This window comes from bacterium Scap17 (assembly GCA_013376735.1).
GTDB lineage: Bacteria > Pseudomonadota > Gammaproteobacteria > Pseudomonadales > Halomonadaceae > Cobetia.
Map to the genome: position 1 here is coordinate 516,437 of VINJ01000001.1, position 57,671 is coordinate 574,107.

The window sequence follows — 57,671 nt, forward strand, 5'->3', positions numbered from 1 at the left end:
ATCGCCGACGAGATCGGTGCCTGGCTGATGGTCGACATGGCCCATGTGGCCGGTCTGGTCGCGGCGGGTCACTACCCGAGCCCGCTGCCCTACGCCCATGTCGTCACCACTACCACCCACAAGACGCTGCGCGGCCCGCGCGGTGGCCTGATCCTCTCCGCCACCGGTGATGAAGCGCTGCACAAGAAGCTCAATGGCGCCGTCTTCCCCGGTCAGCAGGGCGGCCCGCTGATGCACGTCATCGCCGCCAAGGCCGCGGCCTTCAAGGAAGCGATGAGCCAGGACTTCGTCAGCTATCAGGCCCGCGTGATCGCCAATGCCCGCGTGATGGCCGAGGTCTTCATGGCGCGCGGCTATGACGTGGTCTCCGGCGGCACCGATGACCATCTGTTCCTCGTCTCGCTGATCCGCCAGGGCGTGACCGGCAAGGACGCGGATGCCTCACTGGGCCGCGCCCACATCACCGTCAACAAGAACAGCGTGCCGAATGACCCGCAGAGCCCCTTCGTGACCTCCGGGCTGCGCATCGGCACCCCGGCCGCCACCACGCGCGGTTTCGGCGAGGCGGAGTGCGAGGCACTGGCCGGCTGGATCTGTGATCTGCTCGACGCGCTGTCCACCGGCGAGAGCGCCAAGGTGGAAGCCGAGGTGCGCGGCAAGGTCGAGGAAGTCTGTGCACGCTTCCCGGTCTACGCATCCAACAGCGTGACCGACCCCACCGCACTTGCCTGAACAAGGCGCTGGCGAGAGACAACGATAACAACGACACATGCCGCAAGCGCAGAGACATCACTCGGGTGACAAGAACAGATATCACTCGGGCGAGAGCACCGGACAGCGCTTGCGGTGGCAAAGATGTGAGGAGGGTGGCAAATGCAGCGTTACTCGGGATTCGGGCTGGTCAAGCATGCGCTCAGCCACCATGAGAACTGGCAGAAGGTCTGGCGTAGCCCAGAACCCAAGAAGGAATACGACGTCGTCATCGTGGGTGGCGGCGGGCATGGTCTGGCCACGGCCTACTACCTGGCCAAGGAGCACGGCATCACCAATGTCGCGGTGATCGAGAAGGGCTGGCTGGGCGGCGGCAACACCGCGCGCAACACCACCCTGGTGCGCTCCAACTATCTGTGGGACGAGGCGGCGGCGCTCTACGAGCATTCCATGAAGCTGTGGGAAGGCCTGTCTCAGGACCTGAACTACAACGTGATGTTCTCCCAGCGTGGCGTGCTCAACCTGGGCCACACCCTGCAGGACATGCGTGACATCCAGCGCCGCGTGAATGCCAATCGTCTGCAGGGCATCGATGGCGAAGTGCTGGACGCCCAGCAGGTGCAGGAATTGGTACCTGCACTGGACTGCTCGAGCCGGGCACGCTATCCGGTCCTCGGTGCCTCCTGGCAGCCGCGCGGCGGCGTGGCGCGTCACGACGCCGTGGCATGGGGCTTCGCGCGCGGTGCTGACAGCCTGGGTGTCGATCTGATCCAGCAGACCGAGGTCACCGGCTTCCGCAAGCAGGATGGCGCCATCGTCGGGGTGGAAACCTCGCGCGGCTTCATCGGTGCCAAGCGTGTCGGCGTGGTCACCGCCGGCAACTCCGGCGTGATGGCCGAGAAGGCCGGCTTCCGCCTGCCGCTGGAATCCCACCCGCTGCAGGCGCTGGTCTCCGAGCCGCTCAAGCCGATTCTCGACACTGTGGTGATGTCCAATCACGTCCACGGCTACATCAGCCAATCCGACAAGGGCGACCTGGTCATCGGTGCCGGCATTGATGGTTATGTGGGCTATGGCCAGCGTGGCAGCTACCCGACCATCGAGCACACCCTGCAGGCCATCGTCGAGATGTTCCCGGTCTTCTCACGGGTGCGCATGAACCGTCAGTGGGGCGGCATCGTCGATACCTGTCCGGACGCCTGCCCGATCATTTCCAAGACGCCCGTGAAGGGGCTCTATTTCAACTGCGGTTGGGGCACCGGTGGCTTCAAGGCCACGCCGGGGTCCGGCAACGTCTTTGCCTGGACACTGGCCAAGGGGCGCACCCATCCGCTGGCGGAACCCTTCTCCTATGACCGTTTCAACACGGGCAAGCTGATCGACGAACACGGCGCCGCTGGCGTCGCGCACTGAACCTGCCGTCAGGAGACGACCGACCATGATGCATATCTTCTGTCCCTACTGCGGCGAGCTGCGCGAGGAAGAGGAATTCCACGTCAAGGGCCAGGCGCATATCGAGCGCCCGAAGGACCCCGAAGCCTGCTCCGATGCCGAGTGGGGGGATTATCTGTTCTTCCGCAACAACCCGCGTGGCGTTCACCACGAGCTGTGGATTCACGCCGTGGGCTGTCGCAAGTATTTCAACATCACCCGCCATACCGTGACCTACGAGATTCTCGAGACCTACCGCATGGGCGAGCAGCCCAGCATCACCGGTGAGACGAAAGCCGATCCGACCACGCAAGCCAAGGGGGTGAGCGCATGAACCAGCAAGACCACCAGACCGCCGCTGCCCCGCGCCGTCTCGCCTCGGGTGGACGCATCGACCGCGCCACGCCGCTGACCTTCACCTTCAATGGCAAGCGCTATCAGGGCCTGGCAGGCGATACCCTCGCCTCGGCACTGATGGCCAACGGCCTCGACGTGCTCAACGCCAGCTTCAAGTATGCGCGTCCGCGCGGCCTGGTCGCCGCCGGTGCTGAAGAGCCCAACGCCATCCTGCAGCTGGGCAGCACCGAAGCGGGTCAGGTGCCCAACGTGCGGGCCACCCAGCAGGCGCTCTATGAAGGCCTGGAAGCCCACGCCGTCAGCGGCTGGGTCAAGGCCCAGAAGGACCTGATGAGCCGCTTCTTGCCGCAGGTCGGCAAGCTGGGCGGCAAGTTCATGCCACCGGGCTTCTACTACAAGACCTTCATGGCGCCGGCCTCGCTGTGGATGACGTATGAAAAGTACATCCGCAAGGCCGCCGGTCTCGGGCGTTCTCCGCTCGAGGACGATCCGGACATCTACGATCACCTGCATCAGCACACCGATGTGCTGGTGATCGGCTCCGGCCCGGCGGGCCTGATGGCGGCGCTGGTTGCGGCCCGCAGTGGCGCGCGCGTCATCCTGTGTGATGAGCAGGAAGAGCTGGGTGGCTCGCTGCTCTCCATGTCGGCGGACTGTCTCGATCAGACCCTGGACGGCAAGCCGGCCATCGAATGGCGTGATGCCGTGCTGGCGGAACTCGAAGCCTGCGAGGATGTGCAGCTGCTGCCACGCACCACTGCCAACGGCTACCACGATCACAACTTCGTGACCCTGCACGAGCGCCGTACCGAACATCAGGCCGATCTCGCGCCCTTGAATGCCCGTGGCGCGCGTCAGGCACGTTCACGCCTGCACCGCGTGCGTGCCCATCGCGTCATCATGGCCACCGGCGCCCACGAGCGGCCGCTGGTCTACAGCCACAACGATGTGCCGGGCAACCTGCTGGCCGGTGCCGTCACCACCTATCTGACCCGTTACGGCGTCGCCGCCGGTGACAAACTGGTGCTGTCGGTCAACAACGACCACGCCTATCGCGCGGCGCTGGCCTGGAAGGCGGCCGGTCGTGAAGTGGTCGCGATCGCCGATGCGCGCCCGGCCCCTTCCGGCGTGATGGTCGAGGCGGCGCGTGCCGCGGGCATCCGCATCATCGCCGGTGCCGCCGTGATCGAGGCCAAGGGCGAGCGTCGCGTGACAGGCGCGCGCATCGCGGCCATCGATATCGATGCCTTCAGTGTGACGGGGGCGGTGGAAGAGCTCGCCTGCGACACCATCGCAAGCTCCGGCGGCTACAGCCCGGTGGTTCACCTGGCAGCGCACACCGGCGCACGTCCGGTATGGAGCGACGAGATCCACGGCTTCCTGCCGGCGCTGGGCGCCCCGATGCTCAAGGGCTTCGATGCCTGCGGCGCCGCCAATGGCAGCTTCGCGCTGGAAGACGTGCTGGTCGCGGCCTACGCCAGCGGTGTCGCCGCGGTGGAAGCCTGCGAGTTCGAGGTCGCGGCGTGCGAGGTGCCGGCAGTCTCCGAGCTGGCAGAAGCCCCGCTGCTGCCGCTCTACCAGGTGCCGCACGACAAGCCCACCGCTCGCGCCCCCAAGCAGTTCGTCGATCTGCAGAACGACGTGACCGCCGCCGGGATCGAGCTGGCCACCCGCGAGGGCTTCGAGTCCATCGAGCACGTCAAGCGCTACACCGCGATGGGCTTCGGCACCGATCAGGGCAAGCTGGGCAACATCAACGGCATGGCCATCGCCGCGCGCTGTCTGGGGCAGACCATCCCCGACACCGGCACCACCGTCTTCCGCCCCAACTACACCCCGGTGACCTTCGGTGCCATCGTCGGTCGTCACTGCAACGAGCTGTTCGATCCGATCCGCTACACCGCGATGCACGAATGGCACCTGGCGCAGGGAGCGAAATTCGAGGATGTCGGCCAGTGGAAGCGCCCGTGGTATTACCCGCAGGGCAGTGAAGACATGCACGCCGCGGTGGAGCGCGAGTGTCTGGCGGTGCGCGAGAAGGTCGGCGTGCTGGACGCCTCGACCCTGGGCAAGATCGACATCACCGGTCGCGATGCGCGCGAGTTCCTCAACCGTATCTACACCAACGCCTGGGCCAAGCTGGGCGTCGGCAAGGCGCGCTACGGCCTGATGTGTCATGACGACGGCATGGTGATGGACGATGGTGTCACCACCTGTCTGGCCGAAGACCACTTCCTGATGACCACCACCACCGGTGGCGCGGCCGCGATCCTGGAATGGCTGGAGCTGTGGCATCAGACCGAATGGCCGGAACTGGACGTGCAGATGACCAGCGTCACCGATCACTGGGCGACCCTGACCGTCACCGGCCCCGAGGCGCGTGCATTGGTCGGCGAGCTGACCGATATCGACCTCGACCGCGACAGCTTCAAGTTCATGGAAGTGCGCGAAGGGCTGATCGCCGACATTCCCGGGCGCATCTTCCGCATCTCCTTCACCGGTGAGCTGTCCTACGAGCTCAACGTGCCGGCCAACTACGGGCTGCATGTCTGGAAGCGTCTGTTCGAGTGCGGCCAGAAGTACGGCCTCACGCCCTACGGCACCGAGACCATGCACGTGCTGCGCGCCGAGAAGGGCTTCATCATCGTCGGTCAGGACACCGATGGCTCGATCACCCCGGAAGACCTCGGCATGCAGTGGTGCGTCGGCTACAACAAGCCGTATTCCTGGATCGGCAAGCGTGCGCTGTCGCGTCCGGATACCCGCCGCGACGACCGCAAGCAGATGGTCGGCCTGATTCCGACGCGCAAGAAGGCCGGCGATGAGCGCATCGTGCTGCCGGAAGGCTCGCAGATCGTCTTCGACCCCGAGCACGCCATCCCGATGCCGATGGTCGGCCATGTGACCTCCAGCTACTACAGCCCGACGTTGGGGCATGGCTTCGCGCTGGCGGTGGTCAAGGGCGGTGCCAAGCGCATCGGCGAGACGGTGTTCCTGCCCCAGGCCGATGGTACGACGCTGGAAGCCGAAATCACCTCACCGGTGTTCTACGACAAGAAAGGGGAGCGCCAGCATGTCTGATGCCACCACACTCGACCCGCAAGCGGGTGTCGCCGTCGAGGCGCAGCCGCAGGACATGACAAGTTCCCGGACATCGGTGATCGATCAGCGCCCGATGCCCGAGGTTCACGCTCAGTGCGCCCGTTCGCCGCTGGCGCATCTGTTCACGGCCCGCGATGACGGCGATGCCGGCGTTGTGCTTGAGGAGAAGGCGTTTCTCGGTCACCTGACGCTGCGCGGTGACCCCGCGCAGCCGGGCTTCGCCGAGGGTGTCGAGGCGGCGCTGGGTCTGGCGCTGCCGTTGACGCCGGCGACTCTCCATCAGAATGAGGGGGGGCGCTCGATTCAGTGGCTGTCACCGGATGAGTGGCTGATCCTGGTGCCCGGCGAGGAAGCCTTCACTGTCGAGAAGGCGCTGCATGAGGCGTTGGCCGGTCGCTATCAGGTGGTCAACGTCAGCGGTGGTCAGACCGTCATCTCGCTGAGCGGTGACCAGGCGCGGCAGGTGTTGATGAAGTCGACGCCTACCGATGTGCATCCGCGTGCCTTCCCGGTCGGGCGCGGCGTGCCGGCGGTGTTCGCCAAGGCGACACTGGTGCTGCGCCGCGTCAGCGAGAGCGAATTCGAGCTGGTGGTGCGCAGGAGCTTCGCCGACTATCTCGGCCGCTGGCTGCTGGATGCCAGCGAGGAATTCGGGGTCTGTATCAAGGCCTGAGGTCTGTATCTGGAAAGGTCTGTGTCTGGAGAGAGCTCTGTCGCAGGCGCACGCCACGACCTGAATCAACCGCCAGGGGCCTCGCCCGGGCCAGGAGGCGGGCTTCAGAAATACTGAAGCCCGCCTCAATAATATTGGTTTGTCGCGCAGGGCCTCGAATGCAACCCTGACGTTGCTGCTTCCAACAATAGATAATCCTTACATGACAGGCACCTACGTATGCGTGATACCTGGATTCTGACCGCCCAATGTCCCAGCCGCATCGGCACGGTGGACGTCGTGACACGCTACCTGCGCGAGCAGGGCTGCTATATCACCGAGCTCAATTCCTTCGATGACCGCCTGTCGGGGCGCTTCTTCATCCGGGCCGAATTTCGTCCGCAGACCGAGGCCGGTGCCCTCGATGACGGCTTCGATGCCGCGAGTTTCGAGCAGGGCCTGGGCACGCGTGCCGCCGACTTCGAGATGGACGTCAGCCTGAGTGCGCCGGATGAGCGCATGAAGGTGGTCATCATGGTCTCGCGCTCGGACCATTGCTTGAATGACCTGCTCTATCGGCATCGCATCGGCCAGCTGCCGATGGATATCACCGCCGTCATCTCCAACCATCCGGACATGGCACCGCTGGCCGAGTGGCATGGCCTGCCGTATCACCACCTGCCGATCACCGCCGAGACCAAGGCCGAGCAGGAAGCGCAGGTGTGGCAGATCGTGCAGGACACCGGCGCCGAGCTGGTGATTCTGGCGCGTTACATGCAGGTGCTGTCGAGCGACATGTGCGAGAAGCTCTCGGGGCGGGCGATCAACATCCATCACTCGCTGCTGCCGGGCTTCAAGGGCGCACGCCCCTACCACCAGGCCTACGAGAAGGGCGTCAAGCTGGTCGGAGCCACCGCGCACTACATCAATGATGATCTCGATGAAGGGCCGATCATCACCCAGGGCGTCGAGACGGTGGATCATGCCCACTATCCCGAAGACCTGATCGCCAAGGGCCGTGATATCGAGTGCCTGACCCTGTCGCGAGGCGTGCGTTATCACCTCGAGCGCCGCGTCTTCCTGCATGACAGGCGCACGGTGGTGTTCGGCAACTGAGTGCAGATTGCCAAACGAGAAACGCTGAAACACGAAGCCCGCGATCAGAGATCGCGGGCTTCGTGTCTTCTGGTCTCGTGTTTTCTGGCTGCGTGTCGTCTGGCTTGAGGCCTCTCATCGAGGGAACATCAGCTCGACTTGCGCAGACTCCACAGGAAGTAGCTGCCGCCGATCAGCGAGGCCATTAGGCCGGCGGGGATCTCGTAGGGCGACAGCAGCTGGCGGCCCAGCCAGTCGGCGAGCACCATCAGCAGAGCGCCGCACAACACCGCGCCGAGCATGTGCTCGCGAGCGCGGCTCAGCCCCAGCAGGCGTGCCAGATGCGGTGCCAGCAGGCCGACGAAGGACAGCGGACCAACGATCAGGGTTGCCAGCGCGGTCAGCACCGCCACCGCGCCCAGCAGCACCAGGCGGGCGCGGGTCACGCCGATGCCCAGCGCACTGGCGCTCGCCATGCCCAGCGGCAGGATATCCAGCCAGCGCGCCAGCGGACGCACCAGCAGCACCGCGATGATCGCCAGCGCGAGCACGCCGACCGCCGCGGAGAGGCCCACGTAATAGGTGGAGCCGGACAGCCAGGCCAGAATCTGCTGACCGCGCGGGTCGCCATCGGCAAGGATGATGCCGCGCACCGCATCGTAGAGCGCCGTGATCGCCACCCCGCACAGCAGCACGCGTTCGGGAATGAAGCCACTGCGAAGATTGAGCACCACCAGCAGCGCCAGACAGGCCAGCGCCCCGCAGATGCCTGCGCCCAGCAGGGTCAGTTGCCCCGGCGACGGGACCAGCAGCAGCGTCAGCATCAGGGCGATGGCGGTGCCGCCGCTGATGCCGAGAATCTCGGGGCTGGCCATCGGGTTGCTGGTCAGGCGCTGCAACAGGGTGCCGGCCAGGGCCAGCAGCACGCCGGCGCCTGCCGCCGCCAGTACCCTTGGCAGGCGGAAGTCCAGCACGCTGGTCTGGCCGGCCAGCAACTGCTGGAGCATGTCACCGCCCAAAGTCCAGCCATCGTCGCCATTGCCGACCAGCAGGGCCAGCATCAGGGCCACGCAGACCCCGGCCAGCAGCCAGCCGAGCAGGCGGTCGGGGCGGGGGTGACGATGCGTCAGGGACATGCCGTGATGACTGGCGGGGCCAGCCCCCTGGGCCATCTTGAGGCGCGGAATCAGCCACAGCAGCAGCGGCGCGCCGAGGGCCGCCGTCATCGCGCCGGTGGGAATCAGGTTGGGCAGCAGGCCATCGAGACTGGCGACCACCTGGTCCGTCACCGCCAGCAGCAGTGCCCCGAACAAGGGTGCCCACAGCAGGCGCTGCCCCAGGCGGCGCGCGCCCATCAGACGTACACATGCCGGTGCGGCCAGGCCGATGAAACCGATGATGCCCAGCACGCTGACCACGCAGGCACTCAGGAATACCGCCAGCCCCAGGCTCATCAGACGCAGCTTGCGCAGCGAGACGCCCAGGCTTCGGGCATTGGCCTCGTCGAGATCCAGCACTGCCAGCGGACGCATCAGCACCATCGCCAGCAACATGCCCGGCAGCAGGCGGGTGAGCAGCGTGATCACGCCATCCCAGCTGTTCTGGGCCAGCGAGCCTGCGCCCCATACCAGGGTGCCGTGCAGGGCTTCCTGATTGAACAGCAACAGCACCATGCCCAGCGCGCCGATGTAGAGATTGACCACCAGTCCGGCCAGCACCACTACGGTCGGCGACATGCCACGCGCCCAGGCCAGCGCAAATACAAGCCCCATGGCGGCAAGACCGCCGGCCAGCGCGACCCATTCACGGCCCAGCTGGAATCCATCACCTCCAAGGCCAGTACCGGCCATCAGCGCCGGGGCGAACAGCGTCGCCAGCATCATCGCCAGACTCGCGCCACTGGCGACGCCGAGGGTGGTGGGCGCAGCCAGTGGATTGCGCAGTACCTGCTGCATCAGCACGCCCGCCATGCCCAGCGCGCCCCCGGCCAGCAGCGCGCAGACCAGTCGCGGCCACCAGCTGACATGTGCCACCAGCTGGGCGGAGAGCAGTGCGCTGTCTGACTGGCCGAGACTGGCCGCATCACTGAAGTCGGGCGATACCCACAGTGCGGTCAGGCCCTGCATCAGACTCAGGCCTTCACGATTGAGCGCGAGGCTGCCCAGTACCACAAGGGCCAGGGCCAACAGGCTGCAGGCCCGGCCCGGCGTGAGGTGCAGCGGGTGTCGGTTTGATGCGGGGCGAGTGCTCATGGCCTGCTCAGTGGTTGCCATCGGTGGTCTCCCCCTCAGGTGCCGTCTCGCCGTCAATCAGATGGCTGGCGAGCAGTTCGGCGAAACGGTTGGCCGAGGGCAGGGCGCCGAAGCTCCAGACCGGGGGCAGGAACAGCGGTGCCGAGGCCTGACTGTTCTCGCGCACGCCGGGCATGGCCTGCCACAGGCCATTGCGTGCCAGGGCTTCGCGTCCGCCCGGCGGCAGCGGTTCCACCACCACCATGCGGCCCTCCAGCGTCACCAGCTTCTCGAGACTGACGGTGGCGAAGCCCCAGGCGTTGGTGTCGCCTTGCCAGGCATTGTCGATGCCCATGCGTTCGATCACGGCCTGGAACAGGCTGTTGTCACCGAAGATGCGCACATGGCGGTCATCCATGAATTGCACCATCAACAGCGGCAGCGGCGTCTTGCCATCGTGTGCCGACTGCTGGCGCAGTGCGGCGTTGTAACCGGCCAGGCGAGCGGTGCTCAGGCGAATCAGCTGTTCGGCCTGTGGCTCGCGCTGCGTCAGCTTGCCCAGCTGGCGCGTCGCGGTGACCAGTGTCTGCCAGGTGTCGGCATCCGGGGTATAGATGGCAATGCTGGTGACCGGCGCGATGGCCGACAGGCGCGGTGCGAGGCTTGCCAGCATCGGGCTGATCAGGATGTCGTCCGGGGCGAGGGCGGCCAGCTGCTCCAGGTTCGGCTGGGTGCGCAGGCCAAGATCCCGCGTGCCCTGCGGCAGCGCCGGTTGATCCACCCAGCTTGCGTAGGTTTCCACCTGCCCCACGCCCATGGCGCGGACTCCGATACCGGTCAGGGTCTCGGCCAGCGTCCAGTCCAGCGCCACGACGGGACGATCGACGAAGCCCACTGGTGCCTCGTGGTCGTCAACCGTCGTGGCAGCGCAGGCGGGACCCACCGCCAGCAGACTCAGACTGATCAGTGCCGACAGCCACTTCATAGCGGCACCGCGATCTGCTGCCGGCTCTGCGGCGGGGTGATCACCTGCATCTCGACGCCATAGATGTCCTTGAGCGTGGACGGGGTCATCATCTCGTCGGGCGCGCCCTCGGCCAGTACCTTGCCGCCGTGCAGCGCCACCAGGCGATCGCAGTAACGCGCTGCCAGATTGATGTCGTGCAGCACGATGATGATGCCCAGCCCCAGGGTATGACTCAGATGCGAGACCAGCTCCATCACCTCGATCTGATGGGCGATATCCAACGCCGCCAGCGGCTCGTCCAGCAGCAGATAGCGACTGCCCTGGGCCAGCAGCATGGCCAGCCATACACGCTGACGTTCGCCACCGGAGAGGGTATCGACCTGCTGGTTGGCGAAGGCTTCGGTGTGGGTCAGCGCAATGGCGCGCTCGATGGCTTCTTCATCCTTGGGTCCGGGACGCCCGAGCAGGCCGTGCCACGGATAACGGCCGAAGGCGACCAGTTCGCGGCCGGTCAGCGCTTCGGCCGCCGGCAGATGCTGCGGCAGGTAGGCCACAGCGCGCGCGAATTCCCGACTGCCGAACTGCGAGAGCGGGCGATCATCCAGCGCCAGCTTGCCACTGGTCGGCGTGTTCTGGCGCGCCAGCAACTTGAGCAGTGTCGACTTGCCGGAGCCATTGTGGCCAATCAGGCCATGCACCTGGCCGGGGGCGAAATCGAGAGACTGCGTCTTGAGCAGACAGCGCTCGCCGAGGTCAAAGCGCAGGTGATCGAGAGTGAACATGAAGGCATCGTCATCCGTGGTCAGGGCGTCAGGCTAAGGGCGATTCATTCTGGGCGACATGACGCGGAGACGTTCGCCCATCCGTGCTCCGCGGGGCCATCAGTGCTGATCGGCTCTTGCTATCGGGACGTCATCACGCCGGCGTCGTCGTCGCGCCTTGCTGGGCGGCGCGGCTGACATGCCCTGCGCGGCTGGCGGCGAGTCCGCGTCGCCCTGTTGGCAGGCGGCGCAGTCGTGGCTGACTTCATTGCGATAACAGCTCGCCGCGGCCAAACGCTTTTCGCAGTGTTGCTGCGCCTGGGTGACGTAGCGACCCGCCATGCGCTCGGACACGCCGAGACGCTCGCCGATCTCGCGCTTGGTCAGCCCTTCGAGGCGATACCAGGTCAGGGCGAGGCGAAAATGGCCTGCCAGCTCGGAGAGTGCCGCATCGACGACCTGCAGCTTCTGGCGGCGCGCCAGGCTCCTCTCCGGGTCCAGATGGGCGGCCGCCACGCGCTCATCACCCTCGGACACCGATTCGAAATCCGGTGCGCGGGACTGGTGGCGGTGATGATCGATGATCAGGTTGCGTGCGATGCGAAACAGCCAGGCGCGCGGGTTGGCGGGCCACTCTCCGGTCAGGCGCAGGCGCAGATAGACCTCATGACTGATGTCTTCCGCCAGCTCATGCGAGCCCAGCTGGCGCACCAGAAAGCCGGTCAGTTCGTGACGATTCTCGGCAAACAGCTGGTCCAGCGAGTGGCGGTATTGCTGTGCAGCACAAGCCTGCAGCTCAGCGGGCGTTTCAGCTTCTGGCCCGCGTGTGTCAGGCGTTCGATCATCCGTGTCGCGATGAGTCCGAACTGGGGGCTTGGCGTGAGAGGGCATCCACGGCTCGCAATGAGATATGTCGTGATGGAAAGCCAATGGTATTGTTGTTACGAATCATTATCAATACTTGCTTGTCAGGCACCCCAAGGACCGCCCCTGTGCATGACGAGGGCGGTCCCGGTGCTGCTTGATATCACCCGGCAGTGACAGGGCGTTTCAGGTGTACGGCCCGAGACGCTGGGTCACTGCCTGGCGTGCTGACACTGCCTGGCTCGCCGTCAGCGCTCAGCGGCGGGCGAAGGCCGCGATGGGGTTGTCCAGCTCGCCCTTGAGCTGCAGGGCGCCGGACGGATCGGTGAGATCGACCATCTGCTGGTTATTGCGCAGCTGCAGGCGGTTGAGGCATGACAGCGTGAAGCGCGGTGCGAACAGGTCATGGCGCGCGAACTTGTCGGCCATCTCCGGATGGGCATCCTGGTAGTCGTGGATGCAAGCCGCGACGCGAGACCAGAAGGCCTCCTCCGTCATCACCTGCTCGCGCACCAGCAGCGGCACCGCGAAGCGGAAGATGCAGTCGAAGACGTCGGTGAGCAGTGACAGGATGCGGATCGGTTCCGGCACCTCGACCACCAGCCGCTCGACCCCTGCCGGCAATTCGAGTGCACGGGTCTCATCGGTGGCGAACAGCGCCGCTTCCTCGGCGATGTCCTTCATCAGTGCACCACACGGCACGCCATCGCGCAGACGCATGATCAGGTTCTCGCCATGCGGCATGAACACCAGGTCGTGCTTGAAATAGCAGTGCAGCAGCGGCGTCATGTAGGCCGTCAGCCATTTGTCGATCCATGCTTCGGCGCCGATGCCGGAACGCTCGATCAGCGCCGGCAGCAAGGCCTTCTCGTCATTGTCGACGTGCAGCAGCGCCGCCATGGTCATCAGGCGCTCGCCTTCATCCTTGACGTCTTCCGGGCTCTCGCGCCACAGGCTGGCCAGCATCTTGCGATAGCCGACAGCCGCCGGGTCGGCGTCTTCCAGCACATCATCGCGATAGCCGATGGCTGCGACTTCACGCAGCAGGCGGAAGCCCCACTGTTCGAAGGACGGGTCCGAATCGATCAGGCCCTTAAGCCATTGATTGATGACCGGAGTGGCGCGCATGTAATAGGGCGACAAACCGCGCATGAAGCCCATGTTGAGGATCGATAGCGCCACCTTTACATAGCGGCGGTTCGGCTGATTGCGGTTGTAGAGCGTGCGGATCGACTGCTGGGCCTGATAGCGGTCCTCCCCTAGCCCCAGACAGACGATGCGCTGGCTTGAGATCTCGGCGGCGAAGGTGATCGCCAGCTTGTGATTCCACTGCCATGGGTGCACCGGCATCATCAGATAATCGGCGGCATCGAGGCCCTTGGCCGTCAGTTGATCCTCCAGGCGGGCCAGTTCGGCCTGACCCAGTTCCTCTTCCAGCAGACGGCGCGGATCGAGACCATCCACGGCGGAGTAGTGCGCGTTGTCGCGATGCACGGCGATCCACACCAGCGCGAAGGGCTGAGCGGCTTCCGGCGCGTAGGCGCGATAGTCCAGCGCATCGAAGCCCATGCGGCCATTGTTGGCGACGAAGCACGGATGGCCTTCGCTCATTGCCGATTCCAGGGTCTGGAAGGAGGCACCGGCCAGCACGCGGGCGGACTGGTTCTCGCGCACGGCGCGCTGCATCTTCCAGGCGCTGGAGGCAAGCGTGGCGCTGACCTCCTCGAGATAGACCGGCAGCAGACGCGGCGGAATCTCCAGCACATCGTTGAGTTCCAGAATCAGCTCACGCGCGTCCAGTGGCAGGGAGTTGCCGTCGGCATCCAGACGCTGGATGGAGGCGGCATCGATCAGCCAGTGATCGAGCTGGAAACGTCGCGCCACGAAGCGATATTCCACCGCTCGGCGGCTGACGGGCGCCTTGTCACTTGCGGACTCGGCCAGCGGCAGGCGGAAGTGATGCCAGTTGTCATGACTCTGGCAGGCGGTGCGGGTGCCACAGTCATCGGCGCATCGCGGGTGGATAAGACGCTCGTGACTGAATTCGGCTAGCGCCTTGCGCACCAGCAGGCGATTGGCCTGCTGCCAGTCCGGCCCGGTGAGATGCTGGCTGGCCGCGGCCGGGTTGGCGGTCACGCCGCTGCCCAAGCGCGGGCTGCGGGTGGCCAGAGCGGCGCGGAAGTCCTGCGGGGTGCAGAAGCACAGGCGGGCCGGCTTGCCGTCGAGATCCAGCGGGCCATGATCGACGAAGCCCACCGCGGCATTCAGTGGATGAATGGCGCGATTGCGGCTGTCCGGCTCCACCACCACGCGGGACACGGGACGTACTGCCTCTTGCCCTTCATCTTTTTTCCCTTCAGCGGCATGCTCGTCACGGAACTGGCCGGCGAAGACCATCGCCATGATCGTCTCGATCACCGCACGCGAGAAGCCGCTGATGGGGGCCTGGTCCTCGCTGCGCGGCGCGACGAGGAAGTGCATGCCGAAGTCGCCGGGCTGCACACTGTAATGCTTGCCGAGCGGGTCGTGTGCCGGGTCATAGAGTTCGACCAGAAACGCTGGCTGGTCGTTGTAGAGACCGACCCAGCCCTGGGCATGCTGGCTGTCTTCCAGGCCCTGATAGAAGTCGTACTTGGTGGTGATGAGGTCATCACTCATGCCCCAGAAGCTGGCGCGTTCGCCGCTGGTCCACTCATCCACCAGCGCCATGTCGGCGGCGAGATCCAGCGGGCGCAGCGCGAATTCGGCGCGCTCGCTGGCGCTGTCATCCTGGGGCTTGCGCAGGCGCGCCTGGGCTTGCTCCAGCTCCACCGCGCGGCGGGTGAAGCGCGTTCCCGGTGCCGGGCTGAGCAGATCGAGCGGTGCCGGCGCGGCGAGCGATGTCGTTCCGAACACCTGCTGTGACGGTGTCGCTGCACTGTGAGAACTTGCCGCGCTGCTGGACTGTTCGGCGCTTGCGGCGCTGGTGATGTCGACTGGCATGTTCATGCGGTGGTCTCCCGGTGTTGCGGTGCAGCGGTGTGAGTCGTGTCGGTGGTGGCGGTAGCGGACGTACCGGTGGCGGACGTGCCGGTGGCGGACGTGCCGGCATGGATATCCGTCTCGCCGTAGGGCAGGTGTGCGGCGGGCAGCGGTGTGAAGCCATTGCCACAGCCCTTTTCAGAGCCGGGCGCGCCGAAGCTCTGGAAGGCGATGCGGCGCTCGATGGTATAGACCTCACGCCCGGTGATGGCGCGCAGGATGCAGCTGTTGCGATAGCAGGCCATGCCCAGGTCCGGCGCGGCCAGCGAGTGGGTATGCAGCTCGGCGTTCTGGACGAAGATCTCGCCGGCGAACGGCGATTGATCGCCCTCGTTGCCGTCGGTATCGGCGGTGCTCTGCGTGTCGACAGCGTAGAAGCGACCGACGGCGTAGCGGCCTTCCTCGTCACGACGAATGCGCGACTCGATGCTGCGCAGGAAGGGTGGCGCCACGTACTGATAGCCCGTGGCCAGTACCACGGCGCTGGTGTCATGACGCCAGGCCTGCTGCTGTTCGCGCTGATAGAGCCCCAGCGTGAAGTCGCCGTCGGCTCCTTCCTTGTTCAGCGAGGTCAGTTCGGTATTGGTCATCAGGGTGGTGGGCACCACGCCTTGCAGCTGCTTGGCGTAGAGGGTGTCGTAGATCTCGTCGATCAGCTCGAGATTGATGCCCTTGTAGAGACCCTTCTGGGTCGCCAGCAGGGTGTTGCGCTGTTCACGCGGCAGGGCGTGGAAGTAATCGATGTAATCCGGCGAGGTCATCTCAAGCGTCAGCTTGCCGTACTCCAGCGGGAAGAAGCGCGGCGAGCGCGTGATCCAGTTGAGCTGGTAGCTGTGCTGATCGATCTCGCGCAGCAGGTCGAGATAGATCTCGGCGGCGCTCTGGCCGGAGCCGATGATGGTGATGGCCGGCTGGGAGGTGAGCTCGTCCTTGCGCGCCAGATAGTGGGCGTTGTGACACACGCGGCTGCCCGCGACCGGCACGACGTCACGCACGGCATCGGCGGCTTGCGGCAGGTAGGGCTGGGTGCCGGTGCCCAGTACCAGCTTGCGTGCGCGATAGGCGAAGGCTTCGCCGGTGCTGGGGCGAGTGCCGCGCACGACATAGATGTCGCCGACATGCTGGATGTCCTGGACGTCGTGATCGAAGCGCAGGCTGGTCAGCTCGCGCGCCGCCCACTGGCAGTACTGGTTGTATTCGCGGCGCAGCAGGAAGAAGTCTTCGCGGATGTAGAAGTTGTAGAGCTTGTCATGCAGCTTCAGATAGTTGAGGAAGCTGAAGTGGCTGGTCGGGTCGGCCAGCGAGACCATGTCCGCCATGAAGGGCGTCTGCATGCTGGCATCTTCCAGCAACATGCCCGGGTGCCAGTCGAACTCTGCCTTGCGCTCCAGGAAGACGCCGTTCACGTCTTCCAGCGGCTCGCTCAGACAGGCAAGGCTGAGGTTGAAGGGGCCGATGCCGATGGCGACGAAGTCGAGCACCTCATTGCGCGTTTCAGCGGTATCGGTGACGTGAGGAGTCGAGGTGTCATGCATGACGGCTTTCCTTGGCTTCTGTGGTGTGGCTGCGACGTTTGGCGGCCGGGGTATCGACCAGGGCATCGGCCAGTGCTGCGGCGTGGCTTGCCTGGGCCGTGGTGCTGGCAGCCAGATGATGCGCCTTGACCAGCGCCTGGCCGTGCTGGCGGATCAGTTCGACCACCGCGGCGATGTCATCGCGGGTGGTTTCCGGATTGAGCAGGGTGAACTTCAGATACTGACGGCCGGACACCTTGGTGGCGGCGACGATGGCCTCACCGCTTCGCGACAGGCGCTTGCGGATCTCACGGTTCAAGGCATCCCACTGCTCGGCGCTGAGGGTCTCTTCATTGGCATCATGGAAGCGGAACACCAGGGTGCTGAGTTCCGGCGCCTGGGCGACATCGATGTCCGGTGCCGCCTCGAGCAGCTGATAGCCCTCGCGGGTGAGATCGATTACGCAATCGAGCATGTCGCCCAGCGCATCGGCGCCCATCAGACGCAGGGTCATCCACAGTTTCAGGGCGTCAAAACGACGCGTGGTCTGCAGGCTCTTGTTGACCTGATCCGGCGTGCCTTCACGGGCCTGAAGTTCCGGGTTGAGGTAGTCGGCGTGATAGGTGACGTGGCGCAGCTGGGTGCGGTCACGCACCACGCAGGCGCTGCAGCTGACCGGCTGAAAGAAGGTCTTGTGGTAATCGATGGTGACGGAGTCCGCCATCTCGGTGCCCTTGAGCCAGTGTCCGTGACGACGCGAGGTGATCAGGCCGCCGCCGTAGGCGCCATCGACATGGAACCAGATGCCACGTGCATGGCATTCGCGGCCGATGGCCTCCAGCGGGTCGATGCTGCCGAAGTCGGTGGTGCCTGCGGTGGCGACGACGGCCATCGGGATCAGGCCTTCGGCGCGGGCCTTGTCCAGCGCTTCCCGCAGTGCATCGGGGTCCATGCGGCGACGCTCATCCACGGCGACCGGGACGACGGCGTTGTGGCCGAGACCGAGCAGGGCACAGGCCTTCTGCAGACTGAAATGGCTGATGCCGGAGGCGAAGACGCGCAGGCGCCCGGCTTCCGGCGGCAGGCCGTGGGTCTGGTTGCCGGGGTGGTTGGGCAGCTTCTCGCAGACCGCATCACGGGCCAGCAGCAGCGCCATCAGGTTGGATTGGGTGCCGCCGCTGGTGAAGATGCCATCGGCAGTCGGACCCAGCCCCAGGCGCTCGGTGGTCCAGTCGATCAGGCGCTGCTCGATCAGGGTGCCGCCAGCGCTCTGGTCCCAGGTGTCGAGGGAGGAGTTGATCGCACCCAGCAGACTCTCGGCCCACACGCCGGGCAGCACGACCGGGCAGTTGAGGTGTGCGATGTAGCGGGGATGATGGAAGTAGACGGCATCCTTCAGGTAGAGCGACTTGAGCTCCTCCAGGCCGGCTTCGAGGTTCTCGAGGGGCGTCTCGAGATCGAGGTCGGCGAAGGCCGGACGCAGAGCTTCCGGAGTGATGCCGCTGAATGGCTGCTGGACACTGTCGAGCTGTTCAGCCACCAGGGTGCTGATGCGCTGCATGCCGGTCTGCCAGGCATCCATGTTGGCAGGCGAGAACAGGGCGGCGCTGGGCGAGCGGGACAGAGCGCCCGCACAGACGTCGGTCTGGGTGTCAGACGCGGAGGATCCTGCGGCAGCGCCGTAGGTGGCGGCGGAATCTTGAAGGCTGTGCATTACATAACCTTATGCGAATGTTCGCAGATAAAGACTTGGAAGAGACTCGCAGCCAGCTGGGACAGATGGCTCAGGTGCGAGGACCAGTCAGGACATTCATCAAGTGCCGCGTTTGCGGTCGTTGTTGTTGGTGGTGGTGGAATTGTTGGCGATGTAGTCGTCACGTCAATCACGCGAGCCGTGGGCATCGGTATCACGTGATTCGACATCGTAAGCGCAGAGTGCGAGTGCGATGTCAGAGGTGCCTGCATGCCAGATGTGTCAGACGATGAGTGGTTCAGGGCGATGGTGCCGGCGACATCCTTGCCGCCGGCGGGTCTTGCGGATCGATTCAGAATCGACGGACTGCGGAGGTGTCGGGATCAGAAATCATAGGTCAGGGTCGCGGTCATGCTGCGCTCGGCACCGTAGTAGCAGAAGCTGGTGTTGTAGCAGGACGCGATGTATTCCTTGTCGAACAGGTTGCTGACGTTGAGCTGTACGCTGGTGCCGCTCCAGCCGATCTGGCTCAGGTCGTAGCCGACCAGGGCATCGACCAGTGCGTAGTTCGGCACCTTCTCGGTGTTCTCGGAATCCGCCCACATGTCGGCGTAGTAGCGCACGCCGAGGCCGGCATTCAGGCCCGTGAGCGGGCCTTCATTGAAGGCGTAGTCACCCCAGACGCTGATCTGGTGCTTGGGCACCTGGTTGGCATCGTTGCCTTCGGTGCCATCTTTCGCCTTGGCATAGGTCACGTCGGTGTAGCTGTAACCGGCCTGCAGCGCGAAGTCGCGGGTCACCTGGGTACGGGCTTCCAGCTCCAGGCCCTGGGACTCGATCTCGCCGTAGGAGGTGTAGTAGCTGTCTTCCGGGTCCTTGGAGGCGACGTTTTCCTGATTGATGCGGAACAGCGAGACGCTGTACTGATCACGCGTGCCGTTGGGCTGGTACTTCATGCCGACTTCGACCTGCTTGCCGGTGGTCGGGTCGAGCAGGTCGCCGTCTTCATCGGTGTAGGAGTTCGGCGAGAAGGACGTGGAGTAGCTGACATAGGGCGAGATGCCGTTGTCGAAGCCGTAGATCAGGCCGATGCGGCCGCTCATCTCGTTGTCGTTCAGCTCGCTGGTGGTGTTGTAGTCACGATCGGTGTTCTTGATGTTGACCCAGTCCTGACGCAGGCCGGCGGCCAGGTTCCAGCGACCCCAGCTGATCTGGTCCTGCAGGTAGACACCGGTCTGGTCCAGCTCACGCTTCTGGTTCTCGGTGGCATAAATGGAGACATCGGCATCGCTGCTGCCGGAGACATCCAGCGTGCTGGCGGTGCCGTATTCCCAGTCCACGTCATTGGTGCGGGTCTGATAGTCGGCGCCGAACAGCAGGGTGTGATCGAAGGCGCCGGTGGAGAAGCGGCTTTCCAGCTGGTTGTCGACGGTCCAGGCGCGCAGGCTTTCCTCGCCGCCGGAGTAGTAGCGGGTCAGCTCGGTGTCCGAGGCCCAGCCATAGGCGTAGACCTGCTCGAGGTCCACATCGGAACGCAGATAGCGGAATTTCTGGCGTGCGGTGACAGCGTCATTGAAGCGGTGCTCGAAGTCGTAACCGAGCATGCGTTCGGTGCGATCGAATTCCTCGTAGTCTTCGTCACCTTCGTAGAAGTCGTTGCCGAGCTTGGTGCCGTTGTAGCTGACCACTGTGCCTTCATAGGGCAGGCCTGAGTGGTAACCGCCTTCCGGGTCCTTCTGGAAGTAGCCCATCAGGGTGACGGTGGTGTCGTCGGTGACATCCATGGTGATCTGCGGCGAGAAGGCGTATCGCTCTTCCTCGACGGAGTCGACCTGGGTGTCCTCGGCGCTGGCGAGGCCGGTCAGGCGGTAGGCGATACGCTGCTCGTCATCCAGCGGGCCGGTGAGGTCGAAGGCTGCGCTGCGTTCGTTGTCATCGCCGACGGTGAAGCGGACCTGGCCGGAGTCCTGGAACTCGGGGCGCTTGGACTGCATCGCGACCAGGCCACCCGGCGAGGAGCGTCCGTAGAGGACGGAGGACGGCCCTTTCACCACCTCGATGCTGTCGAGGAAGTAGGGGTCGATGGTCATCGAGCTGTAGGAGCCCGAGTCACCCATCAGCTTCAGGCCATCCAGGAAGGTGTTGCTGACACTGCCATCGGAGAAGCCACGAAGTACCAGATAGTCATAGCGGTTGGAGGCACCGATCTGGTTGGTGAAGACGCCCGGCGTGTAATCCGCGGCACGCTGTACCGTTTCGACGGCGCGCTTGTCGATATCGTCGCGCGTGATGGTGGAGACGGCCTGGGGGGTTTCCAGATAGCCGGTGTCGGTCTTGGTAGCCGCTGTGGTGGTCACCGTCATGGTGTCGAGGGTCTCGTCCTGAGACTCACGGTGGTCGGCCGCCATGGCCTGACCGGCAAAGGGCAGGCCAAGGCCAATCGCCAGTGCCAGAGGGTGCCTGGGCAGGGTCATCAGCAGGGAGCGAGTGGCTTTATGTGTGGCGGAGTCTTTCATGAGCGCGGTGTTCCATCCGGAATGATTTATATAGGAATGATTCTTGTTCGTCGTTTTATCCTCTGGGTAGACGTTCAGATGACAGCTTTCTGAACCATGAATGAGAATTATTTTTATCATTATCTTATGTCGTGGCGTCATGAGGGCTGACCATCGCCGTCAGGTGTGCCCTCGTTGGCTGACGCAGGCCGTCATCCTCGGCGGCTACCGGCACAAAAAAACCGCCCCGTGGGGCGGTTCTGGTGACGCGCTGTGCGGAAAGTTACTGGTCGACCATCTCGCCCTGCAGCGTGACGGGAATGTCGCCTACCAGCTTGCCGTAGCCCAGCAGGTTGAGCAGCGTGCTGCCGATCTGATTTCTGGCGACTTCTGCACTGTCCAGAGAGATTGGGTCGGCGTTGATGAAGGTCAGGTGGGTGGCATCCTGACGGGTGACCTTCAGCGGCAGGATCTCGCGGTGGGTACGGTTGCCATCGGTGGCCGAGAAGGGCACCTGCATGCGCGTCGTCTGGCCGGGCTCCAGCGCCGCGATGGCCAGCGGGTCAAGATTCAGGGTCAGCGTGGCCAGGCGCATCTGGCTGACGCCGGACAGCCACGGCGGCAGCTCGCCGACCTTGTCGAGCAGATCGGTCTGTCCGACGCTCAAGGGAATGCTCATCTTGCCATCATCTCCCACGGTGCCGCTCAGGCCATTGAGGTGATGCACGTGCTCCACGTTGCCCTGGCTGCCCTGCGCGGTCAGCGTCGCGGTGGCGCCGCTGCTGTCGGGTACCAGCTGCCAGGCGGCCTGGGTCGGCAGGCTGACACCGATACCACTCATGGCGAAGGCCAGTGCAGCGGCCTTGATCGGGGCGCTGAAGCGGCCTCCGTTGGTCGTGCCGGTGAGTCGGCTGGCGGGTTGGCCGGTCGAGCGGCGCGCAAGCGTGCGGCTCAGGGCGCGGGTCCAGCGAGAGAAAGGCAATGACATGTCATGACTCCTGATGGCCAGGGGCTTGATCGGGCGAGGCCCGCCATGAGCGCCTGGAAAAGATTCGATGCTGCAATGGCACCTTGGACAGACGGCGGCGCCAAGGGTTCGCGGCACTCGTCGCAGACAACAAGGCTGATGGGGGAGGACCAACGCACATCTCGCGTCGCAACCGGGAGTGGGAAATCGCTATGTTGTTGAGTTTTCGGGCTTTCCCGAGGCTCATGCTTTCGCTATCATATGCGCGCTGCATGGGCCCATAGCTCAGTTGGTTAGAGCACTCGACTCATAATCGATTGGTCGCAGGTTCAAGTCCTGCTGGGCCCACCATGCATGCCTTCCAGTGGGGTTTCATTCAGCTGATGCTCGAAAGCTCCAGTGCCCCGACAAGTCGCCAATGGCGGCTTTTTTTGCCTGCCATTCCGGCTTCTCTGGCTGTTCTTTCTCTTCTTTCTTTCTCTTCTTTCCCTTCTTCCCCCATCAGTGCATCAATGGCGTGATTTCTCGTGGTCCTGAACCACGAAAGCCCCATGCCGTGGGGCATGAGGCGTTTTCCTCTGCATTGATGCGGATCATCCGATTCAGGTGATCTCTTGCAGGGTCGCTATCACTGAGTCTCTTCTTCCATTTTCTGCTCAGTGTCATTGGCGGCACCGCTGATGGCGTTGCCGGCGGTGGTCAGCGCATTGGCAGTCGCCTGACGAGTGTCCTGCCATGCGCTGGCAGCAGTGTTCTTGGTTTCATCCCAGGCCGCTGCGGCGCTCTTGCGCGTGTCCTGCCACCAGTCAGTGGTGTAGTTCGGCTGCTGCTCGAACTCGCTCATATCCATGTCGAGGTGGATGCGGTATTCCAGGGCGTCCGGATCATCGCCCTGCTCGGTCTCGAGGGTGAACTTGCCCGTTTCCACGACGTACTGGTTCTCGTCCAGCCCCATGGAGTCATCGCTTTCGATGACCAGAGCGGCAACCTGCATGTTGTCGTCAAGCAGGATGTCCTCGACTTCACCGACCGCATTGCTGTCATCGTTGTGAAGGTAGACATCGGCATCCATCAATTCATCTGCGGAGTAGAGCCCCTGCGGACTGGCCATGGCCATGCTGGTAGTGGACAGCAGCGTGGTCGCGGTGATCGCACCCAGAATCTGTTTACGGTTCAGCTTGCTCATGCAGTACTCCTTGCGTGTTGAATCGGTACTTCTGGTCTGGTCCATCGAGCGCTTCCTTCTCGCTCGTGGCGCAAATGATTCGCCAGAACCATGACCTTACCCACTGAGATCCTGACGAGACCGACAAGTTTCAAGGGGGTGAAAGAAAAACTTGTACGAGAATTTCTCTGTCTGTCACATGCAAGGTGTAATGGAGCCCTGTACCTGTCACGAATAGGGCGCCCGCACACTGTCAGCAGGGGCCTGATGAAGGGGGCGAGTGGAGGATGCGAGCAGAGAGGTGAGGTGCTGAAGGGGGGGGGCAAGGTCCGCTCTGTACGATGCAAAAAGTCGAAAAAGACATCTGTTTGTGCCGAAATCAGTGCGTTTTCGAGGCTTTTCTGCTCGCTGGCTGGCTTCCTGAAGAGTGGAGCAAGATGTTTTACACGTCAGATGAGGCTTTTTGTAGCGAAGTGTTACACAGTTTCTGTGGGGCGCTATCATGCCACAGCGGGCACATGGTGAGAGGTAAACGCTTGATCAGCGCACACGTAAATGCCTGCCAATTCCTCTACGCTAGCTGTACAGTTACGTTTTGATACGCGTTAAAACTTGTACAAATACTTGTAAGTGTCTAACTTTGTATTTGTCGAAGCACGGCGGGGTAGGCGGGAGATTTCCTGATACGACATTGATGGAGCTGCAGAGCCGCTTTTTCAATCCCCTGTCAGGTTGCCGCAAATTTTCACATCGTCATGCCGCCCGCTCCACCGGTTTCGAGCACATGTTTTTCATCATGGATCCAATGGAGGGCATCGAGATGAACACAGTACGCAAGGTTCCCATGGAGTGTTCACGCTGTGGCAGCAACCGGGTTCACCTCGAAGATTCCCCGGCAGATGATGACATCGTCAGTTGTGCCGAATGTGATGAGTTTCTGGGTGTCTGGTTCATGTTGCGTGATCGCCTTGAAGTCAGTGCACGCAAGCGAGCTGCGATTGACCCGGCTCTTATGGCGCAGAAGGTGGTCCAGCAGTTGGACGCCCCGACCTGAAGCAAGTGCCTGCAAGGCCAGTGTTCGCCAGTGTTCGTGAGGGCGCACAAGAGTTTTTTACCCCAGTGTCAGCAGTTTGTCGTTCTGTCTCGGTCAATCGAGACTTGACGTCTGGCACTGTAGGTTGAGTAGAGATTTCCGTGATACCGCTGACGACTGTTCAGCGTCCTGGTTGACCTGCGACGAGCCGCGTTGCTTCCGCGATAGGTCGTGTTCTGCCTGAGAGTGTTTTCCCGGCCTTTGGTCGGGATTTTTTTGGGCTCAAGCCCATCAATACCCGTCTTACGCCCGTCCGAAGAGTGGTGTGGCAGACATTCCTTGATCTGGTATGCGTTTGATCTGCGTCATTCGCGAGGTGTTATCAGACTGTAAGATAGTGCTGTCAGACTCTTGCCGGTCGCGCGGCCATGAAGAGTGTTTCGCGCTCTGTGCGATAGCTTTCGCAGCCGTGAGCGAAGAGGCTGACCAGCGATAAATTGTGGCATCTAACCAAAAGTGCAATGGAGCCTGTTGCTATCTGTCTCCATCATGCGCACGCAAAATGAGCCACGTCTTGATGTTTCCTGTACTGAGAACCTGGTCATGACATCGTCATCTTTTGCGTCGAAAAGGAGTTCGCGCATGTTTACCCCATCAGTCCCGACCCGTAATGGGCCTCAGTGTCCCGAATGCAACGAAGCGCTGGATTGGCCTGCCCGTGATCTGCCGGATGATCACATCCTCAAGTGCCCCAACGGCCATGCGTTGTGTTCGATGGGCGATTTTCGCCTGGCGGCACGTGAGATGGCGCTGCAGGAAGAGTTCCGCCTGACGCGTGATGGCGCCAGGTCACACGGCCAGCATCGTGTGCCGGAGCGCCCCGTCGCGCGCATGTCCAACACCGCAAGTCACGGCACCAGCCATGAGTCGCTTGCCGGCAGCATCAGCGCCGCGTGACATCTGTCTGTTCGCGCCTGCCCCTCAAGCCCCGGGCACCGTGTCGGGGCTTTGCGTCTGAGCGCAGTGCCTGGGCGCGGTAGCTCGGTGAGCTAGCTCGAGCCGAATGGCGAGCGACTCCTGGCCAGCGGGGTTGCATGCCGTGTGAGTGGCCCCATGTCTTGGGGAGCCGCCAATCGATCAGCTTCAAGGTGAGCGGCCCAGACACCGAACAGGAGAATGCTTCATGTCAGATCTTTCCGAGGAACTGCGTATTCCCAAGCCGTGCCCGGACTGTGGTAGCCAGCGAGTCCGCGTCTCGCAGGTCCATAATCCCGACGACAAGGTGTTCTGTGCATCCTGCGGTACCTACATCTGTCTGTATGCCGATGTGGCCAAGATGCGTGAGGAGGGCACGAGCAGCGAAACGGAAGAGCTGCTGGAGCAGGCCTCCAACAAGGGCATCAAGAAGTGACCTGATCCCCGGCTGAGACACCGACAAACGAAAAGGCCCCCACCGTATGGTGAGGGGCCTTTTCGTTTGTCGTGCGTGTTTCCTGTCAGGCGCAGACCCTGTGCTTGAGGGCCCGCGCCTGGGTTCGCGTCTAGCTCTCGTCACCCTGACTCGGGGTGGAGGCCTTGGCGATGGCGCCAGTGTTGTCGGCGGCTTCCAGCTTGGCCAGCATGTTCTCTGACTGACGCTTGAAGTTGGCGAGCGCCTTGCCGGACAGAGACTTGTTGTTCGGCAGCTGAACGCGCATGGGATCGACCTGGCGGTTGTTGACCATCACCTCATAGTGCAGGTGCGGGCCGGTGGAGCGGCCGGTGTTGCCTGACAGGGCGATCTTCTCACCCATGGTCACGCGCTCGCCTTTCTTGACCAGCGGACGTGACAGGTGCAGATAACGGGTCTTGTAGCCGTTGTCCATGCGCAGCACCAGATAGCGACCGGCCAGCGGGTGGTTGCCGACCAGCTCGACGACGCCATCCGCGGTGGAAAGCACCGGCGTGCCGGTACGCACCGCGAAGTCAGTGCCCTTGTGCGGGCTGATGCGTCCGGTCACAGGGTGGCGACGGCTCAGGTTGAACGGCGAGCTGATGCGCGCCTTGTGCGCCAGCGGGTAGCGATTGAAGGCCGGGTCGAGGCCCTTGCCATCAGGGGTGTAGTAGCGGCCATCGCTGCTGTTGCGCACCACGGTCAGTGACTTGCGAGAACCTTCGTAGCGTGCGGCGAGGATGCGGGAATCCATGCTGGTACCGTCGATCATGTCGGACTCGACCAGTACCTGGAACTTGTCACCCTTGCGCGTATCGCGTCGGAAATCGATCTTCTTGCCCAGCACCTGGGTCAGCTGGCTGACTTCCGCGACGCCCAGGCCAGTGGATTCCGCTGACAGGGAGAAGCTGCCACTGACCGTACCGGCGAACATGCGCTGAGTGGCCTGGGTCGCCTTCTCTATCTTGGCGACATTGAAGCTTTCACCGCCGGTCTCACGCTTGACCATGAAGCCGCGACGCGCGTCCTTCATGATGCGCAGCGCCAGCAGGTTGCCGTCTTCATCCAGCTTGTAATCGAAGCTGTCGCCGATGCGCCAATGCGTCAGCACGCGCTTGTCAGGCAGCGCCTTGAGGATGCGCGTGGTTTCGCTGTAGCCAAGGCCCAGCGAGCGCTCCGCCATCACGGCGAAGGTATCACCGGCCTGCACGGTATAGGTCTGCCACTCGGGCACATAGACTTCCTCGACCGCCAGCTCGGTCTGCAGCGTCGGGCTTTCGCCGAGCTCGACCGGGTCGACGGAGAGGTCGTCATAGGAGGTGCCGCCGGCCTGTTCGTCGGTCGCGGTGCCGATGACGGCTTCCGCGGTCTTCACTGCCGCCGGCGCCAGTGCCACGATCGGGGCTGCCGTCTGGCTGTCAGGGTGATAGTTGGCATCCGTCAGCAGTGTCGGCATGTCGAAATCGATGGCGACGATCTCGCTGGGCGTCAGCGCTGCCAGCGGAATGTCACCGGAGGCCGAGCTGGCCGCTGTCTGATTGGCGAGCTGCGCCGGGCTCAGAGGAGACTGAGTGTCGTCGGCGGCAGCAATTGCCAGCGGCAGCTTGGCCGGGGTGCTGGAATTTGCACTGGCCAGATCGATGGCGATGGACTGTGATGTCTTGGAGACATCAGGAGCATCGAATGTTTCGAGAAGCTTGTGAGCACCCAGCACGGTAACCATGGTGGCAACAGGTAAAAGAAGATACTTGTGCGCGCGAGGGAGCGAATGAAGAATTCGCAGCATATGTGACCGATAAAGTTATGTGAAATGAAAAGATGGCAACAATGAGGCATTCGAACCTTAACCAAGGTTCCCATCGTTCGATAGGCTGGACGCATATCCAGTATGAGTAATTCAACCCTGTTTAGATCATTGACGACGCAGTTGGCGGTACCGGCAACATGAGGTCTGGCGAAAATAGCGCCATTTTTGCTTAGGAAACGCTGTTCAGGCAGTAAATCCTGCTTGGTGTTAAATTTTGTAAAGTTAAGCAAAATAGCGTATTTGTCCTCCTGCATTTCAGAGGATGCCGTCCTGATGTCCGAGGATTGCGACCAGATGTCGGGAGTCTGACAGCACAGAATGCTCTTTTGCTTCCGTCGGGTTGCAGTATCAGGTGTCTGGTTTTTTGCGTCTGGCATGTCAGGATTGCCCCGTGCATTCCCGTACGTTCTGCAAGAGGAATCCCGATGTCGTCACGCGTGACACTGGCTCAGTGGCAGATGCTGGCCGCCGTGGTGGACCACGGCAGCTTCGCGCGTGCGGCGGCCGCGATCCACAAGAGTCCCTCGACCCTGAATCACGCCGTGCATCGTCTCGAGACCTTGCTGGGCGTGCAGGTGCTGGAGCCGGTCGGGCGCAATGTCCGGCTGACCGAGGCGGGTGAATTGCTGCTGCGCCGGGCGCGTCAGCTGATCGAGAATGCGCGGGCACTCGAGGATGTGGCCGATGCGTTGTCGGCAGGCATGGAGAGCGAGATCGCCATCGCGGTGGATCAGCTGTTTCCGTCGGATGTGCTGGCACGGGCGCTGGAAGCCTTCTCGACGGCCTACCCTCAGGTGCGTGTCCAGCTGCACGAGACGACGCTGACCGGCGGGCGCGAGCTGTTCGAGGAGAAGGAAGCGGACCTGTTGATCAGCGGCCTGATGCTGGATGACCATCTCGGCACCCCGTTGCTGCGTGAAACCTTCATCGCCGTAGCGGCGCCGGGGCACCCGCTGCATGCCCTCGGGCGTCCGCTGGATCTGCGTGACCTCGTGCAGCATCGCCAGCTGGTGGTACGCGACAGCAGCCGTTCCAGCGGCATGGATGCCGGCTGGCTCAAGGCCGAGGCGCGCTGGACGGTGAGCCACTTGGCCACGTCAGTCGATCTTGCCGAACGCGGACTGGGCTTCGCCTGGTTGCCCCGCACCCGCATGAGCGAGGCTCTGGCTCGGGGGCGGCTGTTGCCACTGCCGCTGGCCAATGGCGGCGAGCGCGAAGTGTCGCTGATGCTCTATCTGTCGGACGATGATCGCGCGGGCCCTGCCGTCCGGGCGATGAAGGCGCAGCTGCACGCTGCCGTCGAGCGGGATGCCAGCGAGCGGCGTTCCTGAACGGCGTGAGGGCTTGAGAAAAGCGCGTGACGTGATCGTTCGAGACACTCGATCGTTGCCACGCAGTGAATTCGCTTGCGCTGTCGCGCTTGGCTCTTAGGCTGGGGGCATCCCCTCAAGCCATACAAGGAGCGTGCAAGATGGGCTTACTGGTCGACGGCAAGTGGCAGGATCGCTGGTATGACACCGACAGCACCGGCGGTGAATTCAAGCGCGAGAGCGCGCGGCTCAGGGATTGGGTCGTGGCGCCCGATGCCACGCTCGAGGGGCCGCAGGGACAAGCGGCCGTGCCCGCCAGCGCAGACCGTTTCCATCTTTACGTCTCGTTGGCCTGCCCCTGGGCGCATCGCGCGCTGATCATGCGCTCTCTCAAGGGGCTCAAGCCGCTGATCGGCATGTCCTGCACCAGCCCATTGATGCTTGAACATGGCTGGAGCTACCTCGAGGAAGAAGGCTCCAGCGGTGATCCGATCAATGGCGTGCGCTATCACCACCAGCTCTACACCCTGACCGACCCGCACTACACCGGCCGTGTCACCGTGCCGGCACTGTGGGACAAGCAGACCGGTCGCATCGTCAACAACGAGTCGGCGGAGCTGGTGCGCATCTTCAATGACGCCTTCGATTCGCTGACCGGCAATGATCTGGATTTCTATCCAGAGGACCTGCGCGGCGAGATCGATGCCATCAATGCCGAGGTCTATGACAAGGTCAACAATGGTGTCTACAAGACCGGATTCGCCACGCGGCAGGAGGTCTACGAGCGTCACTTCACGGCGCTGTTCGAGTGCCTGGATTTACTGGAGCGTCGGCTGGCCGACTCGCGCTACCTCACCGGTGAGTGGCTGACCGAAGCGGACATCCGGCTCTTCACTAGCCTGGTGCGCTTCGACGTCGTCTATCACGGTCACTTCAAGTGCAACCAGCGCCGCATCAGCGACTATCTCAATCTCGCCAACTACCTGCGTGAACTCTACCAGTGGCCGGGTATCGCCGAGACCTGCCACTTCGATCACATCAAGACCCACTACTACGGCAGCCAGCTGGCCGTGAATCCGACCGGCATCGTGCCCATCGGCCCGGCGCTGGACCTTGAGGCGCCCCATGATCGTGAGCGCCTGACGGGACAGGGCATCCGCCGTCACGCCTGACGAAAGTCTCCCGGATTCCTGCCGTTGCCTCCGGCGCGGGTCAGGCGCCCGGTCTCGGACGTCTGGCCTTCGCCAGCCAGCGATCCAGAGCGTTGCCGAAGTCGCGCTGCTCGCGCTGGCCATAGGCGGACGGGCCGCCGGTATGCTCACCGCTGGAGCGCATGCTTTCCATGAAATCGCGCATCTGGACCTTGGCGCGGATATTGTTGGCATCCAGCGTCTCGCCACGGCTGGTCATCACCAGCGCGCCTTTCTCGATCGCTTCCAGCGCCAGTGGCAGGTCGGAGGTGATCACCATGTCGCCGCGACGTGCACGCTCGACGATCAACTGATCCGCCGCATCCGCGCCGGCCGGCACCGACAGTGCCTTGACGTGCGCGGAGCGGGGCAGGGGAACCTGGTGATTGGCCACGAACCAGGTGGGCGTCGCGGTGCGTTCCGCGGCGCGCACCAGGATGTCGCGCGCGGCGCGCGGACAGGCGTCGGCGTCGACCCACAGCGTGGCGAGGGGCTCGCTCGAGTCAGTGCTGGCGGGGGCTTGCGTATCAGTCATGCCGTCTCCTGTCAGAGAATGATGGGCGAGGGCGCGCCGCGCCGATGAGCGTCAGGCTTGCGACCAAGGTCAAAAGAAAGGATGCAGAATGCGCGAGGGACTGCTAGAATGCCAGCTCCTCGCATGTAGTGACCCACCATCCTGAGTAGCCGAGCCCGACGTGATCGCCGTTTCTTGTGGCCATCAGCCGGTATTTCGCGCCTCCCGGACCGCGTGGCGTAGCTTGCCCCAGCCATCCGTGACCCCTCGATTCGATCGATGTCCGGCCGCCGCGATGCAAGACCCGTCCCTGTCCACAGTGTGCATGATGGAGCGCCCCGAGACTCTGAGTAGAAGAGCCTCTGGTTGCTGTACGGTCGCCGCAGCGTTGTGCCTGAAAGTGGAAATGCGTCCATCTTCAGAGCAACCCGGGCCCGTCCATGCCAAGACGTCCAGCACTCGTACGTTTTTTCTGATGATGCCAGCGCCTCGTGCCTGATCGCATCGCCAGACGGAGCCCTTACGCTTCGTGTCGGTTCAACCCGACCCATTCTTCAGCTGCAAGCTTCACTTGCAGCCATTTAGGTGTGAGATATACATGACCACGACTTCCGTCGTCGATCGCTTCAGCGATCTTGCCCTGCTGCCTGCCGTCCTGACCTCTCTCGAGAAGCTGGGCTACGAAACGCCGTCCCCCATCCAGGGCCAGACCATCCCGAGCCTGCTCGAAGGCCGTGACATGATCGGCCAGGCCCAGACCGGCACCGGCAAGACTGCGGCCTTCGCTCTGCCGCTGCTGACCCGCCTGGACCTCGACCGCCGTGAACCGCAGGTTCTCGTGCTGGCTCCGACCCGTGAGCTGGCCCAGCAGGTCGCCGTCAACTTCACTCGCTACGGTCAGTTCATGCGTGGCCTGGAAGTGGCCACTCTCTGCGGTGGTCAGGACTACCGCGAGCAGATGCGTAGCCTCAAGAGCGGCGCCCAGATCGTCGTCGGTACTCCGGGTCGTGTCATCGACCACCTGGACCGCAAGAGCCTGAAGCTTGACGGCCTGTCCGCACTGGTGCTGGACGAAGCCGACGAGATGCTGCGCATGGGCTTCATCGATGACGTCAAGCGCGTCGTCGCCGATACCCCGAAGGAAGCGCAGCGTGTCTTCTTCTCCGCGACCCTGCCGGCCGAGATCGAGCGTATCGTCAACCGTTACCTGGTTGATCCGGTCAAGGTGACCATCAAGTCCGAGTCCAAGACTGCTTCCACCATCGAGCAGATGATGGTGCGTGTCGAAGGCGGCGCGAAGCTGGAAGCCCTTTCCCGTCTGCTGGAAGTCGAGACCGTCGATGCGGCCATCGTCTTCGTGCGCACTCGTGCGGCCTGTACCACTGTCGTCGAGCAGCTGATCGCTCGCGGTATCTCCGCGGCGGCACTGTCCGGTGATCTGGACCAGTCCCTGCGTGAGCGCACCGTGACTCGCCTGAAGCGTGGCAAGGTCGACGTGCTGGTCGCCACCGACGTCGCTGCTCGTGGTCTGGACGTGGCGCGCATCACCCACGTCATCAACTACGACCTGCCGGGTGACAGCGAAGCCTTCGTTCACCGTACCGGTCGTACCGGCCGTGCCGGTCGTGAAGGTCGTGCCATCACCTTCGTCAGCGGTCGCGAGATGCGCAAGGTCCGCTGGATGGAGCAGGCCCTTGGTCAGCGCATCACCGAACGCCAGCTGCCGAGCGAAGACGAGATCCGTGCTCACCGTGACGCGGCCTTCCGCGCTCGCGTCGTCGAGGCCCTGGGCAGCAGCTCCAACGGTCATCGCGCGCTGGTCCAGAGCCTGATCGAGGAAGGTCACGATCCGGTCGAGCTGGCCGCTGTCTTCGTCAAGATGGCGCGTGCCGGAGAGACGCCGATCCAGTCCCTGCCGAAGCCGGGCGCGCGTCGCAACGAGCGTTCCGAGCGTGGTGAGCGTCCGGAGCGTGGTGAGCGTCGCAACTCTGCCCCGGTCGCCCGGGAAGGCATGAAACTGTACCGCGTGGCCGTCGGTCACCGCGACGGGGTCAAGCCGGGCCAGCTGGTTGGCGCCCTGGCCAACGAAGGTGGCATCGAAGGTTCACGCATCGGTCGCATCGACATCCGCAACACGCACAGTGTCGTGGAACTGCCGAGCGGTCTGCCGACCAGCATCGTGTCCAAGATGGCGCGTGCTCGCGTCGCCGGTCGCCCGCTGGAGCTGTCTGAAGATGGCGGCCGCCCGCAGCGTCGTGAAGGTGGCAACGACGATCGTCGTCGCGCCTGATCAGGCCTGAGTCGGGCCAGCACTGATCGCAGTGTTGGCCACGGCTCCTGAAAAGACCGGTACCTCTCACGAGGTGCCGGTTTTTTTGTGCCTGGACGAAAGGCATCCCCGGTGCTGGTATCCTGTCGTGACATGGCGGTGGCGCCTTCACCGTCGATCATTTTCCGAGGATGCCCACATGATCTCTTCACTCGATGCCTTGCGCCGTGGCCTGCCCGCCACGCCTGCCCGCCAGCTGATGCTGTGTACTCTGCTGGCGACACCCTGGTTGCCACTCAGTGCGGCCCACGCCGAGTCCGACATGCCCGTCAGTAGCGCCACGCCGGAGATTCGCATCCCGCTGGTCTCGCTGGAGGCCCTGCGTCTGGCACCGGTGGTGTCACCGCAGGGCGAGACGCTGGGCAAGGTCGAGGATGTGCTCAGTGATACGCGTGGCCAGATCCATCGCCTGCTGATTCGCCCTGACGCCGGTGACAAGGCGGCCAGCATCGACTTCTCGCGCTTCACCCGTGAGGCGGTCAGTGACCCGCTGGCAGCCGCGGCGCCCGGCGACATCCGCTACCGACTGGTGCTCGACATGACGCCGGAGCAGCTGACGGCCCGCGCGGACCAACCGCTGTCCAATCGCCTGTCGCGTCAGCTGGAACGCAGCATGGGGGAGGTCGGCAACGGGCTGGACAGCTTCCGCAATCAGGCGGCGGAGGTGCTGCGTTCACTGGGCAAGCAGCTTGAAGGCGAGGGCGATCGATAGCATCTGAGGGAAAGAGACTCGCAACCGCCGAGAGGGAATGCATGAGTGAGTGGATGGCAGCACTGCACGATTGGAATCTCGACCCTGCCGCCGCCGTTGCCAAGCAACGCGAAATGGCCACTCGACTGACGCTGACACCGCCCTGGGGATCAAGTCCCGACGCGTGGCCAGCGACCATCACCGGGGTTGATATCGGCTTCGAGGATGGGGGCGAGGTGACACGCGCGGCGGTGGTGACGCTGGATCTGGCGACGCTGGAGCCCCTCGAGCAGCAGCTGGTCCGTCAGCCGACCCGCATGCCCTATATTCCGGGTCTGCTGTCGTTTCGCGAGCTGCCCGCCGCCATCGCCGCCCTCGAATCGCTGGAGCGTCCGCCCGAATGCCTGATGGTGGACGGCCACGGCATCGCACACCCGCGCCGCCTGGGCGTGGCGGCGCATCTCGGCCTGTGGTGTGACCTGCCATCCTTCGGCGTGGCCAAGAAGCGCCTGTGCGGCAAGTATGGCGAACCGGGCGATGCGCGCGGTGACTGGGTCGCGCTGACGGATTGCGTGCGTGAAGCGGATGGCAAGCTCGGCATCATCGAGAATACTGAGCTGCCCAAACGCGAACAGCGCAGCCAGCTGGGCGCCGTGCTGCGCTCACGCGCGAAGGTCAAGCCGGTATTCGTCTCGCCGGGCCAGCGCATGAATCTGGACACGGCGCTGGCGATGACCCTGCACTGTCTGGGCAAGACCAAGCTGCCCGAGCCGACCCGACTGGCGGACCAGCTCGCCAGCCGCCGCCTCAAGCGGCTTCGTGATGCCTAGCTGCCTCAAGCGGCTACGCTGAACCTGGCTTCGTGACGCCTGACCGCCGCTAGCCTTCGATCTCCAGTCGGCTCTGGCCGTTGCCCGAGGGGCGCACCGCGATACGCACCGGAATGCGTTCATGCATCTCGGCCACGTGCGAGATGACCCCGACGCGACGGCCGCTGGCCTGCAGGCCATCCAACGCCTCCATCGCCAGGGCCAGCGAATCCGGGTCGAGGCTGCCGAAGCCTTCGTCGATGAACAGCGATTCGATGCGCAGCTCACCGGAGGCCATGCCCGCCAGGCCCAGCGCCAGCGCCAGCGAGACCAGAAAAGTCTCGCCGCCGGACAGCGAGTGCACGCTGCGCAGCTCGTCGCCCATCTCGGTGTCCACCACCACCAGTCCGAGCGGGCTGGCGCCGCGCGCCAGACGATAGCGGCGCACCAGATTGGCCAGATGCAGATTGGCATGCTCGATCAGACGCTCGAGGTTGAAGGCCTGGGCGATGGTGCGGAATTTGGCACCGCTGGCACTGCCGATCAGCTCCGACAGCGCGCCCCAGCGTTCATGGACTGCGCGGGCGCGGGCCAGCTGCTCGCCAAGTTCGGCGCTGCCGCTGCGGCGCTGATCATCATTGAGTATCGCCGCCTGCGCCGATTGATGGGCCTCGCGCACGGCAGTGAGCGGTGTCTTGAGCGCCGCGATCAGGCCGGCCAACGCCTCGCCAAGCGCGTGGGTATCTTCCGCGGGCCGTGGCTGCGCATCCTCCGGCGCACCAGCGTCTTCTTGCGGGAGCTGCACATGAGCCTGCAAGCGAGCATGCAGCGCCAGTGCCTGCCGGGCCTGGGCGCGAATGACGCCCGTCTCTTCAGTCCCCGCCGCGCCGTCTCCCGCCACACCTTCTCCAGCGATACCTGCTCCTGACGTCTCCTCGGCGGGCGCTGCCAGCTGCTCGAGTACCGTCTGCCAGTTGGAGGTTCGAGCGGCCTGCCAGTGTTTGAACTGACGCGCATTGCGCTCCTCACGCAGGGCATCCGCGCGTGCGACGCGCTCGTGGGCGCTGCGCAGTTGCTGGCGCAGTGCCTGCAGCTCGTGATCCTCGACGGCCAGCAACTCCGCGATGCGCGCATCATCCAGAGCAGGGTTCGCTGCCTGCCAATGCGAGCGTTCGCTATCGAGCGAGTCCTGCTCCTCGCGCAGCTCCGTCTGGCGTTGCTGCAGGTTGGTCTGTTGCTGCGTCAGCTGCTGTTGCTGATCGTTCAGCTCCTGCAGTGCCTGACGCGCATCCTCTTGTTCGTTGCGCATCCGGGTGGTCAGCGACTCGATCCAGTCGGACCAGTCGCTCACGCTGGCATGCTGCCGCTTGGGGTCCGCGCTCAGCTGCTGGGCAAGCGTGCCGCTGAGCTGCTCGATCTCGCGCGCCAGCGCAGTGATCTGCGTCTCGCACTGTTGAAGCTGAGCCTCGCCATGCTGGCATTGCGTCGTCAGCGTGGCGTGGCGTGTTGCCAGTGCCTGGCGTTGCTCACGCAGTGGCGTCAGTTGACGCAGTGTCGTCACCAGCGTGTTCTGGCGGGCGTCCAGCTCCCCAAGGCGCTGCTCGATCAGTTGCAGTGCGTGGGCAGCCGGCAATGTCGGCAAGGGTTCAAGCTGGGGGTGCTCTGACAGCGAGTGCCGGGCCAGAAGTTCGGTCAGCTTCGTCTGGCAGCTCTGCGCCTGCTGCTGCAGGCGTTGCAGCTCCGAGTGCAGCTGGGTCTGTTCCTGCTGCAGATAGCCGAGCTGCTGCTCGAGGCGGGCGTGCTCGTGACTGGCCGTCTCCATGGCTTGCTGTGCGGTGGCCGTGGCCTGGCGACGCTGGTCAAGGCGCTCGCGGGCCTGCTGTTCCAGCTGAGCGATCAGCGCCTCGGCCGGTGCGGCCTGGCCGGCGGCGGGGTGCTCGTGGCTGCCGCACACCGGGCACTCCTCGCCCTGAACCAGCCCGCGGCGCAGCGCCAGCACATTGTCGCTGCGTGCCAGACGCTCCTGCTCCTGCTGGCGGCGTTCGGCGTCTTCCTCGTGGCGCGCCTGGTCGCGGGCCTGCAATGCCTGCACCTGCCGGGCAGCCACATCGCGCAACGCCTGTTGCTGTCGGGGCAGCTGCTGCTCCAGCTCGACAAGACGCTGCTGCACTTCATCACGGCGGGCCAGACCAGTGATCTGCTCGCTGAGTACGGGCTTGAGCTCCAGTAGTGCATCGCGCTGACGTTGCAGCTGGTCACGATACTCTTCGGCATCGCGCAGCGGCTGGCCGGACTCGTCGACCAGCGTTGCCTGCAGCTGCTGGAGTTGCTGCTCCAGCTGCTGACGCTGGCGATCCTGCGCCTCGAGCTCCTGCTGATGTTGGCCGAGCGTGTCACGCAGGCGTTGCTGTTCACTCAGCTGGCTGGCGTGTGCTTCGCGTTGTTGCGCCAGTCGCGAGGCCAGCTGACGTGCCTCTTCAAGCTTCGGCAGCTGCTCGCCGCGCCAGGTCTCGCAGCGCTGCATGCGTTCATCGGCAGCCTGCCTGGCGGCTCGGGCCTGCTCAACCCTGGGTGACAGGGTCTCTAGCTGCTGCTCCAGCTGGGCCAGTTGCGTGACCAGCTGCGCATGCTGCGGCGCGATCGCCTTGAGGCGCAGCAGGGCAGGGCGAATCGGCGCGAGGGCTTCCAGGGCGCTGAGTTTCTCGCGCTGACGGGAAAGATCATCACCGACGGCGTGGGCCTCGGTCTGTTCCTGCTGCGCCTGACGCAGGGCCTGTTCGAGTTCGCCCGCCGTGGTGGTCCACTGGTGATAGGCCGTCATCGCATCATGCTGTGCGCTGAGTCGAGTCATGGCCGTCTGGCGCAGATGGACCTCCTCCTCGAGCGCCTGACGCTCCTGCGGGCTGGCCGGCAGCTGGCCTTCCAGCTTGCGTTCCAGTTCAGCGACGGCCTCGCGGGCGGCGCGCTCGCGCTCATGGGCGGCCATCGAGATCTCGGAGTAATGGCCGGTATCGGTCAGTTTCTCCAGCAACTCCGAGCGTTCATTGTCTTTGGCGCGCAGGAAGGCGCTGAACTCGCTCTGCGCCAGCAGCACGGCGCGGGTGAACTGCGCGAAATTCAGCCCCAGCCTGTCGATGATCAACGCCTTGGCGTCATTGTTGGTGGTGTTGAGGGTCTGAGCCGGCTGGGTGTCATCGCCGGTGGCCAGCAGCTGGAGATGTTGCCTGGCATTCTGCAGGCGGCCGCCGGGCTTGCCGCGTGCGCGGCTGACCGTCCAGCTGGCGCGATAGCGCAGCCCATCGCGGCCGATGAAATCCACCTCGGCCTTGCCTTCGCCGCAGCCACGCCGGAGCAGGCTGCGCGGGTCCTTGAGCGTCAGCTGATGCTCTCCGATGTCGGTCAGTTTACCGTCGCCCGGAGTCTGATCTAGGCGCGGCGTGGTGCCATAGAGCGCCAGACACAGGGCATCGAGCAGCGTGCTCTTGCCGGCCCCGGTGGGGCCGGTGATGGCGAACAGGCCGGCATCGGACAGCGGCGCCTTCTCGAAGTCGACCTCATGCGTGCCGGCAAGCGATGCCAGGTTGTCGAGACGCAGGGCGAGAATCTTCATGCCTGACCTCCCTTGGCCTTGTCTGTCGAGGCTGTCTTGTCTATCGAAGCCGCCTTGCCGGCCTTGCGAGCGGGCCGGGTGGCTGGCTCGCCTTCGAGGCGCGTCTCGCGCGCGGCCTCGACCTCCTCGAGCAGCTGGGCGAAATCCTCGATCAGCGTCGGGTCCGGCTCACTGTCATAGGTGGCGAGATAGTGACGCTCGAACAGCCCCATCGGCCCCAGCTCATCGAGCTTCACGCCCTTCGGCGCGCGATGCTCGGCACTGGGCGCCGGGTAGCGGGTGGCCAGCTTGATCAGACGCAGCGGCGCGCCTTCCAGCAGTGCCTCGATACGGGCGCGCAGGTCGATCAGCGGGGCTTCCAGTTGCACGGTCACTTCCAGCCACGGCCAGCGTGTCGGCTCGAGATCCTCTTGCGCCTCGGCGACCAGCGCCGTGAGTTGAGTGGTGATCTCGGCCAGTGGCGCAGGCCCGACGCGCGTGAGAGCGACATGGCAGGGCACGCGATGCTCCTCGACCTTCTCCAGGCTGTCATTGTTGAGCGTGACATCGAGAATGCGGTGACCGTAGTCGACCTCGGAGAAGTCCATCGCCAGCGGCGTGCCGCAATAGCGGATGCGCTCCTCGCCGCCCACGCGTTGCGGGCGATGCAGGTGGCCCAGCGCCACATAGGCGATGTCGTCGGGGAACAGGCTGGTCGAGAGCGCCTCTTCGCCGCCCATCAGGATCGGGCGCTCGCTGTTCTCGGACACCTCGCCGTCACGCATGTGGGCATGACCCATGGCGATCAGCGCCTCGCCGGGTTGGCGGGCGGCACGCGCAGCACTGACCAGCTGCTGGTGCACGCGGGCCACGCCGTCGCGGTAGGCCTCGCTGCGGGTGCGTTCGCCCTTGCCTGCTTCCCCTTCCTGCTCGGCTGGCTCGCCGCTGCTCAGGCCGGTGACCTCGGCCGGGCGCAGGAAGGGCACCGCCAGACACAGGGCGCGGCACTTGCCGTCACGATCGTGCAGAGGCACCAGCAGATGCTGGCAGTCGAGACTGTGGGCATCGTCGCCGTCGGTGGAGTCATCCACCCAGCGCACGCGCCCCAGCGCATGGGTCTTGAGGCGGGCCAGCAGCGCGGCCGGCAGCTCGATGCGCGAGCCGGAATCGTGATTGCCGGCGATCATCACGATCTCCAGCGCCGCGTCCTGCTCGTGGGCGCGCACGATGAAGTCGTAGAGCAGCTCCTGGGCGGCCAGGCTCGGGTTGACCACATCGAACAGGTCTCCGGCGATCAGCAGCGCATCCGGCGCCAGAGTCTTGAGCTGCCCGAGCAGCCAGTCGAGAAAGGCAGCATGCTCGACGTGACGGCTCTGGCCGTGAAAGCTCTGGCCGAGATGCCAGTCGGAAGTGTGCAGGAAGCGGAAGCTCACGATGGGGTCCTTGCGAAGTCGTCTGGCCGGCGGCTGGGGCTGGAGCTGCGGATGGGGCAAAGCCGGGCCGGGTGAAATGCTGCCCAGTGTACGGTCTGGCTTCGCTGGGGCGGAAGAGGGCACGGCCTCAAGCCGCTCAAGGTGCGGCGCATTATCAGGCAGATGATCTGGATCAAGGCCTTCCACGGGCAAAATCGACAAAAGTCGCTACGCTGAAAGTCGAGGCCCTTGTCATTCACCGACAAGCCCGTGCGATGGCAGCGTGTGGGAGTTGCCTCAGCGAATCACATCAGCGGAGCAGCCCGCACGGGGCTTTCTTGCGCGCAGTCTTCTCAAGGACTTCGCAATGTCTTCAAGCTGACTTGGATAACAATCAGGCTGGTGACAGAGGATGCTGTTACCGACGCCCAGAGATGACAGGAAGGATTCGAAATGCGCCAAGGTCTTTTTGCTTCACCTCGTCCCGACAATCTCGGCCTGCATGATGGCATGCTGGCTCCGGCCCCCAGCACCCCCAACGGGGTCAGTTCCCAGGCCACTGACAGCAAGCACTATGTCGCGCCACTCCCGATGCCGCAGGATTGCTGCGTCAGTGCGATGGAGAAGGTGCACAGCATCATAGAGTCCATGGGCCATGCTGAAATCATCAGCGAAGATGGCGGCTATCTGCACGCCGAGTTCCACACCCCCGTGCTGGGCTTCGTCGATGATGTGGAAATCGTCTGCAATGAAGAGGAGGGGGTCTGTCATGTGCGCAGCGTCTCACGCAGAGGGCATTCCGATCTCGGCAAGAACCGTCAGCGGGTCGAGGACATTCGCCAACGCCTGGAAGGCTGGGGCTACTGCAGCTGACGCTTGTCGATGAACCTGAGCTTGAATCCAGGACTCGTGCGTCGCCCGGCAGGGGAGGGAAGGTGACCCACTGCAGGACGCCCATCACATTCCCTCCCTCATTGCTTGAACTAGACAGAAAGACTTCCCCCCCCACCCCGGTTCGCCTTGTCGAGGCACCGGGGTCTTTCATGCCAACTCCTTGCAAGGCCGGCGTGATTTCCCGCAAGCCCCCTGCCAAACAGTGAGCGAACGCTACCCAGCCAAGGTCGCCTTTGCTACTCTGGGCGCGATACATGAAACGCATGACTGCATCGACCTGTATTGTGTTTTGTGCAATGCAGTGATGCGTCGTACGCTGGCAGGATTCCGCATGATCGCCACGCCTCCGGGGCAACCCCGGTGCTTTCAGTCATCATCAGCACGACTTCCGCTCCGTGATCGATGATGTCTCTCGACCGGATGATGTCTCTCCGACTGAAAGCCTCCAAGACAAGATGCGCGACGCGTGAATCACCCTTGACCATCGCTGGACACCAGCCCCCGCTAAACAGAGATCCATGAACGATTCCGTCCCCGCAGCGGGCTCCGCCTCCGCTGCTCACGTTTTGCCCAACGAAAATTCGCTCAAGCGTGGTGACATCAAGGTGCTCGGTCTGTCCGCTCTCGGCGGCGCCCTCGAGTTCTATGACTTCGTCATCTTCGTATTCTTCGCCACCGTCGTCGGCCAGCTGTTCTTCCCGCCCGACATTCCCGAGTGGCTGCGTCAGGTGCAGACCTTCGGCATCTTCGCCGCCGGTTATCTGGCGCGCCCGCTGGGTGGCATCATCATGGCTCACTTCGGCGATACGCTGGGCCGCAAGAAGATGTTCACGCTGTCCATCTTCATGATGTCGCTGCCGACCCTGCTGATGGGCATGCTGCCGACCTATGCCGTCATCGGCATGTGGGCGCCGCTGCTGCTGATCATCCTGCGTCTGTTCCAGGGCGCCGCGGTCGGCGGTGAGGTGCCGGGTGCCTGGGTGTTCGTCAGCGAGCACGTCGCACCGCGTCACAATGGCCTGGCCTGCGGCACGCTCTCGATGGGGCTGGTGGGGGGCATCCTGCTCGGCTCGCTGATGGCCAGCGCCATCAACAGTGTCTACACCCCGCAAGAGGTCAGTGATTTCGCCTGGCGGATTCCGTTCATCATCGGCGGCGTGTTCGGGCTGTTCTCGGTCTATCTGCGTCGCTGGTTGCACGAGACGCCGGTATTCGCCGAGATGCAGCAGAAGAAGGCGCTGGCCGCCGAGCTGCCCTTGAAGATGATCCTGCGGGAACAGCGTTCGGCGATTGCCGTGGCGATGGCGGTCACCTGGATTCTGACCGCTGCCATCGTGGTCGTGATCCTGATGACGCCGAGCCTGATCGCAGGCCTCGAGGGCCTGAGCCGCGCCGCGGCCTTCTCCGCCAACAGTCTGGCGATCGTGGCGGTATGCATCGGTTGCATCGCCTCCGGTTACATGGTCGATCGCATCGGCGCCGGCGTCACCCTGGTGCTGTGGAGCGCCTTGCTGGGCATCACCTACTGGGTCTTCCTCGCCACCATGCACTCAGACCCCAGCCTGCTGGTGCCGCTCTACTGCCTGACCGGCTTCAGCGTCGGCATCGTCGGCGCGGTGCCGAGCATCGCGATCCGCGGCTTCCCGCCGGCGGTGCGCTTCACTGGCCTGTCGTTCTCCTACAATGTCGCCTACGCCATCTTCGGTGGCTTCACGCCGATTCTGGTCTCGCTGATGATGACCGTCTCGCCGCTGTCGCCGACCTGGTACGTGGCGGCGCTGTCGCTGATGGGCGTGGTGCTCGGCCTGTGGCTGGCGATCAGCCCGCGCGGCCGCGAACTGATGCGCATCGTCTGATCAGCGTGTCTGCTATCGCAGGATGAGAGGCAGGCCCTTGTGGCCTGCCTCTGCCTGAAAACGCGCATCACCCTCCGGGTGGTGCGCGTTTTTCGTTTGGGCCGGCGCCACGGCGACGCTAGGATAGAACCATTCATTGTCTCTTCCGCGCAGCGGCTTGCCACGGCCACGATGGCCGGGTTGTCACTCCCAGCAGGATGCCCGCATGTTTACCGTTCTTCACGCCAATCACCTCGAGGACCTTCGCGATCTGGCCCTCAAGGTGATCAAGGCCGCGCCTCAGCCTCCGCTGGTGCCGGAAACCTTCCTCGTCCAGTCCAACGGCATGGCCCAGTGGCTGAGATTGTCATTGGCCGAGGCCGATGGCATTGCCGCCTCGGTGGATTTCCCACTGCCCTCGAGCTTCGTGTGGCGTGCCTATCGCGGGGTGTTGGGCAGCGTGCTGGGCGACGAGATTCCGGAGCTGTCGCCCTTCGACAAGGGCCCGCTTGCCTGGCGTCTGCTGCGCCTGCTGCCGGGGCTGCTGGCCGATGAATCCCGGGCCGAATGCTATGCGCCGCTCAGGGATTACCTGTGTCGCGACGAGCGTGGCCAGTTGATCGAGGCGGTCGGTGAGGATGCACTGCCAGCGCTGCCCGAAGGCCCGGAGGCTGAGCGTCAGCAGTGGCAGCTGGCCTGCCAGCTGGCGGACCTGTTCGATCAGTACCTCAACTATCGCCCCGAGTGGGTGCGCAGTTGGGAGAGCGGGCTCGAAGACGACAACTTCCGGGATGCCTTCGCGCGCCAGCAGGCCGCAAGCGAGCTGCCGGCCAATCTGCTGCCCGACAACCTGCCGGACAGCCAGCAGTGGCAGCCGGCATTGTGGCGCGCGGTGCTGGCCGATGCGCCCTCCAGCAGCCGCCAGCATCACCGCGCCGCCCTGCATGGTCGCTTCGTCGCGGCGGCGCGCGCGCTGGAGACACTGCCCTCGACCCGTCGTCATCCGCTGCCGCCACGCCTGTTCGTGTTCGGAATCTCGGCGTTGCCGGGCCAGACACTGGATGCGCTGCATGCGCTGTCCGGGGTGATGGACATCTACCTGATGATCACCAATCCCTGCCGCCATTACTGGGGTGATATCGTCTCCGACCGCGAAGCCGTGCGGCGCAGTTCGCGAGCAGACAGCCAGCGCATGGACAGCGAGCGCCTCGCGCAACAGCGTGCCCGTCACCCCGAGGCGCCGGCGCTGATCGGGCTGGCGGAGGAGGAGTTGCACCTCAAGGCCAACCCGCTGCTGGCAGGGCTTGGCGCACAGGGGCGTGACTTCATCGTCAGCCTGTATGAATTCGAGAGTGCGCTGTCGGGGCGCGACAGCGGCTTCGATCTCGAGCTGGACGTCTTCGTGCCGCGCATCAGCGAGGACACGCCACCCGAGCAGGCACCGCTGCTGCTGCAGATCCAGGACGAGATCCTCGAGCTGGTCCATCCCGGCGAGCGTGCGCTGGCCGAGGGCAGTCCGCGGGCACTTGCGGCCGATGACGATTCCATCAGCCTGGTCAGCGCCCACTCGGCGCTGCGCGAGGTCGAGATTCTCCACGACCGTCTGCTGGCGGCCTTCGAGCGGGCCCATGACGCCGAGAAACGTGGCGAGGGCGAGCCGCTGCGGCCGCGCGACATCCTGGTGATGGTGCCGGATATCGACCGATATGCTCCCTATATCGAGGCGGTGTTCGGTCAGCTGCCGCCGGGCAATCCGCGCCATATTCCCTTCACCATCGCCGACCGTGTGGCCAGTCAGGCCAATCCGCTGCTCGGGCTGGTGCTGATGCTGCTGGAACTGCCGGAGCGCCGCCTCGGGGTCAGCGAGGTACTCGATGCGCTGGATGTCGCCGCCTTCCGACGTCGTTTCGCCATCGAGGAGGGTGAGCTCGAGCGTCTGCGGCGCTGGCTGGCCGACAGCGGCGTGCGCTGGGGGCTCTCCGGTGAGCATCGGGAGCAGCTCGGCTTCATGCCCCTCGATGAGAACAGCTGGCGCTTCGGGCTCGAGCGCATGCTGCTGGGCTACGCCACCGGGGCCCCGGCGGCCGGATCCCCGGCGGCCGGCGATCCGGCGCAGGGGGGACTTGGGGATGGGCAGAATGGCGTTCCGATTGACGACATGATGGACGGCCTTGTCGACATGAACGGCCTGAGTTTCGATGGCGTGGTGCCCTTCGATGAAGTGGCCGGTCTCGAGGCCGAGCTGGCAGGCAAGGTCGGCGAGCTGATCGAGAGTCTGGATCGCTGGCGCCGCTGGCTGGATACCTCGCGCACGCCAGCGGATTGGGCCACCACGCTGCAGCGGCTGTGGGAGGAGAGCCTCAGCCCGGACAGCGCCGAGGAATTCGACATTCTGGCGCGCCTGCAGGCGGCGCTGTCACGCCTCGACAAGGGCTGGCAGCAGGCCGGTTTCGAGGGCTGCCTGTCGCTCAAGGTGGTACGCGAGGCACTGCGCGGCGAGCTGGACAGCGGCGGTCTCGCTCAGCGCTTCCTCGCCGGGCGCGTCAACTTCGCCACCCTGATGCCGATGCGTGCGATTCCCTTCCGCGAAGTGCACCTGCTGGGCATGAACGATGGCGACTACCCGCGGGTGCGCATGCCGCAGGATTTCGACCTGATGGCCAGCCGCCCGCAGGCGGGGGACCGCTCGCGGCGCGACGATGATCGCTACCTGTTCCTTGAGGCGCTGCTGGCGGCGCGGGATCGCCTGTCGATCTCGTGGGTCGGCCGCGACCAGCGCGACAATGGCGAGCGGCCGCCCTCGGTGCTGGTCGGCGAATTGCTCGACTACATCGAACTGGGCTGGGAGCCCGAGCAGCTGCACTCCGCCAAGCGCTCGCGGGAGGCGGCACTGCGTGAACGCCTGATCACCGAACACCCGCTGCAGCCGTTCTCGCGGCGCTATTTCCATGCCTGCCAGGCGGCGGTCGTCGATCTGTTCAGCTATGACGCCAGCTGGTCGAGCCTGTATCGCGCGACAGATCAGGCTCAAGTGACTGAAAAAGATCCGGAAAAGCCAAGCGAGGCCAAGGCGGGTTCGGCGACAACGACTGCCTTGAAGCAGCTGGTGGAGCAGGCGCCGGAGTCCCACCTGCGCCTCGGTGCCGATTCGCTGGCGCGCTTCCTGCGCCGCCCCTGGCAGCTGGGGCTGGACCGCGTCGGCGTGCGCTTCCGCGATGCCGAGGTGCCGGATGAAGACAACGAACCTTTCGCCCCCGACGGTCTGGAGAACTTCACCCTGACCCGCGAGTTGCTGGACGCCGCGCTTGCCGGGCAGTCATTGCCGCTGGCCGCCGAACGTCTGCGCCGGGCCGGGCGGCTGCCGGCGCTGGGCTTTGCCGATGCCTTGATCGAACCGCGTCTCAAGCGCCTCGATCAGCAGTTGGCCAGCTGGCGTGACCAGCTCAGCGATGCCATCTCGCTGCCGCCGCGCACCCTCGAGGTACCGCTGATCATGCAGGATGAGGGCGGCGAGATGCTGCGCGTGACCCTCACCACGCGTCTGATCAGCCGTCAGCAGCTGCGCGATGACGCCGAGGGCGAGAGCCGCCTGCTGGCCACGCTGGAGGCGACCCACTTCGGCACCCTTAAGCCCGGCAAGGAAGGGCGCTACAAGAAGCTTGGCAAGCCGCATCGTCTGCTGGCCGGCTACCTCGAGTGGCTGATGGCCAATGCGCGCCCCGGCCTCGGGGAGCTGGCGGGTAATCAGGGCGCAAGCCGTGAAGGCTATCAGTGGCTTGCGGTGTTCGAGGACCGCTGGCTGCTGTTCCCCGCGCTGCGCATCGAGCAGGCCGAGGCCGCGCTGCGCCATCTCGTCAAGGCCTATGCCCAGGGCTGGCAGGCGCCGCTGGCGGCCGCCCTGGAACTGGCGACCACCCTCTGGGAGGTGGTCGGCGAGGAGGATCGCAATGCCCTGTTCGGTGCGCTCAAGGCGCAGGCCGCTGACGGCAGCGCAAATCTTGAGACGGCGCTGGCCGCCATTCACAAGTCCTGGCTTGCCGACAGTCTGATGCGCGCCATGGAAACCCGCTTCAGCGAAGACATCTTCAAGGGCCCCCAGGCGCTCAGGCGTCAGGAAGGTGCACTGGGCGAGCTGTGGCCGGAGTTCGAGGCCTTTGCACAGGCCGGCGGCGTGCTCAACAGCGTGCAGCTCTACCAGCCACTGATCGAGAGCATGATCGGCGTGCGGCAGGGCATACTCGGCGAACGCGCGGTGGAGCTTGCCACCGGGAAGGCGGCGTCATGAGCGATACCAGAGTGGAAGGCATGCGCGGTGTGCAGAGCGTCATGGCTCGGGACAAGGAAGCGGCAATGTGTGACGAGATGGATCAGAGCCAGCAGGGTCAGGCCCTCGATATTCCGACGCTGCCCCTGCTCGGTCAGCATCTGATCGAGGCGAGTGCCGGCACCGGCAAGACCTTCACCCTCGCCGCGCTCTACGTGCGGCTGGTGCTCGGGCCCTTGCCCGGCCAGGACGCGGGCGTCTGCTATCCGCGCCCGCTGACGCCGCCAGAGATTCTGGTGGTGACCTTCACTGAAGCCGCCACCGCCGAGCTTAGAGACCGCATTCGGGCGCGCCTCAAGCAGGCACGAGAGGCGCTGCTGGAGCGTGCCAGTCCTGATCCGGTGCTGGCCGAGTTGCTCGCGCCGCTGCTGACATCCTCATCTGCCGAGGACGCATCGCGTCTCAAGGCCGCGGCGGCACGGCGCCTCGATCAGGCCGCGCGCCTGATGGATGACGCCGCCATCTTTACCATCCATGGCTTCTGCCAGCGCATGCTCAGCCGGCATGCCTTCGATGCCGGTGGACGCTTCGGCGCCGAGCTATTGCAGGACGGCCAGTCGCTGCTGGCGCGCTGCGTCGAGGATTACTGGCGCTGCGAGTTCTATCCGCTGGCCCGCGAGTGGCAGGCCTTGATCCGTGGCCGCTGGGCCGGCCCCGACGCCTTGGGAGAGGAGCTGCGCGGCCTGCTGCGGGATGGCACGCCACGCCCGCTGTACCGCGACGGCGAATGTCTTGAGGCCCCGCATGACCTGAGCGAGCTGCTCGGCAATGCCGAACAGTGGCGTCAGCAGCAGGAGGCCGCCCGTCGCGCCGTCGAGGAAAGCTTCGATGAGCCGGCCATCCGCGCGGTAATGGGCGAGGCCTTCGCCAGCAAGGCGCTCAACGGCAACAGCTACAAGGAGGCCGAACTCGAGCCCCGTCTGGCGGCGACGGCCGCCTGGCTGGCCAGCGGCGAGCACGACTTCGCCGCCGACATGCTCGACAGCAAGAAGCTGTGCTGGCTGAGTCAGGCCAAGCTCGAGAAGGGCACCAAGAAGAACTGCCAGACGCCGCGTCATCCCTTCTTCGCGGCGCTGGACATGCTGGCCGAGGTGCCCGCCCCGGACGCCGTACTGTTGGATCAGGTCGCCGTGCATGCGCGTGACAGCGTCGCCCGTGCCCTGATCTGCGAGAAGCGCCGCCTCGGGCTGTGGGAATTCTCGGACCTGCTCAATGATCTCGATCACGCGCTGGACCCGTCGCTCAATGGCGAGGCCAGCCAGCGTCTGGCGCGCCAGATCCGTCAGGAACTGCCGGTGGCGATGATCGATGAATTCCAGGACACCGACCCGGTCCAGTACCGCATCTTCCGGCGCATCTATCCGCAGACGGCGGGCGATGGCCCGACCGACAACGATGCCTTCAGCAGTGATGTCGGCAACGATGCTGGCGAGGCGTCCAGCACGCTGTTGATGATCGGTGACCCCAAGCAGGCCATCTATGCCTTCCGCGGCGCCGATATCGACACCTATCTGGCGGCGCGCAAGGTCACCCCCTCGCGCTTCACCCTGCCGCGCAACTTCCGCTCCAGCGCCGCGATGGTGTCCGCGGTGAATGCCCTGTTCGCCCAGCATCCCGCGCCCTTCGGCAGTGAGGACATTCCCTTCCAGCCGGTCGAGGCCCAGGGCACGCGCACCCGGCTGGTACTGCGTCATCCGGATGGCCGCGAAAAGGCCGCCTGCGCGCTGAACCTGTGGTGGGCCAGCGGTGAGCGTCTGAGCGCCGATGACCACCGCCGCGCCATGAGTGAGGCCTGTCGCGCCCAGATCCAGGCCCTGCTGGAAGGACAGCAGCGTCTGGCGGCGGGCAAGCCGGGGCTGGTGTTCATGGATGCAGGGGATGCGACGCCACGTGGCGTAGCTGCCAGCGATATCGCCGTGCTGGTGCGCAACGGTCGCGAGGCAGCCGCGGTGCGTGGGGCGCTTGCCGAAGGCGGCATCCGCAGCGTCTATCTGAGCGAGAAGAGCTCGGTGTTCGATACACCGGAGGCCTTCGAGCTGCTGCAGTTGTTCGAGGCCGTGGCCCATCCGCGGGATGACCGTCGCCTGCGCGCGGCGCTGGCGACGCGGCTGCTGGCAGAGGATCTCTCGCTGGTCGAACGCCTCGCGGTGGATGAGCTGGCCTGGGAGCGTGAAGTCGAGCGCTTCGATGGCTATCACCGCGACTGGCAGCGGCGCGGCGTGCTGCCGATGCTGCGCGGCGTGATGCGCGACTTCCGGGTCGGTGAGCGGTTGGCGGCGCGCGCCGGGGGCGAGCGCGCCCTGACGGACGTGCTGCACCTTGGCGAACTGGCCCAGAATGCTGCCCAGCGCCTCGATGGCGAGCAGGCGTTGCTGCGCTGGTGGCATCAGGCGCTGGAATCGGGCCATGAAGCGCTGGACAGCGACAGCCTCAGCCAGCGGCTGGAAAGTGATGAGGGGCTGGTGCGCGTCGTCACCATCCACAAGTCCAAGGGGCTTGAGTATCCCATCGTGCTGCTGCCGTTCATGGCCAGCTTCCGCGCGGCCGAGCCGGACAAGACCTTTGGTCTGCTGAATCTCAAGCAGCGCTGGCTGGCTTCGGCTGACGGGGGAGGCGAGGACCAGGAAGGTGATGACCAAGGAGGTGATGACGAGGAAGTCTCTGCTCGGAGAGCCGATCAGGAGGATGACGCTCTCGATGACAGCATCCTGGTCAAGAAGCCCTCGAAGGAGGCCATCGCGGCGGCCGATCATGCGCGCCTGATGGAAGACGTGCGTCTGCTCTATGTGGCGCTGACGCGTCCCAAGTACGCCTGCTGGCTGGGACTGGCGCCGATCGGCAAGGGCGGTTTCAGCAAGCAGCTGAGTCTGCCGGCGACGGCCATCGGCTATCTGCTCGGCCTGAGCGAAGACCCGAACGTCGAGGCCAGTGGCGTCGAGGCCGCGTTGCACGGCTGGTGTGATCAGCAGCCGAGTGGGCTTGCCAGTGTCGCCGGTCTGCCGGGGATTCCCGGCCACGAGTATCAGCCACCGGCGGAGCGTGACCAGCACTTCCACGGCGCGCGCCACTTCGCGGGCGGCATCGAGGATGACTGGTGGATCGCCTCCTACACCGCCTTGCTCACCGATGCCCGTCAGGTGACGGCGGCGCTGGAAGACACCGCCGATGCCGCGGATGACCGCGTGCCCGAGGGCGCCACCGAGATCGCGCTGGAAGAAGGCGAGCAGGGGCTGACGCGTCCGGACCGCGAGGTGACGGGCCAGTCAGGCCCGCTGCTGGCCGGCGGCCTGCCGATGACGGTGGGCGAGATCCATCTGCATGACTTCCCGCGCGGACCGCGCCCGGGGACCTTCCTGCATGGTCTGCTGGAAGCGGTGGATCTTGATCGCCTCGGCGCGGATGACTATCGCGGCGAGCTTGAGCGGCTGGTGGGCTCGCGGCTGCATTTCGGTGGCTTCGATGCCAGCTGGCAGCCGCGCCTCACCGACTGGCTGGAGCAGGCGCTGACCCGCCCGCTGCAGGGCTTCGAGGGCGAGCCGATTCTGCTCAATCGACTCGAGGCCTGGCAGCCGGAGCTGGAATTCTGGCTGCCCGCTGTCCATGCACGCAGTCTGCCGCTGGATGCCGTGGTCACCGCGCTGGAGCCGTTGCCGCGCTCGCGGCCCAGACTCGCGCCACGCCGCATGCACGGCATGCTCAAGGGCTTCATCGATCTGACCTTCCAGTCCGGCGGACGCTGGTACGTGCTGGACTGGAAATCCAACTATCTGGGCGAGCGCCCCGAGGATTATCTTGGCGAGTCGCTGGCGCGTGCGATGGTCGAGCACCGCTACGACCTGCAATACGTGCTCTACACCCTCGCGCTGCATCGTCTGCTCAAGGCGCGTCTCGGCGACGACTACGATTACGAACGCTGCATGGGCGGGGTGCTGTATGTCTTCCTGCGCGGCCTGGATGCCGGCGGTGATTCACCCGCGCTTGCGGTGGACGCCCAAGGGGAGACGCCCGGCCTGCCCTTTGAAAGGACAGCGACGCCCGGCGTCTTCCAGCGCCGGCCATCACAGGCGCTGATCGAGGCGCTGGATCTCTGGCTGGGTGGCGACAGCTCCGCCCTGGACAGCCTGCTCCTCAACACCACCGACACCACGCCACTCACGCAAAGCGGCCAGCAGGGGGCCTTCGATGTCTGACGTCATGCCCGTGGAAACCCGGCGAAGCGCTGCTTCCTCCGATCAATTGCTCGCCACGCTCGGCCTGTGGGTCGAGCTGGGCTGGCTCAGGCGCGTCGATGCCCATCTGGTGCGCTTCATGGCACGTCATGTGCCGGAGGCCCCGGCCAGCGTGCTGCTGGCGGCTGCGCTGGCCAGCCACCAGCTGGGGCGCGGACATGTGTGCCTGTCGCTGTCGCGGGCGCTGGCCGAACCACGCGCGACCCTGTCGCTGCCACCGCTGGAGCAGTCCGAGGCGCACCTGGCCGAGGTCAGCGTGGCTCTGCCGGAGGCCTTTCTGGCGGATCTCGATGCCACTCGCTGGGCCGAACAGCTGGCGTCATCACGGCTGGTCAGCGTGCTGGCCCAGGCCGATGCCCCGGCGGGCCATCTGTCGCTGCGCCCGCTGGTGCTGGTGGGCGATCGTCTCTATCTGCGCCGGTACTGGCAGGCCGAGCGGGAAGTCGCCGCGGGACTGCGTGCGCGGATGGGCCCGAGCGAGGAGGGAGAGACGCGGGTCAGCGATGCGCTGGGTGAGCGCCTGCGCGAGTTGTTCGCCGGCAATCAGCCGGACCCCCACGGCGAGCCGGACTGGCAGAAGCTGGCCTGCGCCCTGGCGCTGCGTCAGCGCCTGACGGTGATCTCCGGCGGCCCCGGTACCGGCAAGACCACCACCGTCACGCGCCTGTTGGCGCTGTTGCAGGCACAGGCGCTGGCGGGTGGCGCTGACGGTGGCGAGGGCGAGGGCGAGGGCGAGACGCAAGGCGCTGAGACAGGCCATCCCCACGAGCGGCGAGCGCTGGATATCCGCCTGGTCGCCCCGACCGGCAAGGCGGCGGCGCGGCTGTCGGAGTCGATCCGCGGCGCGGTGGCGAAGCTCGAGGTGCCGGACGCGGTTCGCGCCGCCATCCCGCGCGAGGCAAGCACCGTGCACCGCCTGCTGGGCGCGCGTCCGGATTCTCGCCACTTCCGTCATCACGCCGGCAACCCGCTGGCGCTGGATCTGCTGGTGGTGGATGAAGCCTCGATGGTCGATCTCGACCTGATGGCGGCGCTGCTTGGCGCGCTGCCCGCTCACGCCCGCCTGATCCTGCTCGGCGACAAGGACCAGCTGGCCTCGGTGGAGGCCGGCGCCGTGCTGGGCGATCTCTGCGAGCACGCGCTGCCGCCGCGTTACTCACCGGCGCTGTGTGATGACCTCGCCCGTCTGACCGGCGAAACGCTGGAGCAGGCCATCGCCGTGCCTGATGACCAGGACCCGGAGGAGACCTCAGCGACACGCGGCCGACTCGCCGATCACGTGGTGGTGCTGCAGAAGAGCTATCGCTTCTCCGCCGACAGTGGCATCGGCGCCCTGGCACGTGCCAGCAACGCCGGGGATCGTCAGGCGCTGCGCACCGCCTGGAAGACAGGCTACAGCGATATCGCCTGGCTCAAGCTCAGTGGACCGGAAGACCGCGATCTGGAAAGGCTGGTGATCAATGGCTATCGCCCGGCGCTGGAGGCCGTGCGTGAGCGGCGCCCGGCGCGTGAGGTGATCGACCTGCTGCTCGAGTTCCAGCTGCTGTGCGCGCTGCGCCGTGGCCCCTACGGCGTCGATGGCCTCAACCAGCGCGTGGCGCGGGTGCTGATGCGACGTGGACTGATCATTGAGGAGCGCGGCTGGTACGCCGGGCGTCCGGTGATGGTGACGCGCAACGACCGCGCGCTGGGGCTCTACAACGGCGATGTCGGCATCACCCTGCCGGACCCCGCCGCCGGGGGGCGTTTGCGCGTGTTCTTTCCGGTCGAGGAGGAGGCGACGCCAGACACCGAGCGTGATGGGCAGGACACCGACATCCAGCGCTTCCACCGTGGCGTACGCGCGGTATTGCCGTCACGCCTCGAGGCGGTGGAGACGGTCTTCGCGATGACGGTCCACAAGTCGCAGGGTTCCGAGTTCCGCCATGTGGTATTCGTGTTGCCTGAAGGCGCCAACCCGATTCTGACCCGCGAGCTGGTCTACACCGGCATCACGCGGGCCAAATCGCGGGTCACGCTGGCGGGCACCCGCCGTGAGACGCTGGAAGGTGCCATTGAACGACGCGTGGTGAGAGCCAGCGGGCTGGTGCTCTAGGCCGGACGCCGACGGATGATCGTCATCTCCGGCTCCGCCACGCTCGACGGGAGGAGGGGACATGACGGATGTCAGCAGTCACGTGAAGGAAAGGGCGCAGCCACAGAGCGAGATGCATGCCGTGCCGCTGGCCACGGCGGCCAGCCAGCTCAAGGACCCACTGGCCGCGGTGGCTGAGCTTGCCCGAACGTTTGATCTGGCGCTGGGAAGTCGTGAGCGGCTCGGCGGGGTGCTGTTCTTCTGCTCGGCGGATTATCCGCTGGCGGCACTCGGTCAGGCGTTGGCCGCCACCTTCGGCGAGGTACCGGTCAGCGGTTGTACCACCGCCGGCGAGATCACGCCCGAGGGCTATGCGCGCGGCTCCATTACCGCCATCGGCCTGGCGCGCAGTGACTTCGCGCTGGCACAGGTGCTGATCGATGACCTGGACGGCTTCGATCTTCCGCGTGCCCAGGCGCTGAGTGATGGCCTGCTGGCGCGCTGTCGCGAGCAGGCCGTGGCACCGGTGATGGGCAACAGCTTCGCGCTGACGCTGCTCGATGGCCTGTCGAGCAGCGAGGAGCAGGTCCTGGCGACGCTGGATGCGGCGCTGGGCAGCATTCCCGCCTTCGGAGGTTCCGCCGGGGATGACAATCGCCTGTCACATACCTATGTCTACGCCGAGGGCGTCTTCCATGATCAGGCGGCGGTCGTGGTGGTGGTCAACACGCGGCTGCCCTTCGAGGTCATCAGCACCCATCACCTCACGCCGCTGGCCGACAAGCTGGTAGTGACGGCGGTGGAGCGTGATTCACGCCGCGTGTTGGAGCTGAATGCCGTACCCGCCGCCGAGGAGTACGCCCGGCTGGCCGGCGTCGCGCCCGAGGCGCTGGATGAGGTGGTCTTCGCGCGTTGTCCGCTGGCGGTGCGCATCGGCGAGGCGCATTACGTGCGCTCCATCCAGCGCGTGAATGATGATGCCAGCCTGAGTTTCTACTGTGCGGTGGAGATCGGCATCGTGCTCACCGCCATGCAGGCCACGCCGATTCTCGAGCAGCTCGAGCAGTGCCTGAGCGCGGTGGAGTCACGTCTGGGGGCGCCTGCGCTGACCATTGGCTGCGACTGCTTCCTGCGACGCATGGAGATCGAGGCACTGGGGCTGGAGGATGAGGCCTCACGGATGCTCAGGCGGCATCGGGTGATCGGCTTCAATACCTACGGTGAGCAGCACCGCGGCATGCACATCAACCAGACCTTCACCGGCGTGGTGATCGGCCAGCGCCGCTTGGTTGTCGACGGCATGGGAGGAGAGGATGGCGCCTGATACGCCGCTGACAGATTCCCGAAAGGACGCCCTGAGCGCCGAACTCGCCGCCCTCAAGGCGCGCAATCGCCAGCTGGAGAAGATCAATGCCGCACTGATCGAGCGGGTCGAATCCAGCAGTCCTTCACCGAGCGCGCCCTACGCCGCCTTCGAGCATGCGGTACTGCTGGCGGATCAGGTGCGCGAGCGCACCGATGCCCTGCATCGCACCCTCGATGAGCTGGGAGCGCTCAATCGACGCCTCACCGCCGCCAAGGCCGCCGCCGAGGCGGCCAATCACTCCAAGACCCGCTTTCTCGCCGCCATCAGCCATGACCTGCTGCAACCCCTGAATGCCGCCCGGTTGTTCACAAGCACCCTGGAAGAGCAACTGGTGAGGCTGGAGATGAACCAATCCCTGCAGAGCGATGCCACTTCGGGTGACGCTTCGCCCGGCGAGCTGGTGGCGCGGCTGGGGCGCTCGCTGTCAGATGTTGAGAGTCTGCTGGGCACGCTGGTCGATATCTCGCGGCTGGATGCCGGCGTGCTGACGGCGGATGTCGCCGTCTTCCCGGTGCGTGAGCTTCTGGATGTGCTCGCCGAGGAATATCGCCAGCTGGGTGCCGCCCGTGGGCTCAAGCTGCATTACGTGGCCAGTCATCTGAGTATCGAGTCGGACCTGCAATTGCTGGCGCGAGTGGTGCGCAACTTCCTGAGCAATGCGCTGCGCCATGTGCCGGATGGCCGGGCACGCGGGCGGGTGCTGCTGGGGTGTCGGCGTCGCGATGACTGGCTGGAGATCACCGTGGCCGACAACGGCCCCGGCATCGCCGAGCATCAGCGCGAGGTGGTCTTCCAGGAATTCCGACGTCTGGCGCCGCGCCGGGACAACGAGCAGCGCGGCCTCGGGCTGGGGCTGGCGATCGTCAAGCGCATCACCGGCCTGCTGGAGCACCCCCTGTCGCTGACCAGCACGCCGGGGCGCGGCGCCGCCTTCGCGGTGCGCGTGCCGATTCGTCAGCCTGCCAGTGTGGAGGGCTCGGCGGCTGACGCCTCTTCTCCCGGCCAGCCTTGCGCGTCACCGCTCGCGCAGCCGCTACTCGATACCGTTATCTGGGTGGTCGAGGATGATCGAGAGGTATGCGCCGGCATGCAGTCATTGCTCGGGGGCTGGGGCGCGAGTGTTTACTGCGCCGAGGATGCCGAGGTGCTGTTGCAGCAGGCCGTGGCCGCGCCGCAGGTCTTGATCGTCGATCATCAGCTCGGCGAAGGGCAGCCCGATGGCCTCAAGCAGGCGCAACGTCTGCGACAACGCTGGCCGGGCTTGCCGGTGGTGGTGATCAGCGCGGATCACTCGGCACCGCTCAAGGCCAGGGCGCGTGCGCTCGGTTTCGGTTTTCTGCTCAAGCCGGTCAAGCCGCTGCGTCTGCGCCAGTTGCTGGTCAATTGTCGCTAGCCGCTCACGGAAGTGCTGTAAGAAGCGCTGCAAGAGATGCTGTAAAGGGGAAGGGAAGAGAGCGCTGGAAAGAAATTGAGGGGGCACAAGAAGGGGCTGGAAGGGAGCGCTGAGAAAGGCAATGGCAAATAAACGTCCGTCACAGGGCGATTGAAAGTGCCTATCGGATATCACGCTTGTTTTTAATGAGAATCAATGGCGTTTGGGGTGTATGCTTGTCACATAGCCTCCCGCATATTTCCTTATCTGTTCGCGGGTCATTGATCTGGCAGGTTTTCCCCCCATGCTGAATGTCATGTCCGATAAATCCGTACGTCATGCCGCAAGCGTGTCACTGGGCAGCGATGGCGACGCCTCTGCTGCCGGTGGTGCGCGCACAGCTCCCCCTGTCCGTGTCGCTGGCCGCCTGCGCCGCGCCTTGCCATTCCTCGGCCCGGCGATGATCGCTGCCGTCGCCTATATCGACCCGGGCAACTTCGCGACCAATCTCGAGGCCGGTTCCCGTTATGGCTACGCCCTGTTGTGGGTGGTGCTGTGGGCCAATCTGATGGCGATGTTGATCCAGACCCTGTCGGCGCGGCTGGGGCTGGCGACCGGCAAGAATCTGGCCGAGGTCATCCGTGAACGCTTCCCGCGTCCGGTGGTATGGGCCTTCTGGGTGCAGGCGGAGATCGTCGCCATCGCGACCGATCTGGCTGAATTCCTGGGGGCGGCGCTGGCCTTCAATCTGCTGTTCGGGCTCAGCATGCTGGAAGGGGCGCTGCTGACCGGCGCCATCACCTATGCGGTACTGGTGATGCAGCGTTTCGGCTTCCGCATGATGGAAATGATCATCGGCGCGATGATACTGGCGGTCTCGGCGGGCTTCCTGCTCGAGATCATCCTCAGCCGACCGCCGGTGGAGCCGATCATCCATGGCCTGTTGTCCCCGGACTTTCCGGATAGCCACGCCATCTTCCTGGCGGCCGGCATTCTCGGTGCCACCGTGATGCCCCATGTCATCTACCTGCATTCCGCGCTGTCCCAGAATCGCATCCGGGTGCGTGACAGCGGGCAGCGTCGTCGCGTGATGGGCTACTACCGTCTGGATGTCATCCTCGGCATGGCGCTGGCGGGGCTGATCAACATGGCGATGCTGGTGCTGGCCGCCAAGGTCTTCCATGGCAACGGCGAGACCGGCGTGGCCTCCATCACCGAAAGCTACAAGCTGCTGTCACCGCTGATGGGGCAGGATGCGGCGAGTCTCATCTTCGGATTCACGCTGCTGCTGGCGGGGCTGTCCTCCTCCATCGTCGGCACCCTGTCCGGTCAGGTGGTGATGCAGGGCTTCGTCAACTTCCGCATACCGATGTGGCTGCGCCGCGTGATCACCATGGCGCCGGCCATCGCCATCATCCTGATGGAGTTGCCGGAGCAGCAGGTGCTGGTCGCAAGCCAGGTGGTACTCAGCTTCGGGATTCCCTTCGCGCTGGTGCCGCTGTTGATGTTCACCGCCAATCGCCGCCTGATGGGAGACCTGGTCAACCGTCACTGGGTGACGGCCATCGGGGTGCTGGTCGCGGCGATCATCATCCTGCTCAATGGCTATGTGCTGGTCGGCGAGCTGATGTAGGGCCTATGTTCCAGGCTCTATGTCCCAAGCCCTATTTCCCAGTGTCTGTGCCCCTGTGAGAGACAAGAGTCCTGTGGGTAGCAGGCCCATGAAACGCCCCGCGGTGCGCCTCACTCATGAGCGCCTCGGCGGGGCGTTGCGCGTTTCGGCAAGGCCGGGGACGCATCCGTGTCAGACATGGCAGCCAGGGCGTGGCTGGCCAGCAGGATTGCCTGCACCCGGCTGGTGACCTCCAGCTTGTGCAGGATGGCGGACACGTGCGACTTCACCGTGGTTTCCGCCACGCCCAGCTGCCAGGCGATCATCTTGTTGGATTCGCCCAGCACCATGCGCTCCAGCACGCCACGTTGCTTGGTGGTGAGGGTCTGCCAGCGCCGCGCGAATTCCGGCTCGCTGAGGCTCGGCACCAGTTGAGGCGCCGGCGGTGGCAGCGATGTCGATGATGCTGCCGATGTTGATGCTGATGCCGACGGTGCCGAGAGCGAGGCTGGACGTGGCGCAGCGCGCATCAACTGGGCAGGCACGTAGACTTCCCCTGCCAGCATGCGCGCGAGCGCCTCGCGCAATACCTCCGCCGAGCTCGACTTGGAGAGGTAGCCCACCGCGCCGAGTGACAAGGCCTCCAGCACCGTCTCGCGTGCCTCGTGGGCGGAGAGAATCGCCACCGGCAGCCAGTCTGCCTCCTGGCGCAATCGCCTCAGGCCTTCCAGGCCATGGCTGTCGGGCAGGTCGAGATCCAGCAGCAGCAGGTCGAGGCTATCGGCGTGCACATCGATGAGGCTGAGCGTTTCGGCGAGACTGG

The 57,671-nt window shown here is 64.9% G+C and carries 38 protein-coding genes and 1 tRNA gene (2 of these 39 running past the window's edge); 23 read left to right on the top strand and 16 right to left on the bottom strand.

The window, feature by feature from the left end:
* The 6 genes from FLM52_02325 to purU all read left to right on the top strand — a co-directional run.
* Positions 1-732, top strand: the 3' portion of a protein-coding gene (locus FLM52_02325) for a serine hydroxymethyltransferase (GenBank protein NVN54641.1). The gene continues 579 nt to the left of window position 1, outside the view; 732 of the gene's 1,311 nt are visible here — the last part of the coding sequence; its start codon lies beyond the left edge, outside the window; it ends in the stop codon at positions 730-732.
* Positions 733-873: 141 nt separating this feature from the next.
* Positions 874-2,124 (top strand): sarcosine oxidase subunit beta family protein, encoded by a 1,251-nt coding sequence (locus FLM52_02330; protein ID NVN54642.1) that lies wholly within the window; start codon positions 874-876, stop codon positions 2,122-2,124.
* A 25-nt stretch (positions 2,125-2,149) separates the two neighbouring features.
* Positions 2,150-2,476: a sarcosine oxidase subunit delta gene (locus tag FLM52_02335; GenBank protein ID NVN54643.1), complete on the top strand. Its 327-nt coding sequence runs from the start codon at positions 2,150-2,152 to the stop codon at positions 2,474-2,476.
* Positions 2,473-5,580 (top strand): sarcosine oxidase subunit alpha family protein, encoded by a 3,108-nt coding sequence (locus FLM52_02340; GenBank protein NVN54644.1) that lies wholly within the window; start codon positions 2,473-2,475, stop codon positions 5,578-5,580. Before FLM52_02335 ends, FLM52_02340 begins: the two co-directional genes overlap by 4 nt.
* A gap of 55 nt (positions 5,581-5,635) precedes the next feature.
* The gene (soxG, locus tag FLM52_02345; protein NVN54645.1) at positions 5,636-6,274 is read left to right on the top strand and encodes a sarcosine oxidase subunit gamma family protein; all 639 of its coding nucleotides are present in this window, start codon (positions 5,636-5,638) and stop codon (positions 6,272-6,274) included.
* A 219-nt stretch (positions 6,275-6,493) separates the two neighbouring features.
* Complete coding sequence (gene purU / locus FLM52_02350; protein ID NVN54646.1) at positions 6,494-7,369, top strand: formyltetrahydrofolate deformylase; 876 nt, start codon at positions 6,494-6,496, stop codon at positions 7,367-7,369.
* A gap of 128 nt (positions 7,370-7,497) precedes the next feature.
* On the opposite strand, the gene fhuB is transcribed toward purU, so the two are convergent.
* The 9 genes from fhuB to FLM52_02395 all read right to left on the bottom strand — a co-directional run bounded on the left by fhuB (position 7,498) and on the right by FLM52_02395 (position 21,882).
* A complete protein-coding gene (fhuB, locus tag FLM52_02355; GenBank protein ID NVN54647.1) occupies positions 7,498-9,600 on the bottom strand; it encodes a Fe(3+)-hydroxamate ABC transporter permease FhuB in 2,103 nt (700 codons plus the stop codon).
* Between the two features lie 7 nt (positions 9,601-9,607).
* Entirely contained in the window at positions 9,608-10,564 is a 957-nt protein-coding gene (locus FLM52_02360; GenBank protein NVN54648.1) for an ABC transporter substrate-binding protein, read from the bottom strand.
* Positions 10,561-11,328, bottom strand: coding sequence for an ATP-binding cassette domain-containing protein (locus FLM52_02365; protein NVN54649.1), 768 nt, complete (start codon positions 11,326-11,328; stop codon positions 10,561-10,563). The genes FLM52_02360 and FLM52_02365 overlap by 4 nt, the downstream gene beginning before the upstream one ends.
* A 99-nt stretch (positions 11,329-11,427) precedes the next feature.
* Positions 11,428-12,198 (bottom strand): RNA polymerase sigma factor, encoded by a 771-nt coding sequence (locus tag FLM52_02370; protein ID NVN54650.1) that lies wholly within the window; start codon positions 12,196-12,198, stop codon positions 11,428-11,430.
* 228 nt (positions 12,199-12,426) lie between these two features.
* Positions 12,427-14,880: a GNAT family N-acetyltransferase gene (locus FLM52_02375; GenBank protein ID NVN54651.1), complete on the bottom strand. Its 2,454-nt coding sequence runs from the start codon at positions 14,878-14,880 to the stop codon at positions 12,427-12,429.
* Positions 14,881-15,155: 275 nt separating this feature from the next.
* Positions 15,156-16,727, bottom strand: a complete 1,572-nt coding sequence (locus FLM52_02380) for an alcaligin biosynthesis protein (GenBank protein ID NVN54652.1) — start codon at positions 16,725-16,727, stop codon at positions 15,156-15,158.
* A complete protein-coding gene (locus tag FLM52_02385) occupies positions 16,720-18,288 on the bottom strand; it encodes an aspartate aminotransferase family protein (protein ID NVN54653.1) in 1,569 nt (522 codons plus the stop codon). Before FLM52_02385 ends, FLM52_02380 begins: the two co-directional genes overlap by 8 nt.
* 494 nt (positions 18,289-18,782) lie before the next feature.
* A complete protein-coding gene (locus FLM52_02390; GenBank protein NVN54654.1) occupies positions 18,783-20,873 on the bottom strand; it encodes a TonB-dependent siderophore receptor in 2,091 nt (696 codons plus the stop codon).
* Between the two features lie 304 nt (positions 20,874-21,177).
* Positions 21,178-21,882: a hypothetical protein gene (locus tag FLM52_02395; protein NVN54655.1), complete on the bottom strand. Its 705-nt coding sequence runs from the start codon at positions 21,880-21,882 to the stop codon at positions 21,178-21,180.
* 253 nt (positions 21,883-22,135) lie between these two features.
* Between FLM52_02395 and FLM52_02400 the strand changes: the two genes are divergently transcribed.
* Positions 22,136-22,212, top strand: a tRNA-Met gene (locus FLM52_02400).
* A 25-nt stretch (positions 22,213-22,237) separates the two neighbouring features.
* Here the strand turns inward: FLM52_02400 and FLM52_02405 are convergent.
* Positions 22,238-22,426 (bottom strand): hypothetical protein, encoded by a 189-nt coding sequence (locus tag FLM52_02405; protein ID NVN54656.1) that lies wholly within the window; start codon positions 22,424-22,426, stop codon positions 22,238-22,240.
* 63 nt (positions 22,427-22,489) lie between these two features.
* On the bottom strand, positions 22,490-23,047 hold the full coding sequence (locus FLM52_02410) for a PRC-barrel domain containing protein (protein ID NVN54657.1): 558 nt from the start codon (positions 23,045-23,047) through the stop codon (positions 22,490-22,492).
* Positions 23,048-23,717: 670 nt separating this feature from the next.
* Between FLM52_02410 and FLM52_02415 the strand changes: the two genes are divergently transcribed.
* The 3 genes from FLM52_02415 to FLM52_02425 all read left to right on the top strand — a co-directional run bounded on the left by FLM52_02415 (position 23,718) and on the right by FLM52_02425 (position 25,470).
* Positions 23,718-24,080: a hypothetical protein gene (locus tag FLM52_02415; protein NVN54658.1), complete on the top strand. Its 363-nt coding sequence runs from the start codon at positions 23,718-23,720 to the stop codon at positions 24,078-24,080.
* Positions 24,081-24,701: 621 nt separating this feature from the next.
* Positions 24,702-25,016 carry a hypothetical protein gene (locus FLM52_02420; protein NVN54659.1) on the top strand — a complete coding sequence of 105 codons (315 nt, stop codon included), beginning with the start codon at positions 24,702-24,704 and terminating at the stop codon, positions 25,014-25,016.
* Positions 25,017-25,242: 226 nt separating this feature from the next.
* Entirely contained in the window at positions 25,243-25,470 is a 228-nt protein-coding gene (locus tag FLM52_02425; protein NVN54660.1) for a hypothetical protein, read from the top strand.
* A gap of 130 nt (positions 25,471-25,600) precedes the next feature.
* Here the strand turns inward: FLM52_02425 and FLM52_02430 are convergent, their stop codons facing one another.
* On the bottom strand, positions 25,601-27,277 hold the full coding sequence (locus tag FLM52_02430; protein ID NVN54661.1) for a peptidoglycan DD-metalloendopeptidase family protein: 1,677 nt from the start codon (positions 27,275-27,277) through the stop codon (positions 25,601-25,603).
* Positions 27,278-27,723: 446 nt separating this feature from the next.
* On the opposite strand from FLM52_02430, the gene FLM52_02435 reads away from it, so the two are divergent.
* Positions 27,724-28,629, top strand: a complete 906-nt coding sequence (locus FLM52_02435) for a LysR family transcriptional regulator (protein NVN54662.1) — start codon at positions 27,724-27,726, stop codon at positions 28,627-28,629.
* 140 nt (positions 28,630-28,769) lie between these two features.
* Positions 28,770-29,780, top strand: coding sequence for a glutathione S-transferase family protein (locus FLM52_02440; GenBank protein ID NVN54663.1), 1,011 nt, complete (start codon positions 28,770-28,772; stop codon positions 29,778-29,780).
* A 40-nt stretch (positions 29,781-29,820) separates the two neighbouring features.
* Here FLM52_02440 and FLM52_02445 read toward each other — a convergent pair whose 3' ends face one another.
* The gene (locus FLM52_02445) at positions 29,821-30,333 is read right to left on the bottom strand and encodes a YaiI/YqxD family protein (GenBank protein NVN54664.1); all 513 of its coding nucleotides are present in this window, start codon (positions 30,331-30,333) and stop codon (positions 29,821-29,823) included.
* Positions 30,334-30,910: 577 nt separating this feature from the next.
* Between FLM52_02445 and FLM52_02450 the strand changes: the two genes are divergently transcribed.
* The 3 genes from FLM52_02450 (at position 30,911) to FLM52_02460 (ending at position 34,162) form a co-directional block, all read left to right on the top strand.
* Positions 30,911-32,602: a DEAD/DEAH box helicase gene (locus FLM52_02450; GenBank protein ID NVN54665.1), complete on the top strand. Its 1,692-nt coding sequence runs from the start codon at positions 30,911-30,913 to the stop codon at positions 32,600-32,602.
* Between the two features lie 178 nt (positions 32,603-32,780).
* Positions 32,781-33,353, top strand: coding sequence for a hypothetical protein (locus FLM52_02455; protein NVN54666.1), 573 nt, complete (start codon positions 32,781-32,783; stop codon positions 33,351-33,353).
* A gap of 53 nt (positions 33,354-33,406) precedes the next feature.
* Positions 33,407-34,162: a deoxyribonuclease V gene (locus tag FLM52_02460; GenBank protein ID NVN54667.1), complete on the top strand. Its 756-nt coding sequence runs from the start codon at positions 33,407-33,409 to the stop codon at positions 34,160-34,162.
* Positions 34,163-34,211: 49 nt separating this feature from the next.
* On the opposite strand, the gene FLM52_02465 is transcribed toward FLM52_02460, so the two are convergent.
* A complete protein-coding gene (locus tag FLM52_02465) occupies positions 34,212-37,751 on the bottom strand; it encodes an AAA family ATPase (protein NVN54668.1) in 3,540 nt (1,179 codons plus the stop codon).
* Positions 37,748-39,163: an exonuclease subunit SbcD gene (sbcD, locus tag FLM52_02470; GenBank protein ID NVN54669.1), complete on the bottom strand. Its 1,416-nt coding sequence runs from the start codon at positions 39,161-39,163 to the stop codon at positions 37,748-37,750. Before sbcD ends, FLM52_02465 begins: the two co-directional genes overlap by 4 nt.
* A gap of 432 nt (positions 39,164-39,595) precedes the next feature.
* Here sbcD and FLM52_02475 point away from each other — a divergent pair, with 432 nt between their 5' ends.
* The 8 genes from FLM52_02475 to FLM52_02510 all read left to right on the top strand — a co-directional run bounded on the left by FLM52_02475 (position 39,596) and on the right by FLM52_02510 (position 56,869).
* A complete protein-coding gene (locus tag FLM52_02475; protein NVN54670.1) occupies positions 39,596-40,015 on the top strand; it encodes a DUF1499 domain-containing protein in 420 nt (139 codons plus the stop codon).
* A gap of 539 nt (positions 40,016-40,554) precedes the next feature.
* Positions 40,555-41,892 (top strand): MFS transporter, encoded by a 1,338-nt coding sequence (locus FLM52_02480; protein ID NVN54671.1) that lies wholly within the window; start codon positions 40,555-40,557, stop codon positions 41,890-41,892.
* Between the two features lie 205 nt (positions 41,893-42,097).
* A complete protein-coding gene (locus FLM52_02485; protein ID NVN54672.1) occupies positions 42,098-46,156 on the top strand; it encodes an exonuclease V subunit gamma in 4,059 nt (1,352 codons plus the stop codon).
* Positions 46,153-50,385 (top strand): AAA family ATPase, encoded by a 4,233-nt coding sequence (locus tag FLM52_02490; GenBank protein NVN54673.1) that lies wholly within the window; start codon positions 46,153-46,155, stop codon positions 50,383-50,385. The genes FLM52_02485 and FLM52_02490 overlap by 4 nt, the downstream gene beginning before the upstream one ends.
* Positions 50,378-52,519: an exodeoxyribonuclease V subunit alpha gene (gene recD / locus FLM52_02495; GenBank protein NVN54674.1), complete on the top strand. Its 2,142-nt coding sequence runs from the start codon at positions 50,378-50,380 to the stop codon at positions 52,517-52,519. The genes FLM52_02490 and recD overlap by 8 nt, the downstream gene beginning before the upstream one ends.
* A gap of 112 nt (positions 52,520-52,631) precedes the next feature.
* Entirely contained in the window at positions 52,632-53,822 is a 1,191-nt protein-coding gene (locus FLM52_02500; protein ID NVN54675.1) for a GfdT protein, read from the top strand.
* A complete protein-coding gene (locus FLM52_02505; GenBank protein ID NVN54676.1) occupies positions 53,812-55,257 on the top strand; it encodes a hybrid sensor histidine kinase/response regulator in 1,446 nt (481 codons plus the stop codon). Before FLM52_02500 ends, FLM52_02505 begins: the two co-directional genes overlap by 11 nt.
* Positions 55,258-55,552: 295 nt before the next feature.
* Complete coding sequence (locus FLM52_02510) at positions 55,553-56,869, top strand: divalent metal cation transporter (protein ID NVN54677.1); 1,317 nt, start codon at positions 55,553-55,555, stop codon at positions 56,867-56,869.
* 110 nt (positions 56,870-56,979) lie between these two features.
* Here the strand turns inward: FLM52_02510 and FLM52_02515 are convergent, their stop codons facing one another.
* On the bottom strand, positions 56,980-57,671 hold the 3' portion of the coding sequence (locus FLM52_02515) for a response regulator transcription factor (GenBank protein NVN54678.1). It continues 115 nt past the right edge of the window; the window shows 692 of its 807 coding nt (coding positions 116-807); the start codon falls outside the window, past its right edge — the gene reads right to left on this strand; its stop codon occupies positions 56,980-56,982.

Coding starts and splice junctions, on each gene's coding strand:
- FLM52_02330 (NVN54642.1), top strand. CDS start 874: ATGCAGCGTTACTCGGGATTCGGGCTGGTCAAGCATGCGCTCAGCCAC.
- FLM52_02335 (NVN54643.1), top strand. CDS start 2,150: ATGATGCATATCTTCTGTCCCTACTGCGGCGAGCTGCGCGAGGAAGAG.
- FLM52_02340 (NVN54644.1), top strand. CDS start 2,473: ATGAACCAGCAAGACCACCAGACCGCCGCTGCCCCGCGCCGTCTCGCC.
- soxG (NVN54645.1), top strand. CDS start 5,636: ATGACAAGTTCCCGGACATCGGTGATCGATCAGCGCCCGATGCCCGAG.
- purU (NVN54646.1), top strand. CDS start 6,494: ATGCGTGATACCTGGATTCTGACCGCCCAATGTCCCAGCCGCATCGGC.
- fhuB (NVN54647.1), bottom strand. CDS start 9,600: ATGAGCACTCGCCCCGCATCAAACCGACACCCGCTGCACCTCACGCCG.
- FLM52_02360 (NVN54648.1), bottom strand. CDS start 10,564: ATGAAGTGGCTGTCGGCACTGATCAGTCTGAGTCTGCTGGCGGTGGGT.
- FLM52_02365 (NVN54649.1), bottom strand. CDS start 11,328: ATGTTCACTCTCGATCACCTGCGCTTTGACCTCGGCGAGCGCTGTCTG.
- FLM52_02370 (NVN54650.1), bottom strand. CDS start 12,198: ATGCCCTCTCACGCCAAGCCCCCAGTTCGGACTCATCGCGACACGGAT.
- FLM52_02375 (NVN54651.1), bottom strand. CDS start 14,880: ATGGCGCTGGTGGATGAGTGGACCAGCGGCGAACGCGCCAGCTTCTGG.
- FLM52_02380 (NVN54652.1), bottom strand. CDS start 16,727: ATGCATGACACCTCGACTCCTCACGTCACCGATACCGCTGAAACGCGC.
- FLM52_02385 (NVN54653.1), bottom strand. CDS start 18,288: ATGGATGCCTGGCAGACCGGCATGCAGCGCATCAGCACCCTGGTGGCT.
- FLM52_02390 (NVN54654.1), bottom strand. CDS start 20,873: ATGACCCTGCCCAGGCACCCTCTGGCACTGGCGATTGGCCTTGGCCTG.
- FLM52_02395 (NVN54655.1), bottom strand. CDS start 21,882: ATGTCATTGCCTTTCTCTCGCTGGACCCGCGCCCTGAGCCGCACGCTT.
- FLM52_02405 (NVN54656.1), bottom strand. CDS start 22,426: ATGCCCCACGGCATGGGGCTTTCGTGGTTCAGGACCACGAGAAATCAC.
- FLM52_02410 (NVN54657.1), bottom strand. CDS start 23,047: ATGAGCAAGCTGAACCGTAAACAGATTCTGGGTGCGATCACCGCGACC.
- FLM52_02420 (NVN54659.1), top strand. CDS start 24,702: ATGTTTACCCCATCAGTCCCGACCCGTAATGGGCCTCAGTGTCCCGAA.
- FLM52_02425 (NVN54660.1), top strand. CDS start 25,243: ATGTCAGATCTTTCCGAGGAACTGCGTATTCCCAAGCCGTGCCCGGAC.
- FLM52_02430 (NVN54661.1), bottom strand. CDS start 27,277: ATGCTGCGAATTCTTCATTCGCTCCCTCGCGCGCACAAGTATCTTCTT.
- FLM52_02435 (NVN54662.1), top strand. CDS start 27,724: ATGTCGTCACGCGTGACACTGGCTCAGTGGCAGATGCTGGCCGCCGTG.
- FLM52_02440 (NVN54663.1), top strand. CDS start 28,770: ATGGGCTTACTGGTCGACGGCAAGTGGCAGGATCGCTGGTATGACACC.
- FLM52_02445 (NVN54664.1), bottom strand. CDS start 30,333: ATGACTGATACGCAAGCCCCCGCCAGCACTGACTCGAGCGAGCCCCTC.
- FLM52_02450 (NVN54665.1), top strand. CDS start 30,911: ATGACCACGACTTCCGTCGTCGATCGCTTCAGCGATCTTGCCCTGCTG.
- FLM52_02455 (NVN54666.1), top strand. CDS start 32,781: ATGATCTCTTCACTCGATGCCTTGCGCCGTGGCCTGCCCGCCACGCCT.
- FLM52_02460 (NVN54667.1), top strand. CDS start 33,407: ATGGCAGCACTGCACGATTGGAATCTCGACCCTGCCGCCGCCGTTGCC.
- FLM52_02465 (NVN54668.1), bottom strand. CDS start 37,751: ATGAAGATTCTCGCCCTGCGTCTCGACAACCTGGCATCGCTTGCCGGC.
- FLM52_02475 (NVN54670.1), top strand. CDS start 39,596: ATGCGCCAAGGTCTTTTTGCTTCACCTCGTCCCGACAATCTCGGCCTG.
- FLM52_02480 (NVN54671.1), top strand. CDS start 40,555: ATGAACGATTCCGTCCCCGCAGCGGGCTCCGCCTCCGCTGCTCACGTT.
- FLM52_02485 (NVN54672.1), top strand. CDS start 42,098: ATGTTTACCGTTCTTCACGCCAATCACCTCGAGGACCTTCGCGATCTG.
- FLM52_02490 (NVN54673.1), top strand. CDS start 46,153: ATGAGCGATACCAGAGTGGAAGGCATGCGCGGTGTGCAGAGCGTCATG.
- recD (NVN54674.1), top strand. CDS start 50,378: ATGTCTGACGTCATGCCCGTGGAAACCCGGCGAAGCGCTGCTTCCTCC.
- FLM52_02500 (NVN54675.1), top strand. CDS start 52,632: ATGCATGCCGTGCCGCTGGCCACGGCGGCCAGCCAGCTCAAGGACCCA.
- FLM52_02505 (NVN54676.1), top strand. CDS start 53,812: ATGGCGCCTGATACGCCGCTGACAGATTCCCGAAAGGACGCCCTGAGC.
- FLM52_02510 (NVN54677.1), top strand. CDS start 55,553: ATGTCCGATAAATCCGTACGTCATGCCGCAAGCGTGTCACTGGGCAGC.